The following is a 57,671-nucleotide window of genomic DNA, read 5'->3' as shown; positions in this document are numbered from 1 at the left end:
ATTTGCTCTGTGATTGTTTGTTGTAATGTCAACAACCGTAATTGATTGGTCAGCAAACTGGTTAGTACACTTTCGTAGGTGATTAAAGTGATATTTCCTTTATTTAGTCCTTCACGCATGAGCCGTTCCGCCTTTTCCATTTCTGGGAGCTGTTTTCGTATAATTTCTTCTTCTCTATGTACTATTTCTAAATCAGCTATCAAAGTTGCAATGTCCGATCGGGTTTGATTTAAACGTGCTACATACTCTTGGTAGAGCTGTTCGCGGGTTGCTTTAGCAATCGCAATTTCACCTCGATTCCGGTTAATGATTGGAATATCAAAAGTGAGCATTCCACCTAAAGAAGGTGTGTTTGTATTATCTTTTCCTTTTTCAATATCTAAAGAAAAGTGTGGAAACTGTCCTAAAATCGCTTTGTATAATGTAGCTTCCTGACTTGCGTATCCTGCTTGTAATGCGAGTAAGTCTAATCGAAATACTCTTGCTTCTTCAAATAATTGAGCCGCATTTAATGTAATAAATGGAACAGGTTTTACATTGACTACTACATTTTTGTTTGGTAGAAATCCAAAAAGCTGATTAAGTTGTAATACTGTTTTTTTTAAAGTGCGTTCGAGCGTTGAGGTTTGATCTAAAAAGTCGAGGTAAACTGATTGGCGTAAGCCAAATTCATCAATTGTTGTATCATGCTTCAATAAATCGGACTTAGTAACATCTAAAATATGCTTTGCTGTACGTGTAGCTTTTCTAGCTACTTGCAATTGTTTTTGTAGAAAATAAATACGAGATGCCAGTAGTTCAGCCTGATTGGCGCTCATCCATTCTTGCCAGGCAACATCGTAACGTGTTTGGTCTGCTTTAGGTTTTGCTACTTTTAAAGCTGTTCTCGTTGTGACAATCGAGGCAATATCCCAAAATAAATCATAATTATAAGCATTTACAGCTCCTGGCATAGGAGGGACTGTCCACAAATACGTATAAGCTAATTTAGGATCGGGTAGTAATCCTGCATTAAATACCTGCGCCTCAGCAACACCTTCTTTAGCCCTTAATGCCTTCAAATCCGGGCTTATTAGAACAGCTAAAACGGCTAGTTCTTTTGCTGTAAGAGGTTTGGAAAAATCAATACGAGTGGGAGGGATACGTGGATGATTAAGTAAAGTTGCTTTTTGAGCAATTTGTTTTTCATCCGGAGTAGATAAGGCCTTATTTAAGTCCTCTGTGTTTAATGGTCTTGGATGATACATCGTGCACCCCATAAGAGTAAAAATGGGGAGTAATGGAATCATCCTTAATAATTGCATTTGACTATATATTCCTAACTTTATTTCAAATCATATCAACTAATTTTTTGTTTTCCCATTATTTATTTCCCTAGTACTGTCCCCAATAGTTTTGATAAGCGCTGTGAACTTGATATAGCCGACATAAAGATGCTCTAGTGTTATACCAAATAAGGGGGCCGTATGGTCTCAACTTATCTTACGGATGTCATAATATTTTCGTATCTTACAAACTGAGGACCAATAGTCCGCTGCTTCTATTCATTTACAATTAATTGGTTGTGTAATTTTTGTGGGGAATATTCGACACAAAATCTTTGCAATATATCGGGGAAAACTAGAGGTCTAAATTACAATTTATTGATTTTAAATGACTTTGTTGGTGGGCCCACTAGGACTTGAACCTAGGGCGACCAACGGATTATGAGTCTGTAAAATAGGGGTTTTAGCCACTTTTACCAAATTTTAAATTCTTTCAAAAACCTTTTAAAATCAACGTTTATAAGCCATAATTTGTCCTATTGAAATTTATTTAGTTTTAAATAAAGTGTCTACATGGCGTCTACATGGAGTTTTAGGGGTAAATTATGGCGGAAGCTGAAAAGGGTATTAAATTAACCAAAACCATCGTTGATAAACTCGAACATATCCCCGGTAAAACTCAAACGTTTTATCGTGATCATGAGTTAAAAGGCTTTGCTTTACGAGTTACCTCTGGTGGTGTTAAAAGTTTCATCGTTGAAACCAGAATCAACGGCAAGGTTAAAAGAGTGACGTTAGGCAAATACGGCAACTTGACTGTTGAAGAAGCCAGAAAGCAGGCCAAGAGTCTGTTGGGTAGTGTGGCCAGAGGTGATGATCCAATAGCAGAAAAGAAAACCAAAAAAGTTCATGCCATGACCTTACAGCAGGTATTGAATGATTACCTTAAAGCAAGAAAAGATTTAAAGCCACGAACCTTAAACGATTATCAATGTGTGCTGCATGAAGTGGTACCTGACTGGCTAGATAAACCACTGGTAAATATTTCCCGAGAGATGATTGCCAAACGACATACCAAGCATGGGCAGGCAAATAGTAAGGCACGCGCCAACAATGCAATGAGGGTATTAAGAGCCATTTTTAATTATGCTATGTATGAATATCAAGATGGCAACGGCCATCCAATTATCACCATTAATCCAGTCAAATACCTATCGCATACCCGGGCATGGTATCGAGTGGATCGAAAACAAACAGTTATCAAGCCCCATCAATTAGCTGACTGGTATAAAGCAGTCATTGTATTGGTTGAGACAGACAACTACCGCAATGCCTTACTGTGGCATGATTATTTTTTATTACTCTTATTCACCGGCATGCGAAAAATGGAAGCTGCCTCCTTGCGTTGGGAAGATATTGATCTCAAATCCAAAACTATCACCCTGCAAGACACCAAAAATCACGAAATCCACACCTTGCCTATGTCTGATTTTGTTTATGAGTTGATGGAACGCAGAAGCCGTAATAAAACCAGTGAATTTGTATTCCCAGCTGAAAGTAAAACGGGTTATATCTATGAACCTAAAAAAGCGGTGAATAGGGTGGTGGAATTATCCGGTGTTCCATTTACTTTGCATGATCTGAGAAGAACATTTGCCACTATTGCTGATACCCTTGATCTACCTGCTTATGCCTTGAAGCGATTACTCAATCATAAAATGAATAATGATGTTACAGCCGGGTATATTATGAAAGATGTGGAGCGGTTACGAAAACCCATGCAACAAGTAGCTAATTTTATACTTGAGCATATGATGGAGGCGGCTGAGTTATGAATATCAATGAACTAAAAAGATAATACCCTAGACAGACAATGCTATTCAAAATTTAAGGGTAATTGAAATAAATGTAAATATTATGTTTACGAAATGTTGCGAATAATGCAACAATATGAATATGAAATATATACGCGATTACATACAACAAGTATTGGCTGATGGAAAATATTTCTTCTCAAAAGAAGAGGTACTGTCCAGCCTATCTTTAAATTCAGAACAATTTAGATTTCAAGCTTATCGATTGCTCAATAAAAAAGTAATTAGACACTTAACACGTGATTTTTTTATGATAATCCCCCCGGAATATCAACATCTTGGAGGGGTACCACCTCATTGGATAATTGACCCACTAATGGAGCATCTTGGGAGGGAGTATTATATTGCTCTTCTAAGTGCTGCTTCAATGTATGGGGCAACAAATCAACAACCCATGACATTTCAAATTATCACGAATAAAACACGTCGTTCAATTGAACTAGAGCGTGGTCTTATAAAATTTTATGTTTTCAATGATTGTAGTCTTGCAAGAAAAGAACAACTGACCGTACCAACAGGATATGTTCAAATTTCATGCAAAGAACAAACAGTGCTTGATCTTGTCCGGTTTTACAAAGAATGTGGTTATTTAAGTAATGTCAGTGCTGTTATTAAAGATCTTGCAGAAATGTGTGATGAATCCATATTTGAAAATGTTATTCATTTGGAAAAAAATAATAGTGTTCTACAGCGATTAGGGTTTATTTGTGAACAGGTTGGATACGAAAATCTGGCCACATTAGTGGAGCAAGAAATCTTAACTCGTTCTGTGCAGTTTATTCGACTAAGTCCTGACTCACCTCTTAAAGAAGGTAACCGAAATATCCGGTTTAAATTAATTATTAATGATTCACTTGAGATAGAAGAATGATTCCAAAGCGCTTTATTTTAGAATGGACAAAATTTGTTCCTTGGCAAGAACCCAGACAAATAGAACAGGATTTGATTATCACAAAAGCATTATTAAAAATTTATGCCCAGCCACAATTACAACAAAATTTGGCTTTTAGAGGTGGAACCGCTCTCAACAAATTATATTTTAATCCCCCATCACGCTACAGTGAAGATATTGATTTGGTGCAAACGAATTCTGAGCCTATTGGCAAAACAATTGATGGACTTAGGGAAACAATGGATCCATGGCTTGGGGAACCTAAAAGAAGTTTTAGTGAGAGTGGTGTAACACTTACATATCGTACAACTAGTGAAGATGGGTTTCCTATTCGGCTTAAACTTGAAATTAACAGTCGAGAACATTTTAGTATAATGGGCTTGTCTCATCATTCTTTCGAATGTTTATCTTCATGGGAACAAGGAAGAGTAGACATTACAACGTTTCCAATAGAAGAGTTGTTAGGGACTAAAATGAGAGCCTTATATCAAAGACGCAAAGGCCGTGATTTGTATGATTTATACATCGCATTGAATACTTTAAAGACTCTGGATACTTCAAAGATATTGCATTGCTTTCGAGAGTATATGAAATTCGGTGGTCATAATATAAGCAAAAAATTATTTGTCGATAATATGGAAGCAAAAATGCAACATACTGGATTTTGTGGTGATATGAGTCCTTTACTTCCTACTGGTATGAAAATGTTTGATCCTCAAGAAGCTTATGCATATGTATTGGAAGCATTGATACAACATGTATGAGTAAAACTTAAATTAAGGTTATGTCTCGATGCACAGAATTTTACTAACCAGCGATACTCATGGAAATTTGGATATCATCAATCAATTGGTGGCTCAAACTAATGCTGATATGGTTATTCATGCGGGTGACTTTGGTTTTTATGATGATCAAAGTATTCACCGGCTTAGCCCCAGAGAACTGCGATTATTGATATGCCACTCTCCAGTTTGGCGGAAATATAACGTTGATAAACAAACTGAACGTGAACAATTGATTGAGATTGTAAAAGAAGAAAAGTTATTAGGTGATTTTCCAGATTATATTGCAGGTTTAAAACAATTTTCAGTTCCAGTTTATGCCGTTTGGGGAAATCATGAAGATGTAGAAGTCTTGAAACGATTAACTACTGGGCTAAAAATAAAAAACTTAAATTTACTTGATGAACATCATTTTTATGATTTTAGTCATAAAGATAATGTTGAGTTTTCACTGTATGGTTTAGGTGGTAATTTTCTTGCAGGTAAAAAATTATTCGATCAGCCAATTGCTGGCAATGGGGGTAAGGTCTGGACAGCATTACATCAATTTGGTGTTCTATACAAGCAACTTAAAAATAAAGATAAGCCCTCTATATTCGTATCACATGTTAGTCCTGGCAAAGAGCCTTTAATTTCACGGCTAATATCTCATTTCCTGCCAAATTTCTGGGTTAGCGGTCATATGGGGGCACCATTTACCTGTACTTGGAATCAATTCACCATTCGAGATATGAATGAGTCCTTAAATTGGTTTGAGACTGATGTTGAGTTTATTGAAGAGCAATGCCAACAGGGCAAACTCACTGAGGAAGCCTCATTAGCGTATGAACTGATTAAACAACCCCTTGCCGTAGATGATTCGTGGTTTAAGAGAATGTGGAATATTAATCTACCTGATGTACAGGATGGGCATGCACTTTTGGTTGTTAAAGATGGTGTGTTTTCATTAGAGACTTATTCAAATGGAATTAAATTCAGTAATTGAGTGCCGCATTTGCAGACATTTAAAGATTCTCTGGGACGAAGGGGACAAGTGGGGCATCCTCGTCAATACTGGGCTAAATAGGTCCCTACCTTATTTTGTAACCATGGGACGCATGGGACACCTTCATTTTTAAAGTGATTTTCAATATCAATCAATATCATTTAATAACACCTCTTTTAATTCAAACTTTTTTGCTTGACAAGTTTTGAAGGAATGCGCAATACTTTTTTCAAGCTTGAAGTAGAAGCTTTTATAGTCAGTAAGAATATCAGTGACTTGTCTAGGTTAAACTGGATAGGCATTGGGATTCATCCAAAGGATTGGACTGGTTCAGCAGTAGCTGAGAGAATAATCAATGCGGAGACTCCTATGTCTGTACAAAAACCATCCCGTTTACATCTATTAAACGAATTTGAATCTGCGCCACATTCTGCGCTTTTTAATCAACAAACCATTGCTGCGGTATTAAGCTGCTCCACCCAGTTACTTGAACGTAACCGCTGGGCGGGTGGTGGTGTTCCCTATTTAAAAATTGGTCGCAAGGTGTTGTACCGAAAAAGTGATGTGTTGAATTTTCTCCAACAACAAAAAATTTATTACTCAACCAGTGACGAAGGTCAGTTACAGCTCGTTGAGAACGCATAAATTTAAAAATCATCAGAATGAATTTACTTCATTGCTATGGTTTGACTGTTGTTTGGAGAATAATCTATGTCACAAAATCATGTTATTGAATTAGCCAATACACCAAAGCAGCGTCCAGTTTTTTGCGACTATGCAGGTGGTCGCTTTCGATTAACTGCTGAGGGGTTGACCTTTATCGGTATTGATAAGGATGGTAATCCATTGCCACCTCGATGGATATGCGCACCATTGTATGTTGTTGCAAAGACCCGAGATGCCCAAAGTGGTGAATGGGGTCGATTGTTGGAATGGAAGGATGACGACGGGATAACTCATCAGTGGGCAATGCCACTGGCTTTGTTGCAAGGTGATGCCTCCGATGTGAGGCGAGAGCTGGCCAGATTGGGATTGAGCATTTCTCCCAATAGGTCTGCTCGCGATTTGTTGGCTTCCTATTTACAAGTCTTTCCGGTAGACGCACGTGCACGATGTGTTGATAAACTGGGTTGGCATGGCGATGTTTTTGTAACCGCTTCCCAATGTATCGGGCAATCAACAGAGAAAATTGTTTTCCAGAATACCAATGCCATTGAACCAGCAGTGTCTATTAAGGGAAGCGTTGAAGAATGGCGCGACTCAATAGGTCGGCTGGCATCAGGCAACTCAAGATTGGTGTTTGCCGTATCTGTAGCTCTTGCACCGGTTCTGGCAAAGATTGTTGGCGAAGACTCAGGCGGTTTTCATTTCAGGGGCGCATCCTCATCAGGTAAAAGCACTGCATTGAGTCTAGCTGCTTCTGTTTGGGGAAACCCACAATCTTATAGTCGTTTATGGCGTAGCACCACCAATGGCCTTGAAGGTTTGGCGTCATTACACAATGATGGATTGCTGATTCTTGATGAACTAAGCCAAATGGATCCCAGGGAAGCAGGGGAGGCCGCTTATTTGCTAGCTAATGGCCAGGGAAAAACACGTGCCTCTCGCACAGGTACTGTTAAGCAATCTTCCCGATGGTCTTTATTCTTCTTATCTGCTGGTGAAGAATCTTTGACCGCACTGATGGCAAAATCAGGGCAGCGCATTAATGCAGGTCAGGAAATCAGACTTGCTGATATTGAGGTAGATGCAGGTTGTGGAATGGGGATCTTTGAAACGATTCATGAGCAACTAAGCCCAGCCAGTATGGCTTTATCGCTTAAGAAATATAGCAGCCAATATTATGGTGCAATCGGTATGGCGTGGTTGAATCAAATAGTTACCAACCGACAAACAATCGGCCGATTGATTATCGACACCATTCAAACCTTTGTTGATGCAGTTATTCAACCCGATGCAACAGGTCAGATAATCCGTGTTGCCAGACGCTTTGCATTAGTTGCTGCTGCGGGAGAACTGGCAAGTCAATTTGGTCTGACAGGTTGGCAAAAAGGTGAATCTATCCATGCTGTGAAGACTTGCTTCATTGCATGGCAGGATGCTTTTGGAGTTGATGGCCAGCGCGAAGATCGCGCCATTATGGCGCAAGTACGAGCTTTCTTTGAATCTCATGGTGCCAGCCGATTTGATAATGCCAACTCACCCAACAATGACAAGATTCTTAACCGGGCAGGGTTTTATCATACAGATAACGAAGGATTTCGCATCTACATGGTGTTAACCGAGGCGTACAAAAATGAGCTGTGCAGAGGTTTTGATCAACGCACCGTGACTAGGGTTTTATTACAAGCTGGTTGGCTGAAACCCGCTTCAGATGGCAAAGCCTCACACAAACCAAGAATCAAAGGGGTAGGTACTCCAAGGCTGTATGTTTTTACCGGTAAAATTTGGGGAGGTGAATAAAACTGCCTATATCATCGATTTTTACGTTGAGCACCGAAGGTGCGAATAAGACTCGTGAAGTTTGGCAACCAGCTCGCTGGTTAGCTAACTTCACCTATCTTGCCCTGCATTTTGAAATTTATTTTGGAACCGTCTTTAGGTAATTATTCGTAATTGTTCGTTATAGAACGGTTAGTTACGAAAATAATCATGAATAAACAGAAATAAATAATAAATTACCGAAAGTTACCAAAAAGGGCATTGGCAGTGACCGAAAAGGTCGAAAATAAATAGAAATAAACAATAAACTCAAAGGATTGATTAATCAGTAATATGGAGAGTAAACCATGAAAAAATCCTTAACAGAAATCATATCGACTTCTAAACAGAGTCAACAAAGAACAATAGCCAGAAAAAATAAAGTGGAATTTCTAGCTATGCGTGAAGACATTTCCGAAGCTTTGGAAAAAGGGTGGTCGCTTACTGCCATATGGGAAACTTTACATGATGAAGGAAGCTTCACCGCCACCTATAACACATTTCGTTTATATGTATTGAAATTCCTTAACGGCCAATTGTCTGGTTACAGCCAGAAGGACAGCATTGACCAATGCCATAAAAAACAAGTGAACAAACCCGTATCAAAGAAAAAGACCGATCCCATACCATCCTTTACATACAATTCTATCCCTGATCCCGAAAAACTCCTCTGAAAGCCGGGCATATTCAATATTCCCTTAAATTAAGCAAGCCCAAACTGTCCCTTCTGCCCCAACTTGAATTTTGAGGCGGGGGACGCCTCCAGACCAGCAATGATGCGGTTGCCCAAAATGTCCCCTATGTCCCTGAGATATTGGATAACATGTTTATGTGAATTTATTTTCTTGATTATAAATGTTAATCAATCGAGTCTTACCCTATTGATATTTTAACTAAGTTAATTGTTATTGAGATACTGTAGGACCCCTTAATTAAAATTTTGAATATTACTCTGGGAATCTATACTCCAGGATATTATCCAGAGGGATATAATGTAATGTTATTCGTTCTTCGTTTTCCCAGGGCATATTAGGAATAATTCTGTGTTTCCAGTATATTTCATTTTGCTGCGCGCCTCTCCATTGAATGATATAAATTACTGTATCTTCAAAAGAGTTTGAGCGATCTAAGGCCCAGTTTTTAATTTCATTATTTATATGATTGTCTTCACCACTGTAACCAAAAATAAAAAGCCTAGTGCTTTCAAACAATGCCTTACTGAAGAAATTAAAATAGCTTCCTAAAATAGGACTATTTGAAATGATTTCAGGCTTTAACTCTGTTTTTGCTAGTACTATATGCTCATATTTTTCTTCAAGATTACGGGTAGAATCTGGTACTTCATAATATTTGCATTTATATATTTCTGAGTTCTTCGTATAAAAAATTGGGCAGCCATGAATATGTAAATACCAATTAAAATGATGAAAAGTTCTTAACATATTTTCATAGTGATATCCCGAGTTATATATACCATCTACAAGATCTCCATCGTAACCTCTAAGAATATTCCGCTCTACTAATGCAGAATATAAAAGTTTATCATAATTAAGTGTAGCTACATGACATCCTCCCTGAATTAAGCCTATTAGCGATTCCACAAAGTCTACAGGAAGATCACCCTCGTAATTAAAAAAGTGTAAGGCTGTATTGAATATAAAATCTCGGTATAAATCTGGATAGTTTATCCCTCTCTCATTCAACAACTCTAATTCTTGAAATTCTAGTAATTTATGGCATGCAGTCATTATTTTATGATTTTCTTCAAGATTCTCTTCACCAGCTGGCCTGTTGTTTGTACCTAGACTAATTAAGTGTTTTTCAGCGTCATTAAAATGATTCCATGCGGATGTTAGTCCAGTTTGCAAGTTGAAGTGGTCAGGATTTAATGCCATCCCCAAACCATTCCCTACAATAAGAGTTGAAGTCATGAAACTCTCCATTTTAGTTTCAAAATTAATCAGTGAATTGTATTGAACGATGCAATTAGGTCTGATTAAAAAAGAATATTGTCCTTGTGAAATTATAGAACAGAGTTTATAAGGCTAAACCATGACGTTGAACTGGTGTGGTTGGATTTGTTATTTGTGGCTAAGACTCTAATATCATTGCTCTAGAATTCCTAGAAATTAATTTTATAAATACAATGGTTTGGATTATCGCGTATCTTGCTAAAGAATGGATATGTGATTATTTTGTAAAGCGGAAAAAGTTAAAAGAAAACATTGAAAAGGATAACGAAACATAATTAAAGAATTATGTTACGTCACTCTAGAATATTGCAATTTCAAACCAATCATGATTAAATATTGTACATTTTTGGGTTGGCGAATTGAATATGGTCCCTCAAAGCAATAAAATATTACCAAAGAAATATCCTCTGGGTGCGGCTCTTTTATATCTTCGCGGCGCTAGGCAAAACCTTTATGAGTCATTAAGTTCTAAGAATAAAGAACTAATTTGGATTAGGCGTAAAGAGCTTTCAGTTATTCTCAATGGAATGGAAGAAATCCATAAGAAAGAATCTGTTAATGAATCACTTGTTACATATCATTTAAAACATAATTTAGAAACTGAAATAAGTTTGGCTATCGCTATGCTGGATGACGCTTCTTCTTATCTATCTGCTGCACTTTCTCTGGCTTGAGTATTTTTGTTAATTTAGTAATTTCCTTTGCATAATTCGATTTTGTGGCATGGAGTATCAAAGCCCAAAGATGATATTGATATGCATTGTTTTTTTTCTTCTCAATCAGCTCTAAATTATCAAGCCCAGTTTTAAATTCAGTTAATGCTGGTTTTTTCAGATTTGTACGGTATTGCTTCTCAGCAAGATGTAAGGAATAGCCCATCTTATAATCATTAAAATTTTCAAAAAATGATTTTCTTACAAATTCTGTGCTATCACTCGGTTTATGTATTTTTGTGTGGTACTGATGTGCAGGGCTACCGTGACCCACAATCTTATATTCTATTCGTATGTTAGCATCTGGATTACCGCGATAAATAGTTTCAATCTCTTTAAAAAATCTTTTAATTGTATTTTCGGCTTCTTGAAAGAGTTTGTTTAAATTGTTTTTTGTTAATTTGGTATTTAGTGGAATAATTCGCACACTATAATTCTCATCAATTGCCATAAAGCTAATAGATTTTTCAGAGCTATCCCAACGAAATGCTGCAATAATATCCATATTTATTGACTCCTTTGCCCCAAAGGGGGTGGCGAAAACGCCTTATGTAGACTTAACGCCTACTTGGTTGTGACCGCCAGTAAGCACGAACATGAACAGGGAAGCTTGATAGCTTTCTCGAATGTTGTCTTACAAAAACGGTTTTTAGCTTGTTCAGCATAAAACACCTTTATTATTTTCTTGGATTAGTCCAAGCCCTCTTAGAGCATTATTGCCCTTCATCACAGCAATTGCTCAGAGGAAAAATAATAATAAGGCAAGACGCCACTGTTTAATTATAGAGCACAAATGAGTCCTAATTTTCTAAACTAGACTAAAATTAGATAAAAAGGACAAATAATGAGAAAAAACAATGAACAGGCTTTAATAGTTCCTATTAGGCCATTTTTAAAATGGGCTGGTGGTAAGTTTAAGATAATAAATAAGATTCGAGCCAGACTACCTAAGGGGGCTCGTTTGATTGAGCCGTTTGTAGGTTCTGGAGCGGTATTTTTAAATATGGACTATGACAAGTTTCTTCTTGCTGATATCAATGCTGATCTCATTAATTTATTTGAGCACTTAAAGTCTGAACGGCATGATTTTATTCATTTTTGTAAGCAATTTTTTAGTGATGAATTTAATAAAAAATCAACTTTCCTAACGTTGCGTTCAGAGTTTAATTCGACTGAAGACAGCTACTTGAAGGCTGCATTATTTCTTTACCTTAATCGTCATGCTTTTAATGGCCTAATGCGTTACAACAGTTCTGGCAAGTTCAATACGGCTTTTGGCGATTATAAAAAGCCTTATTTTCCAGAAAATGAAATGCTAGTTTTCATTCAAAAAGCAGAGAAGGCAGAGTTTAAATGTGCTGACTATAGCTTAATTATGAATGAAGCTACAAAAGGAGATGTAGTCTATTGCGATCCCCCATATGTACCGTTATCTGCATCGGCAAATTTTACAAAATATCATTCTACTGACTTTGGATCAGAAGACCAAAGAAGATTAGTTGAGCTAGCAAAAGAACTAGCTGCTAAGGGAATTCCAGTCATTTTATCGAATCATGATACGGCGTTTACTCAGAATTTATATCAAGGATCAAGCATCCTAAGTTTTGACGTACAACGTAGTATAAGTTGTAACGGAAGTACTAGAGGTCGAGCACGTGAAGTACTTGCCTTATTTAATTAGGGGCGTGTTATGAAACAAGGCGGTTCATATGCAAATAGTAGTGGAGGGGTTCTCGAAGGACTAGTCGAGTTCGCTCTCACCAAAAAGGGATTTACTGTTGTCCGTTATAAAGATTGGAAATTGAATCCATCTAGCTATGGTGATGAACTATTATTGAAAAATGTTCCCTATGAAGGGCTTTATAAGCATGCTAGTGCTACAGAATTTGTATTAATGTCCAAAGCATACAATTTGAACACTAGGATTGAATGTAAATGGCAACAGGTTTCTGGGAGCGTTGACGAAAAGCTTCCTTATTTATTTTTGAACTGCTCTGAAAAAATGATTGAGCCTCATATTATTATTTTACTTGATGGCGGTGGTGCAAAACCTGGGGCTATAGAATGGCTTCGTGAATCTTGTGAAAAATTTAATTTAAGAGAGTTAGATGTTTCGAAGCGCAGAATCGATTTAATGAACATGACTGAATTTGTGCAATGGGTTAACAGCGTTTTCAAATAGATAAAGGAATAATAATGTGTCAAATCAAAAAAGGGACAAATAAGATTTATTGCTGGTTAAAAAATAAATTTGGTGGAAATGGTATCCCCACAGATATGAAAATTCTGGAAACCATATACAGTTTATATTTAGAAGATTTTCTCAATTATTCTCCAGAAAATAAAACCCGCGAGGAAAAAATTTATCTTCCAATTGAGATTAAAAAAATAGCAGAAATTTTAAGAACGGATGAGGAATTGATATTTGGACGTATCTATCACTATCTGAATAAAAAACATAGTTTTGATAAAACCCCATTATTTGAGATTAAGCTGGGTACAGATATTCATGTAATTCAATTTCCATTAATGGTGTCAATACTAGCGGAACTTTTAAATGATCACAGAAGGTTTAAAACAAGTATTTGGTTATCCGTTGGAGCGTTAGTTTTATCAGTTGTAAGCATAGCAGTTAGCTTTCACTAGACTTGATTGGCTATTATAGTTCTAAGATAACAAGGTTCCAGCAATTTTTTGTGCAGTAGCGATTATCAGGTTAAATCCCATATCAACACCTTTGTTTTTAAACACTTCTTTTGTTTTGCTCCAAACTGTATCTGAACGAACTGAGTCAAGGAACTCATGTCCTCTCCATGTTAGTCTGCTAACATGGAAATCATAGGGTCGACCAGCTGTTGTTTTATGAATATTACACTCAATCAAGTTATCATCACATAACAACTCAATATGATGGGAAATTTTATTATGTTCTGATTCAGGGAAGTTTTTAAGCTGTAAATAAGTATTAGTTTCTAGGTTTTCAATCTTTATTAAGATATTTCTAATGACATCCCAGTCACGTCTCATAATTTTTTTTCCTTAAAGAATCCGTCTACATTGCGTCTACACGACTTTTTCGAATTTTCTAAAAACTAACGTAACTACTTGATTTTATTGGTGGGCCCACTAGGACTTGAACCTAGGACCAACGGATTATGAGTCCGCTGCTCTGACCAACTGAGCTATGGGCCCGAAGAGGGGGTCATTTTAAACTTAATTTGTTTAATGTGCTAGTTTTTTTATGATTTTTTTAAGATTTCCCTCTCCCGCTAAGGAGAGGGTAGGGAAGGGTAAAGGGGGCACAAATCCTTTTATCCTTCCTTTTTGTCTCATTAGCCTTCATCGCCTTCTAAGAAGCTTCTCAGTTTCTCTGAGCGAGAGGGGTGGCGCAGTTTGCGGAGCGCTTTGGCTTCGATCTGACGAATTCTTTCGCGAGTTACGTCAAATTGTTTGCCTACTTCTTCCAGAGTATGGTCGGTATTCATTTCGATACCAAAACGCATACGTAGTACCTTGGCTTCTCTTGGTGTTAAGGTTTCCAAGATTTCCAGAGTTGCTTCGCGTAAGCCTTCGGCGGTTGCCATATCGATTGGAGATTCGATGTTGTTGTCTTCAATAAAGTCACCTAAATGCGAATCGTCATCGTCGCCTACTGGAGTTTCCATAGAAATGGGTTCTTTGGCGATTTTTAAAACTTTGCGAATCTTGTCTTCGCTCAATTCCATTTTTTCAGCTAGTTCTTCGGGGGTGGCTTCACGGCCAGTTTCCTGAAGAATTTGTCTGGAAATACGGTTGAGCTTGTTAATTGTTTCGATCATGTGTACCGGAATACGGATGGTACGCGCCTGATCGGCGATGGAACGGGTAATTGCTTGTCTAATCCACCAGGTTGCGTAGGTAGAGAATTTGTAACCACGACGGTATTCAAATTTATCTACTGCTTTCATTAGACCGATATTGCCTTCCTGGATTAAATCAAGGAATTGCAAGCCACGGTTGGTGTATTTTTTCGCGATGGAAATAACCAAACGTAAGTTGGCTTCAACCATTTCTTTTTTGGCGCGGCGTGCTTTGGCTTCGCCAATAGACATTTTACGGTTGATGTCTTTAATTTCCCCAATCGTCAAACCGTATTCTGCTTCGAATGCGACCAAGCGGGATTGGATACGTAAAATATCATCAGTATGTTCCTGGATACGCTCTAGATCGAGTTTTTTGCCGTGTTTGGCAAGAATACCTTTGAGCCATTCCATATCTGTTTCTTGGCCTGGGAAGGTATCAATGAACAGTTTACGTGGGATACGTGCTTTTTCAATACAAAGACGCATAATGCCACGTTCGAATTCTCTGATGTGGTTACGTAATTGGCGGAAATGACGCGTTAAGCGATCGACTTGTCTGGAGGTGAGCTTCAGTTTTAAGAACGATTCAGACATTGCTTCTAAGGCTTTAAGCGCTTTGGCATGTTCTCTACCATTCTCTTTTAAAGTAGCGATTGCCTCTTCAAGCTTAGCACGTAAGTCATCAAAATAAATTTTGGCTTGTTCTGGATTTGGGCCGTCATCGACTTCTCCTATACCGCCTTCGCCATCTTCATCTTCCTCTTCCGCAGAGAGGATCATGTCATCCATTTGTTGCACTTCGTCCAGCATGGAGCCTATGCTTGCAGCCGGAGCTACTTCATCTTCAACGTCTGAGAAGCCACTAATAATTTCATTGAGGCGAATTTCTTGGGCGATAAATCGCTCATAATCATCAAGCACTAATTGGGCAGTTTCTGGGTAATGTGCCAAAGATTTAAGTACTTGGTAAATACCTTCTTCAATGCGTTTCGCAATGCGGATTTCGCCTTCACGGGTTAACAGTTCTACTGTGCCCATTTCACGCATGTACATGCGGACTGGATCCGTTGTACGTCCGGTTTCTTTGTCCACAGAGGCAAGTACCATGGCGGCTTCTTCGATATCAGGTACTTCTTCTGTATTAAGCAGAAGTGCCAATTCATCATCACCAGGGGGTAACTCAAATACTTTGATGTTCATGCCTTCCAGCATACTGATAATGACATCAAAATGTTCTGTATCAACTATGTTAGGCAAAAGGTCATTAATTTGGCTGTAAGTCAAGTAACCCTGCTCTTTTCCCAAGCTAATCACTTTGGTTATCTGTGAGCTTTGCTGTTCTTGATCGTTTATGGTCATAGGCACTTCTCTAGGGACAATTAGAAACAATCCTAAAAAACAAGCGAATCGTACAGAATTTAAAGCACAAGCTAAAAATGATTGCTTCTTTAGGATTACAAAATCTTATAATTATAAACCGGGAGTTTGTAACATACTAGTAGTTTTTTACTGCTTTTTTTAGAACGTCCTGTTTATGAGGTTTTGACTCATTCTTCGCAAGACCCCTTCCATCACATTTTATACAAAATGCTCAATAAAATCTATAATTACAAATGTCGATGGATGAATTGCTTACGCTTATGGTGTATTTGAGGGCAACATGAAAGAAAGACCCCAACATTTTATAGAACAAATTGATCAAGCCTATAACAGTGTAAAAAATATAAAAAAAGGATACGTTTGGGAGGGATCTAGCGATTATAGTTTTGAATATGCAGAAGGTGTGCAATTAGATACCGAGCAACTTATTAAAGAAGCAGCCCTTAAACGAGATATTACGGTATTAGATATTGGAACATCGAATGGTGCATTCATTACTGCACATGATACAGCGATAAATAAAGGCCTTAAATATAAGCATCAAGTGACGGTGTACGGCATTTCCGCAACTGATGAACGTTCTCCTGTTGGCAATCTCATTCCTAATGAAAAATATCTTACCGGCAATGCAGAATATTTAGAAGCTCCAGGGTATGGGGCATTTAAACCGATTGCTACGCAACAATTCGATTATATTTTTTCTAGCAAAACATTCATGCACTTGGTTGATCCAGTTGCTGCAATCGTTCAGGCTTACAATAAGCTTAAAGCAGATGGTGTCTTAGTTATCGATGCATTTACCCTCAAAGGCTGCGCAGGTCGATTGCAAGATATTGTGACGCATCTACGTAAAGAAGGTCATTGCATTGCCGTATCGTTAAATGATCAATCGGGAGCGATAGAGCAATTTTGCATAAAAAAAACAAATAAAACGCTTGAATTTCCTCTTGAATATGATGAAAAGGAGCTTAGATATTTACTATCTCCTAAGTTAGCAAAAGATACGCGCAGCAACCTTGAAAAAATCGCTACGGCACGAACTCTTCTTGACAATCTCTTAGAATATTCAGGATTGGCTTTATATAAAGAATTTAATTCCCTTGAGACACTTTTGAAAAGCCCGAACTATCTCAAGCTGACTCATGAGCAACAGGAGTATTGTATTTTATATGTTGTTGCAAAAGAATTAAGTACCGATATGTCACACGCACATAAATCTCAATTAGGGGCAACGAGTACTCTTTTTGCAAGTCATTTCATCTCATTACAAAAAATTCTTAATTTAAAACGATTGTGTTATAACAAGGCCCGTGAAGGAGAGCGTATTCTTGCTGGCGATTTGCACGGTGTGGGTGTGAGTAATATCTTAATTAATAACGATAATACACCACTAACCATTCGCTTAAATTTGATCCGTTTAGCAGCCTGTCGAAAATTGTTACGCATGGATCTGGAAAATTTTGCTGAGAATGCAAAGGCTTTTGCGCAGATGGGTATCCAGCCCAGTAAAGTTGATTCTTATCAAGATTTAAGTCTTTTTAGTAAAATACGTGACATCTTATTGCAGCCTCGAACAGCGCAACCTATGAATGTGGTTGTTGGCAGAAAGTTTACTGAACATTCGCAATTACCTGAATTAAGCCTTTATTTTAATGAGACACTTAATTTTATGTCGAGCAGTCAAAATAAAGATTATGTGTGTCATCTGCTGCAAATAAAGCTTAATACCTCCTATGATTTCACTAAAGTTGAATATGTGAATCATAATGGCCATTATTTTTTCAAGCTTCTTGCAGAAAGTAATTATTCGGGAGATATGCCACAAGAATTTGTAATTCCTGCTTCCCAATTCCTTGCTGTTATGAATCTGGCATACAGTACAGTACATCGACAAGAGTTGGAGTTAGAAAAATTACCGCTTATTTTTGATTCCTCCACTTTAGTTACCTACTTAAATGATCATCTAGGAAGTACGGGTATTTCCGTTTTGGATCATTTAGAAGAGCATTTTAGGTTAGAAGAAATAAGTGCCACTGAGGATCCCGATTGTTTTAAAATTCGCATCACAAGTAGCATGGATGGCGCACAAGAAATTTCGATTTCCAAAAAAGAAATGTCTGAATTAATTCTGCAGCAGCAAGGTGCTGCATTGGAGTTAAGGCATCATTAGGCACTCCGTCATTTCTGTATGTTAGGTAATTCACTGACAAAGCAAAATAAAAGTAGGCTGGGCTGTTAAGCCCAGCATGTAACAAGCAGCAAAATATTTTTTCTTAGGAGCTATTTCGGGGCGTGAGAAAGAGTTCTACAAACGCTAGGCTTAGCCAACCTTTCTACCTGATTTTTGAGGTTCAATATAGAATGTGAATGTTTCAAATATGCCGCTCTTTTAACATCTCTTGTAGCTTTATTTTTTCCGCTTCGTCCAATCCTTGTTGGCGTGATTTATTAATCAATTGCCGTATGGTTAATTCACGATTTTGTTTTTGCAAGAAGAAGATAATATCAATGAATTCTTTGACTAACTCTTGTTCCGGCACCAGATGGTCCCAGGCTGCAAGTTTGTTCATAGAATCAAAATAAGCATGATTACGCCACAGTTCAATCAGCGTTGCCGTAGTTGCTTGCGGATTTGTTGCCAGCTGCTGTAATACACTGAGTAAAATTTCATGCTCTTGAGCGTCAAGGAGTTCTAGATTGATTTGCTGTTTAATTTGCGTATAAATTTCCGGGTGTTGTAAGAGGAGGGCTACGGCAATACGCATTGGTGTACGCGCAATGCTCATGGTCTGTTCTTGCTGGGGTGCTTTCACCTCCTCCGTAATCAGCTGGTTTAAACGATGGGTTTCGATATGAGTTAAACGCGCCAGATCTTCGATGAGGAGTTGTTTGTATGAGCCTTCATCCATTTTTTGTAAGAATGGCTTGGCTAAATTAATAAGTTGCGTTTTGCCTGCGGGGCGAAGCAGATTGAGATCTTTGGCCAGGTTGTCAAAAAGAAAGCGGTGCAAGGGCGTGGCTTGCTTGAGTCGATTTAAAAAATTGTCTTTCCCTTCTTCGCGAACCAAACTGTCTGGATCATGCCCATCGGGCAAAAACATAAAACTGGCATCCAGCCCTAAATTCAAATGCGGTAAGCTGCTTTCAAGAGCACGCCATGCCGCTTGCCTTCCGGCATTGTCGCCATCAAAACAGAAAATCAGTGATTTGGTATGTTTGGCAAGAAGTTGAATGTGATAGGTGCTGGTCGCTGTACCTAAGGTTGCTACCGCATTCATCACCCCATGTTGGGCTAATGCAATCACGTCCATGTAGCCTTCAACCACAATGATGTATTCTATTGTTTTTTGTTGACTTAGAATCTGATGTAAACCATACAATTCTCTACTTTTCTGAAAAATGACGGTTTCAGGTGAATTAAGGTATTTGGGTTTTTGCTCTTTATCCAGTACGCGTCCGCCAAAACCTATAATGCGTCCATGGCGGTCATGAATAGGGAACATGACGCGGTTACGGTAGCGATCATAGATTTTTCCATCGTCATTTTTAATCAACATCCCAGTTGCAAGTAGTTCACGTTGATTTCGGGGAAATGCTTTTTCAAGATGGTGCCATCCTTCGTTTGCATAACCTAGCTGATAGAGTTTGGCGATTTCTCCACTTAAGCCTCTGCCTCGTAAATAATCAATGGCAGCTTGCCCTTCATGTCTTAATTTTTTTTGATAATAAAGGCATACGTCTGACAAGAGTTTATAAAGGTCCTGTGATGAATTATTTTTCTCCGTCTGTTTGTCTCGAGGAATTGTTAAACCCACACGGGCGGCCAGGGTTTCAATTGCATCAACAAACCCTTGATTCAGGTAGTTCATGACAAAGCTGATGGCATTTCCTGAGGCACCACAACCAAAGCAGTGATAAAACTGCTTTTTCGCAACGACATTAAATGAAGGAGATTTTTCATTATGAAAAGGACAGCAGGCAATATGACTGTTCCCTCGTTTTTTCAAGGGAACATAGCTGTCAATTAGTTCAACCAGATCCGTGCGGTGGAGAAGATCGTCAATGAATGGCTGCGGGATTAAGCCAGACATATTGATCCTTAACTTAGCTTGGCCTTAATCATGGCACTGACTTGAGCCATATCAGCTCGGCCTTGCAAGCTGGGCTTTAAGAGTGCCATGACTTTACCCATATCTGCCATTTTTTCAGCGCCAGTTGAGGCAATGGCATCTTGAACCATGTTCTCAATTTCTGCAGCTGATAAAGGCTCAGGTAAGTATTTTTTAAGAATATCGAGCTCAAATTGTTCCTGAGCAACCAGATCCTCGCGACTGGCTTTTTCGTATTGCGCAATGGATTCTTTACGTTGTTTGCTCATTTTATCCAAAATCACCAACATGCGCTCATCATCTACTTCAATACGCTCATCCACTTCAACTTGTTTTACAGCAGCAGTAATTAAACGAAGTGTGGACAATAGTTCTTTATCTTTCGCACGCATTGCATCTTTAACATCATTATTGAGACGTTCTTTAATAGTCATTTCTTATTCCTTAAAAATCCAATGAGCAGCTCGGCCCTAATGTAAGCAACCTCTTCTCTACCTGAGTTTCGGAAGAAGTCTAATATGCTCTAAAAAGCGAAAGGCCACTAAATACGACATCATACTCATCAATTAAATTGTGACTATGCGAAGTACATGTGGCCTAGTAAAAATACAGGACGGACAGAATCCTATTTACGTCGGCGTTTGCCGCCTTGTTGTTTTGCTGTCATATCACGAGAAATTTTCTTCAGATGACGTTTTACCGCAGCAGCTTGCTTGCGTTTACGCTCAGCAGTTGGCTTTTCATAAAATTCACGACGGCGTAATTCGGTTAAAATACCGGCTTTTTCACAAGAGCGCTTAAAACGACGCAATGCGTATTCTGGGTTTTCGCCTTCTTTGACGCGAACGGTAGGCATTAAACTAGTCCTCTGGTTATTTGATCTTAATAGGTGGGCAATTCTAGTGCTAGTTGAAGCCCCCGTCAAGTTTTAATAGCGAAAATTTTATTTTTAAAATTGTCGCATGAATGGAGGTAAAGCCGTAACCGGGTTTTCCAGACCTGAACGAATTCCATAACCCTGGGGTTGTGCTGCGCTTCACCCAGGTCACATGATGTATGGTACAATTACTGAATTTTTTTATCAGGCTCTTTTTATGTTGATTTTAGGCATTGAATCTTCTTGTGATGAAACTGGAGTAGCGATTTATGATTCAGATGCGGGTTTGTTAGCACATGCCTTGCATTCGCAAATTGATACCCATCGTGTACATGGTGGTGTAGTGCCTGAACTTGCCTCGCGGGATCATATTAATTATTTAATTCCTTTGCTCGATGAAGTGTTACAACAGACAGGGCTCGATAAAAAAGCACTAGATGGGATTGCTTATACAGCAGGACCAGGTCTAATTGGTGCATTACTTGTTGGTTCTTGCTTTGCCAAAAGCTTGGCATATGCATTACAAATTCCTGCATTGGCCATTCATCATTTGGAAGCACATCTTTTGGCTGCGAAAATGGAAACCCCCTCGCTTCAATTCCCCTTTATCGCACTTTTGGTATCCGGTGGTCATTGCCAATTGGTTGAAGTCAAAGATTTGGGAGAATATCACATACTTGGGGATACTCTTGATGATGCAGTAGGTGAAGCGTTTGATAAAACGGCTAAATTAATGGGAATACCTTATCCAGGAGGGCCAGTGCTCGCAGCCCTTGCGGATCAATGCGAGTCAACTCCATATCGTTTCCCACGTCCTATGACGGATCGCCCTGGTCTTGATTTTAGTTTCAGTGGTTTGAAAACATTTTCCTTAAACACATGGAATCAAAGCACAAAAGATGAGCGTGCACGCGCTGAAATTGCCAAGGCTTTTCAGCAAGCAGTGGTTGATACCTTAATGATCAAATGCAAACGTGCGGTACAAGAATCTGGGTGTAAGCAATTGGTGGTTGCAGGTGGCGTGGGGGCGAATAAAGCGCTGCGTTCAGGTTTACGTGCATGGATTGAAAGTATTGGCGGCACGATTTATTTTCCAGCTTTAGAATATTGTACCGATAATGGGGCGATGATTGCTTATGCTGGATGTTTGCGGATGTTACGAGGAGAAAAGGACTTGAGCCCTAGTGTTGAAGTTAAGGCAAGATGGCCTTTGGCTTAATTCATTGCCTATCTTTCCTAATTGAGTTCATCCTTTTTCTATGCTTATGGACGAACTCCAATTAGGTGATTTATCATTCTTCTTTAGGCTTCTTGGTTTTTGTTTTGGAAACAGCTGGTTTTTTAGCTGTTTTAGTTTTCTTCTCTGGTGCTTCAGTCTTTTTACTGACTGTTTTCGTGGTTTTAGCTGTTTTTGTAGTTTTAGGCTTAGTCACTATGGTTTCAGTGATTATAGTGGTTTCTACTATGTCAATTTCTACTTTGGGAACAGATGTTTCTGCTTTTTTTGGGGGAGGCGCAGCTTCTTGAGAGCCATTCTCCATAATTTCTTCAATTACTGTTTTCTTTAGTTTGATTTTTGGTTCTTTTTTATCAATAAGGCGCACAATATTTTCTTTATGTTTGTAGAGAACTAAGATGGCCATGATGAATATGGGGGGAAAAATATCCAAACGCTGGATGAGTAACAGCGAATAGAATGGAGAAAAACCAATAGCGGTGATGGATGCTAAAGAGGAATAGCGAGAGAATTTGGCGACCAATAACCATGTTGCGGCGACTAAAATACCTACAAGAAAATGAAATCCTAAGAGCGCTCCTATTGCTGTCGCAACTCCTTTTCCGCCTTTAAAGTCAAAGAAAAAAGGGTACATATGGCCGATAACTGCTGCTAGAGCAGTAAATCCCACTGTAGCTGGTTCGGCATCCAGGGCTTTGGCGATGAGTACTGGAATGGTCCCTTTGAGTAAATCGGTCACCATAACTAATGCTGCGTATTTTTTTCCCGCAAGTCGCAATACATTAGTCGCACCAGGATTCTTTGAGCCTTCACTACGAGGGTCAGGCAAAGCAAACGTTTTGCTGATAATGACTGCAGAGCAGATAGATCCCATTAGATAAGCAAGAACTACCAAGAAAATGAATAATATCACCGATTACTCCTTGTTCGGAAAGTAACTTTATTATCAATTAATCTTTATTTGCAAGCAAGTGGCTGCATATATTTCGTAGCCTGGGTTCCGCTTCGCCGCACCCAGGCTACAATTTATCATCGCTACAAATACAGGGCTTGCAAGTCATTGGTGTAACGTCTGCCAAACGCAGTTACTTGCCAGTGGGTGTCGGTTAGGGTAATAAGCTTTTTATTTGCTGCCATTTTGAGTTTGGGGAGCAAATGACTAAGCGACAATCCCGTCGTTTGCTTAAAGAGTGCTAAGGGAATGGCTTGTTCTAAACGTGTCGTGTTGAGCATAAATTCAAAAAGAAGATCCGCGGCTTCTACTGTTTCTATGCTGGCTAAAAAGGGTTTGTCTGCATCGAGGTATTCTTTAGGCTGACGATGTTTGCGGGTTCTTTGTATTCCATTTACGGTAGTGATCTTCCCGTGTGCTCCTGCTCCTATGCCCAAGTAGTCGCCAAATAACCAGTAATTCAAATTGTGTCGCGCTTGTCGGTGGGGTTGAGCAAAAGCAGAAATTTCATAACGTTCAAAACCAGATTCTTTAAGTAAGGCGAGTCCTTCTTCCTCAAGCAACCATGCTTCATCTTCGGAAGGTAATGGCGGTTTTTCTTTGTAAAATACTGTATTAGGTTCTATGGTTAATTGGTACCAAGACAAATGTTCGGGTTGATGCGCAATTGCTGCGCGTAAATCGTCAACTCCTTGCGCGACACTTTGTTTGGGCAAACCATGCATGATGTCTAGATTTAAATTGTTAAAACCAGCATTACGTGCCGATTCGATAGCACGATGAGCTTGTTGGGCATCATGGATACGGCCCAGAGCATGTAGATGCTCAGGATTGAAGCTTTGAATTCCCAAAGAAAGTCGATTGATACCAATGTGTCGGTATTCGGTAAAACGTTGTTGTTCTACTGTACCTGGGTTGGCTTCCATCGTGATTTCAATGTCTTTGGCAAAGGGCAAAAGACGTTTCAATTCGGTGAATAAAGTGTCATAGGCTTGAGCAGAAAACAGGCTTGGAGTGCCGCCACCAATGAAAATAGAGCAAATTTCGCGAGTTTCAAAGTGTTGTAAATCTGTTTTTAAGTCAGCGATAAGCGCTTGCACATAATTTTGTTCAGGCAAAGTGTCAGGACTTTTATGGGAATTGAAGTCACAATAAGGGCATTTACGGATGCACCATGGAATGTGAATGTACAACGATAAAGGGATCATTACTCTATTTATACTGGCTTGTTTGGGAATGCAATAGTATCATGTTGCGAGTTTTGTAACAAAAAAAGTAACCATGCATTGAGCTTTCTTCTCGTTGCATAAGAGAGAATTTGCATCGTTTACCTAAAAAAATAAGAGGAAATCACATGGGAAATAAACGAGTTAGAGTCGCTGTTACTGGGGCAGCTGGACAAATTGGTTATGCATTATTGTTTCGCATTGCTTCTGGACAAATGTTTGGTGCAAACACTGAAGTGGAATTAAACCTGCTTGAGCTTGAAGCCGCACTTCCTTCTCTAGAAGGGGTTGCTATGGAGCTAGACGATTGTGCCTTTCCTTTATTGAAGCGTGTGGTTTGTACTGCAGACATGAATAAGGCAATGGACGGAGTAAACTGGGCATTATTAGTCGGCTCTGTGCCACGTAAACAAGGTATGGAACGCGCTGATTTATTACAAATTAACGGTGGGATATTTACCAAACAAGGTCAGGCAATTAATGATTATGCAAGTGATGATGTGCGCGCCTTTGTAGTCGGTAATCCTTGCAACACAAACTGCTTGATTGCAATGCATCATGCCAAAGATATACCTAATGATCGTTTTTATGCCATGACTACTTTGGATGAATTAAGATCACGTACTCAGTTGGCTAAAAAAGCGGGTGTTGATATTACGGCAGTCACTCAAATGACTATTTGGGGGAACCATTCTTCAACTCAATATCCTGATTTTTATAATGCAAAAATCAATGGAGTTTCTGCAGCTCAAGTGATTGACGAGTCTTGGTTGAAAGATACTTTTGTTTCTACGGTACAACAGCGGGGTGCTGCAGTAATTAAAGCACGAGGTTCTTCTTCTGCTGCTTCTGCGGCTAATGCCATTATTACCGGTGTGAACCATTTGGTTAATGATACTCCGGCTGGTGAGTCATTCTCTATGTGTCGTAGCTCTCAAGGCGAGTATGGTGTGGATGAAGGCTTGATCTTCTCCTTCCCTTGCCGTCGCGAACACGGAGAATTAAGCGTAGTTGAAGGGATATCCTTTAATGATTACGGTCGTGACATGTTTGACAAAACATTGAATGAACTAAGACAAGAGCGTGATACTGTTAAGTCTTTAGGTTTGTTAGATTAGGGATAATTTTTTCCTTATCTTAAAAGAAATAGAGACTTTTGAATCCCTTCTCCCCAAGGGGAGAAGGTGCCCGTAGGGCAGATGAGGGTATGGATTTACCAAGGCTTGTTAGGTTGTTGGGGGCTTAAAGGTTCATCGTTCGCAAAGGAAGGGGATTCTTGACGATTTTGATATTCATCACTTTGGTATATTTGAAAAATATTGACCTTATCCAAAACATCTTTGGCTGCTGCATTACGCAATAATATAGGAACTGAGCGCCCACTATTAGATAGTATTTCATTGAACCTCTGAATAAATTGTTCTACTTGCGCAAACGAAAAGTGATCTTTTTGAATCGACGGAGGTAAGTAATGGTGGACAATTGCTTTAGCTATTTGTTTATCAGTTAGGTGAAAACTCAAGCGAGTATTTAAAATTTCGTTGAAGTTCTCTTTAGATTTCATAATCAAGCGAGATAAAAACTTGGGATCTTTTTCTAAATGAGCTCTTAGCCGTGGACTAAATCCAAGCTGCTCGCTATGGTCAATTAACATACTCGTTTGTTTGTTAATCTCATCGTGAGGAAACGCTTCTCCAGATACGGCAGTTAACCAATCGATGAGCTCATGGTCTTCCTGCATATTCAGTGTACTAAATTGGAACATTGATGTACCAGACAGAAATTTATCCCAATTTGGATACGGCATTTTATGTTGTTCAGCTAATGAGTCGGCCGCCCTTTTTATGGAATCAAAATTGACTCGCCACTTTTCGAACTGGGGTACTGCTGCTCCCAGCGCCTTGATGAGTGCGATAAAAGATCCTTTGTCTTTAGGCAGGTAATTTTCAACAGCTTCCTTTAGACGCTGAATTTCAGAGAAAGCACCATACTTCCCATCTCTATTGGGTACCAAATAAAATAGGGGGTCCAATGCTTTTTTCAGGTCAGAAAAAGGGTCATCCATAGCTTCATCCTCAACAGGAACAGGCCCTTCTTTAAAAATAGTTTATAAAAAAGAAAATGCCAAACATTTTTACATAATGTGGTTAATAAAGTGTGATTTTGCAAAAAAAGCTCTTAAAATCAGGGTTTTTTGGGTGCGGTGCAACATTAATGTCGCTTAAATGAACATGCAATATCAGACATTTGGTTGCTTGATTCAAAGTAATGTGGCGTGATTATTTAGAGTAATTCTGATACAATAAGTCGATTATTTTCCGCAAAACAGGTGTGCAATATGCAGTCTTTCAAAGTAAGCTGTGTCATTATTATTGCCATTGTCTTTTGGGCTTCAGCATTCGTTGGGATACGCATTGGTTTAGTCGGCTATACTCCTGGAGCGCTTGCTCTTTTACGATTTATCGTTGCGTCATTGTGTATGTTCGTCATCTACTACAGTTTGGGTATTAAAAAACGCGTGGTGTGGAAGGATCGTGTTCAATTGCTTCTTGCTGGGATGGCTGGTATAGGCATTTATAATATTTGTTTGAATTATGGCGAGTTGAGTGTCTCTGCAGGTGTAGCCAGTTTTGTTATTGGTTTAATGCCGGTATTGACCGTACTTTTATCGCTGATTTTTTTACGTGAAAAACTGACTCTTGGTGTTTGGTTTGGCATCTTTATTAGTATCTTGGGTCTGGCTTTATTGGCGATTGGCGAGAGTTCAGAGCCAGGAATGCAACAAGGGATTATGGCCATTTTGGTTTCTGCATTAATGGGGGCGATCTTAACAATTATCCAAAAGCAATTTGTGAGCGTCTATCATCCTGTTGCAATCATTGCTTGGGTTATGTGGGGTGGCACTTTACTATTAGCCATATTTTTGCCTGACATGCTCCAGCAAATTCGCATTGCAGACATGCAAACGACAGCAGCCGTTATTTACATGGGTATTTTCCCTGCAGCACTTGCTTATTTAGCATGGGGTTATGCGTTAAAATATTTATCTGCTTCGAGTGCATCCATCACGCTTTATGCGCTTCCCATCGTATCGACCCTAATGGGCGTTCTTTTGTTAGATGAACAACCTTCGGTATACTCACTTGTGGGATGCAGTATTACTTTATTAGGTGCTTTTATTGCCAATCACTTCCAGGTACGTCCAGTTCGTGCTCATAAAAAACAGCTTTCTATTTCTAATTGAGCCTATAGTTAGATTCTGAACCTTGATCGTCATGGCAAGTGTAGACTGGGCTGTTAAACCCTGCGTCTGTGAATTAATTCGTACTCTCCACAATTCCATTATGAAGCCCAATTGACACGTATCTTCTCTATGATTTTCTAAGAAAAAACTACTTCAGCCCATTGTTACATGCTGGGTTTAGCAGCGCAGACTACAAGTTTCTTGTTTATTCTCTCTGTGAAAAGATGCAAACAGGAGTTATACTTTTACTTTTCGTTTTGATGTCCCTTTGTGAGAAAACTCATGGAATTGAGAATTGATAACACTCCATTTAAAGCTTTATTTCAGCCTTTAGACTTAGGTTTTACCCAATTAAAAAATCGTTTGTTAATGGGATCTATGCACACTGGCCTCGAAGAGGATAAGGACAGTTTAAATCGTTTGGCACAATTTTATCGAGAACGAGCGCTTGGTGGCGTTGGATTAATCACAACAGGTGGCTTTGCACCGGATCGCGCTGGGCGTTTAGCTCCTTTTGCCGCCAAATTGACGAACAGTAAAGAACAACATCGCCATGAATTAATCACCCATACAGTGCATGAGGCGGGAGGCAAAATTATTTTGCAAGCGCTGCATGCAGGCCGTTATGGTTATCATCCTTTTATTGTTGCGCCCAGTGGTATCAAATCACCTATTAGTCCTTTTAAACCTTGGGTCATGAGTCAACATCGTATTAAAAAAACCATTAAACACTTCGCGCGTTGTGCGCGCCTTGCTCAGTTGGCGGGTTACGATGGTATTGAAATCATGGGGAGTGAAGGATATTTACTTAACCAGTTTATCGTCACGCACACCAACCAGCGTCAGGATGAATGGGGAGGTAGTTATGAAAATCGTATCCGTTTTCCTATTGAGATAGTTCGTAGTGTGCGTGAAGCAGTTGGCGAGAAATTTATTATCATTTTTCGTTTGTCCATGCTTGATTTGATTGCGGATGGCAGCAGTTGGGATGAAGTAGTGATTCTTGCTAAAGCGATAGAAGAGGCGGGGGCTACGCTCATTAATACCGGCATTGGTTGGCATGAAGCGCGAATTCCAACTATAGCGACTATGGTTCCTACAGCAGCATTTACTCATCTCACACAACATTTAAAGCCGGAAGTTAAAATTCCTGTAATCACCTCAAATCGTATCAATACACCTGAAATAGCCAACGAATTAATCGAGTCGGGGGTAGCGGATATGGTGTCGATGGCCAGACCCTTTTTGGCCGATCCATTATTTGCTGAGAAAGCTAAAAAAGGTGAAAGCGAAGCGATTAACGTGTGTATTGCCTGCAATCAGGCATGTCTTGACCGGGTTTTTGTAAATAAAACTGCTTCGTGCTTAGTGAATCCGCGTGCATGTAACGAAACGGAATTGATTTATGAGGTTACGGCAAAACCCAAGTCCATTGCCGTTGTGGGATCGGGGCCTGCGGGACTTGCTTTTGCGGCAGTCGCCGCAGAGCGCGGGCATCAAGTGACCTTATTTGAAAAAAATGAGCAAATAGGCGGACAATTTAATTTGGCGAAACGAATTCCTGGCAAGGAAATTTTTCAACACACGCTAGACTATTTTAATTATCAGCTACAGAAATTTAAGGTGACTATTCGTTTAAATACCCAGGCAACGGTGGAGCAATTACACGATTTTGATGAGATTGTTTTAGCCAGTGGAATTAAACCCCGCATTCCTATGATTCATGGGATTGATCATCCGAAAGTAGCGAGCTACATCGATGTGATTACGGGCAAAAAAGAAGTAGGTCAACGCGTAGCAATTATTGGTGCTGGTGGGATTGGTTTTGATGTGGCTGAATTTTTAACGCACCAACACCCAGTCCCTAAAGAACAGTTTTACAACGAATGGGGTATTGATATTTATGGAAAATTTCGTGGAGGAATTAAACCGCCTGAAATTACTCCAAGCCCGCGCGAAGTCTATTTGTTACAACGTAAAAAAGAAAAAATGGGCAAACGCTTGGGCAAAACAACAGGGTGGATTCATCGCTCCAGTTTAAAGCATAAACAAGTCAAAATGATTTCTGGGGTACAGTATGATGCAATTGATGATGAAGGTCTGCATGTACATATCGATGAAAAGCCTCAGGTGCTCTCCGTAGATAATGTGGTAATTTGTGCTGGACAAGTCGAATTGTCTGAATTATTCATTCCGTTAAAAGATGCAGGCAAAGCAGTACATTTAGTGGGTGGGGCTTATAAAGCTTTAGAACTGGATGCGCGCCATGCGATTGATCAGGCATGTCGTTTGGCGGCTTTGATTTGATGAAAACCCTTTTATTGTAGCCTGGGTCCAGCGCAGCGTAACCCGGGATTTGAAAAATTCATTCAGATCCAAAAAAACCGGGTTACGCTGCGCCACACCCAGGCTATAAATTCCCCGATTACGCGGGTGTCCTTTGATAATTTCATAAATATCGTGCATTATTTTGTTTATTTTGTTATTATACTGTCCAATTTTTATATCACTTAACCTTTCGTAGGTTATGTTGTAATCTATCAGGATTTTTATGTCTCAAGAAATAACAAGCTTCGCGTCCTTTAATTTTTCAGATGCTTTAAACAAGGCACTAGAGGATATGAAGTTTACCACGCCTTCTCCAATTCAAGTACAGACAATTCCTTTATTGATGGAAGGGCGAGATGCGATTGCATTAGCGCAAACAGGAACAGGAAAAACGGCTGCTTTTGCTTTGCCTATATTGCAAAATTTATCGCCTAATGTACAAGGCACTCAAGCTTTAATTTTGGCTCCTACTCGTGAATTAGCGATTCAGGTTGCTGAGCAATTTGAATTATTAAGCGCTAAGCAACGAGGTACTTCGGTTGCTGTTTTATGTGGTGGGCAAGATTACGGTCGTCAATTAAAGCAATTAAAGGCAGGCGCTCAGGTTGTAGTAGGAACTCCTGGTCGTATTTTGGACCATATCGAGAGACGTACTTTGCAGTTAGACAATTTACGTACCTTCATCCTTGATGAAGCAGATGAAATGTTGCGTATGGGTTTTATTGAAGACATTGAAACCATCATGGCAAAATTGCCTGAAGAGAAGCAAATCGGTTTGTTTTCAGCAACCATGCCTCATCGTATACGACAAATTGCCAATACTTATTTGCATAACCCTGCATCTATCGAAATACGTGGGGAAACAGCTACAGTAAAAAGTATTGAGCAGCGCTTTTTATTTGCTTCTGGTCATCAAAAACCTGATGCGTTATTGCGGGTACTGGCTGTAGAAGAATATCAGGGCGTGATTGTATTTGTGCGTACTAAAAGCAGTACTGAGGAAGTTGCGGAAGTCTTGCAGCAACAAGGGCTACGCGCTATGGCGATTCATGGTGATATTACTCAAGCATTACGCGAGCGTATTATTGCCCAATTCAGACAAGGAGCTATTGACATCCTGGTGGCAACAGATGTTGCTGCCCGCGGTCTGGATGTAGAACGAGTGACTCATGTGATTAACTATGATTTACCGCATGATAATGAAACTTATGTTCACCGTATTGGAAGAACAGGTAGGGCGGGACGTTCTGGGGTAGCTGTTTTATTTGTAACTCCTAAGGAGTCACGTTTAATTAGCAGTATTGAACGACATACACGTCAACGTATCGCCAAAGTGACTGTGCCTAATGACCATATGATTCAAGTTGTACGACAACAACGTTTCATGGCAAACATCACCTCACGTTTAGAGCACGCAAACTTGCCTTCATACAAACGAATTGTCGAAGAGTACATAAAAGAACATGATGTTTCTGCAGTAGATGTTGCGGCAACACTTGCTTTGATGTTAAACAAAGACTTGCCTTGGCAAAAAGAGCAAGCACTACCTAAATCACCACGTCCAGCTAAAGAAGGCCGGGCGGAGCGAGACGGTAAATTCGAACGTTCTCGAGTTGACGAACGAAGAGGTTTCTCTGAGAAGAAAGGGCTTCGTGACCGTGACGGACGTAAAAAAGCCAATGATGATTTTGTAGGACAGGATTTATTTCGCATCGATATAGGTAAGATTCACGGTGTGAAACCAGGCAATATTGTTGGCGCCATTGCGAATGAAGCGGGTTTGCAAAGTAAACATATTACTGGCCTTAAAATTCATGACGACCATTCAACGGTGCGTTTACCTAAAGGCATGACAAAAGAGGTAATGAGTGATTTAACTAAAGCTTGGGTCTGTGGACGTCAGCTAAACATTACCTTAATTAGTAGTGCTCAATAAAACACGAGGGGCCATGCAGTCTGGCCCCATCATCCCCATACATGTTAGCGAACTCGTTGACAAAAATAGCAAGTGTAGGCTGGGCTGTTAAGCCCAGCGGTTGTAAATTAATTCTTGCTCTCTAAAATTTCTACCAGGAAACTCAGCACTATAAGTCCAGTTGACAAGTAAACTTATCTATCGTCCTAAGAAAGAAATACTGCAGCACATTACATGCTGGGCTTAACAGTCCAGCCTGCGGTTATTTCTACACGAATCCCGGCTCCAAGTTTCTATGCTTTGTAAGCAAACAATGCTGCTGTTGTTGCAACGGCAGCCATCACAACCAATCCTGCGGTGACAGGGGTAAAAAAGGCGTATGGATTTTCAGCGTCTATTTTATTTTTCAGCTCTGTTTTCATGCGTATAATCGTTTCCTTTACTGAATCAAGCCGGTGATTGGGATTGGTTTTTTCGGTCATGACTGGTAAATACTGTTCCTGAAATACTGCAGTAGCTTTACTGATTTCATGTGCTCGCTCTTCATTTTCTGCGTAAAAAGATAAAGAGGTACGTGCAATTGCTTCAAAAAAAGAGGCGCTGACGCATAGCTTGTCATGTTCATTCCATTGCGATGCTTCAGTAATTTTCGAGTTCAGTTGATAGCGCGGGTTATTTACTTGATTTTTGGCAAAATGACGAATCGCTGCATTTAATTCTCCCTCATCCGAAAGGATTTGCTCCATAAAATTAAGGCATTTAAGGATAAAATTTTGTTCAAAAGTCATTGTTTGAGCCTCCCTGGCAAAAAATATTAATATAAATATCTTTTGCTTGGGGTGCAATCGGATAACCTCAAAGCCACTTTTTTGTCCATGAAATGGGCATATTTGCATTATGGCGTTGTTTTAAAAGCAAGTTTACATATATTTAACTTATTGATAAATATGAAAAAAATATGAAAAATAAGCTTGCGTAAAAAAATTGCTTATAAAGGATCTTTCATACTATAATGCGGAAGGCTTTTGTTTTTAAAATAACCAGATAAACTCTTCAAAATTCAGTGCGGTAGCCATTTTTTAATAAAAAATGTCGCTGCTTTTTTTAGGATTAGAACTTAAGGGTATTCATGAAACTGTTAGCAACTATAGGGGCTTTTTTATTCTCTGGGATTGTTTGGGCTACACCTCTTCATAATATAGTTGTATTTGGGGATAGTTTGTCTGATAACGGTAATTTGTATAAATTTATGAAATATCAATTACCTCCATCTCCTCCTTACCATGAGGGTCGTTTTTCTAATGGACCTGTTTGGATTGAACATGTCATCGCTTCTTATTTTCCTAATGATCCGGCAGCTCATTTATTAGATTATGCTTATGGTGGTGCAGGTGTATCTGAGGAAGATGGAGCAGACGATGTATTGTTTACTTTAAGAAGAGAAGTGAGCAGTTATTTATTAGAGCATCATGATAAAGCAAGTGCAGACAGTCTTTTTGTTATATGGATAGGCTCGAATAATTATCTTGCATTTCCTTCAGAAGTTGAAAAAACATTACACGATGTGCAGCTAGGAATTATTCACAGTATGGAGCGTTTAGTAGAAAAAGGCGCGAAGCATATTTTGGTGGTTAATTTGCCGGATTTAGGTCGAACTCCTGCAGCAATTGAATTTGGTTCTATCAATGAAATGACTTATTTTGCTAAAGAACATAATAACTTATTGAGTAAAGCGGTTGATGAATTAAAACAAAAGTATCCTGATGTAGAATGGCTACATTATGATTTGCATCAAGCTTTTGAAGAAGTGTTGTCTCATCCACAAGATTATGGCTTTACCAATTTAACTAGTACTTGTGTTAATTCAGTAGTTGAAGACATTACTAAAACATCCGTTTTAAAAATGGTGGCATCAGTCAAACCTAATACAACTCAGGATGGATGTACTGGTTATTTGTTTTTTGATTTAGTACATCCCACTGCATTGGCTCATAAGATTCTTGGGGACAGAGCCAGAGAAATGTTGGATCAAGCGGGTATTGAGCTTTTAGATTAATGACGCAGTATCTATCAATGTAGCCTGGGTGCAGGCGTAAGCCGTAACCCGGGATTGGTGCAACTGCATTACTCCTGGGTTACGCTGCACCCAGCCTACAGCTTACTTTAATTACTCAGAATCAACTTATTAGGATGATATGAAATACATTACAAGGATAGTTTTGATATTGTTTTTGTTATTTTCAGTTGCTTATGCCGATAAACTCGAAATCAAGGTTGATGGTAAGAACATTGATTTACCCTATTGGCCTGCAAAAAAAGAAAAATATGGGGCTGTACTCCTAGTTAATGGTGGTGTGCAAGCACAATCTACTGCCTTGTTAAATGATTTGGCTGAGCAGTTGGCTCAAAATGGTTGGCAGGTTGTCTTACTTAATAACGACAGCGGTGTGACTGTACCTTGGATCAAACAATTCCCTGAAGTGATTAATACGCTACGAAAACAAAAAAATGTACGTGTTGTGCTTTTGCATTATGGAGAGCAATTAAAACAAACGTTTGATTACTTAGGTAAGCCTCCTGTACCCGAAATCGAAGGCTTGATTCTGTTATCTGCATACAATATTCCTGCGTCTACAGATAAGAAGCCCGAGTTGAAAATGCCCATTTTTGATATCGTCGGTCAGTTTGATTATGATGTGATTAAACAAGACATGGCAGCCAGAAAAAAGGAATTTGGCGCGAATAAAGATAATTATTTGGCTATAGAGATACCTGGTGCTCACCATGATTATGAATATTCACGACAACTACTTTTTTCATTTATTCATGGTTGGATGGTAAAGCTTCCGGAGTTTCAACCTAAACCTCCACCAGTTATGTACTCCTATCTTGCGCCAATCTCAGCTTTTTTCCAGGAGCAAGTTGCAAAAAATGAAGAGTCTGATTGGAACGGATATTTTGAGCAGCCGCTTGTGATCGATTAAAATTGAGTATTTATTTATAACAAACTATTTAGATAAAAATCTTGCATTGTAACAATTCAATCTCTTATTTCTTGTATAACGGACATTGATACCTGGCAATACAACGATGCGCTTCGATTGAGTTTTTTAAAATATATTTATCAGCATTATCTGCTGCCAGGCAATTTGTTCCATATCGATGAGCAGTTAATTGAAAATCTTCAATGATGTGCATTCACAATGTGTCACTTATTTAAAAAAGGGCAGTGGTTACCATCCCTTACTTGAGCAAATTAATTCATAAGCTTTCACAATTTTCTGAGTTTTTTCATTTGCTATTTTAATCATTTCTTGCGGTAAACCTTGTGCAATTAATTTGTCGGGATGATTGCGGCTTAATAGACGTCGATATGCTTTTTTTACGTCTTGTTTGCTGGCACTCAACGGTACTTCCAAAAGAGCATAAGCATAATCTATATTTGTTTTAGTCGGTTGATAGTTGTGTCGACTGTAGGACGAATACGAATGTGATGACGAATAGGACTGTTGTGATTGCTGCGTGGCATCATCTTGTGGTTCCGAATAACTCGTTCCAAAATCCTCATAAAAGCGAAATTGATTGTGCAGCGGTGCAAATCCAAGTTTGGAAAAAATCTTATCCAGCATTTGAATTTTTTTTGTATCAAGTCCATCTGCTTGCGCAGCTCGATATTGAATGTCGATAAATAACCTTAATAAATCTCGGTTATCCTTGCAGGCTATTTTTAATTGTTCAAGCATTGCATCTAGATTGAATTGGGATTGTTTCCCTTCATTAAACAAATGTTTTGCCAGTGTTTTCTGTTCGCTATTCAAGCGCATTTCGTTCATGAATAAACGTGCCATCTCCAGCTCTTTCTCAGTAACGCGTCCATCTGCTTTGGCTAAATGCCCCATGATGGAAAAGGTGGCCTCGAAAAAGGTTTTTTGGGTTATCTTACGTTTTTCGGCGTAATACAACCAATGGGGATTAGAAAAATAGTGGGATAAACCACGATCAAAAAAATTACCTACCAAGAGACCGAATATTGCCCCTGTCGGTCCGCTGATTAAATAGCCACAGCAGGCGCCAATAATCTTTCCCCACCAAGTTGATATGATAAAGAAGTCTCGCAGAGACATTAAAATGATTCCTTAAATAAGTCCATTAACTGATTTTATCGCTTTATACCACATTTTAAGTATATACTGTCGCCTTTTGGGTTTGGTTTTATATGCGATTTTTTTACTCTTTTTTGATGTATTTGCTTACTCCTTTTATTCTCGTTCGCTTATGGTGGAAAGGGAGAAGCTTACCTGCTTACAGGGAACGTATATCAGAACGTTTTTTTCTTAGTAAACATGAGTATAAACCGGTTGACGTTTGGATTCACGCTGTATCTTTGGGAGAGGTTATTGCTGCTATCCCATTGATTGATGCCATGTTGGAAAAAAACTGGTCTTTATTGGTGACCACCATGACACCAACTGGTTCTGAGCGAGTACAGGCACGTTTTGGTAACAAGGTCACTCATCAATATCTCCCTTATGATCTTCCCGGGATACTTAAGCGCTTTTTTAAAAAAATTCAGCCACGGGTTGGGGTGATTATGGAGACTGAGCTATGGCCGAATTTAATTTATCAGGCACGAGCAGCAAAAGTCCCATTACTGCTGGCCAATGCACGGATATCCGATGATTCATTGAATGGCTATAAAAAAATTAAGTTTCTAATTAAACCGATTCTCAATCAATTCTCTGCAATTTTGGCGCAAGGAGACGAGGATGCGCGACGTTATATTACATTAGGCGCAAGAAAAGAGATTGTACATGTTTTGGGAAATATGAAATTTGATTTGCAAACCAATACAATCGACAGCAAACGTTTTAGTGATTTAAAGAGTCATTGGGGCACAGAACGAGTTGCGGTGATTGCAGCAAGTACTCATGAAAACGAAGAAGCACAGATTTTATCCCACTTAAAACGCTTGCAACAAGCAATTCCAGGTGTGATTTTATTAATAGCGCCACGTCATCCAGAACGTTTTCAAAGCGTATTTCAATTATGCATTCAATCAGGTTTTAAGACTGGCTTGCGCTCTGATGCAAATACCTTAAGTTCAGAAAATGAAATTGTGGTATTAGACAGTTTGGGAGAGCTTTTAGGGTTATATCAAATCAGCGATTATGCTTTCGTAGGTGGTAGCTTGGTTCCTGTTGGTGGACATAATGTATTAGAGCCTATTGCGATGCATGTACCGGTATTAAGCGGCAGCCAGGTCCATAATTTTAAAGCCATTTGTAATGATTTACAGATAGCCCAGGGTATTTTATTAGTACAGCATGCAAATGAAGTGGTTGATGGAATTATTAAGCTACATACCGATCCAGCATTTCGCCAGCAAATGATTAAGAATGCAACTGAGGTTTTCGAAAAAAATAAGGGCTCAGTCATTCGTCATTTACAGCAAATTGAAGGTGTGATTTAAAAAGTATATCCATGAGTTGTAGTTAAGTGTGGCCTGGGTGCAGCAAAGCGGAACCCAGGTTTTCTTCTGATGATATGAATAGATTTTTTAACCCGGGTTCCGCTTTGCTGCACCCAGGCTATGTTTGAAAATAAGAGAGGATTTAGAAAAGACCTCTTCCGACGAGCGGAAGAGGTAAATTGGGATTTAGGAGCCTTGATTTTGTTTTTCTTTAATCTCAGACAACGTTTTACAATCGATACATAAAGTGGCAGTAGGTCGTGCTTCCAAACGTTTGAGGCCGATTTCAATACCGCATGCTTCACAATAACCAAAATCTTCATTTCGCAAACGTTCTAACGCATCTTCAATTTTCTTAATCAGTTTACGTTCACGATCACGAGTACGCAATTCGATACTGAATTCTTCCTCTTGGCTTGCTCTGTCTGAAGGATCAGGGAAATTAGCTGCTTCATCCTTCATGTGCGTAACCGTTCGGTCAACTTCTTCCATCAATGATTGACGCCAAGCCAGCAATATTTTTTCAATATGTGCTAACTGCTTTTCATTCATATATTCTTCACCTGGGGTTTCCTTGTAGGGGGTGATACCCATACTACCTATTGCGTCGTTTTTCACGTTGTGTTGTCTCTCATTGTTTTTTTCAATTAATTGTTCGGTCATTTTAGCCTCCGTACCCAACTCGTACCACCTAGGTTTACAGAAAGCGGTTAGGTATACCAAAAAACTATTGTATCATCAATAAAATTATCGCCAACCCCCACTTACTCTGTCATTTCCCTGAATGTCTTGCCAACACATTACGTTTTTATACCGTAATTCATTAAGTATAGCTTGTACTTTTAATTTTTGATCATACCCATGTTCTAGTAAGATCAAGCCACCAGGCAAAAGATACTCATGGCCTTGTTTAATAATACATTGTAGATCACCTAAGCCTTCTTGACTACTCACTAAAGCATTTTGTGGTTCAAAACGTAGATCACCTTGTTGTAAGTGTGGATCGTGTTCTGCAATATAAGGAGGATTAGTAACCAGCGCATGATATTGTCGGTGCGGAATATTATTAAACCAGTTGGATAGATAAAAGTTTACATTCTGTATTTTATGGGTTTGCGCATTTTCTTTTGCAACATTTAAGGCTTCTTCACTGATATCCCCAGCAACAATGTGCCAATGGGGTCTTTCTTTCGCAAGTGCCAAAGCAATTGCTCCGCTGCCTGTACCTAATTCAAGAACATAGGTATCCGGTTGATTGGGAATAAGCTCTAGGGCCAGCTCAACCAATCGCTCGGTTTCATGCCGTGGAATTAATGTATGCTGGTTGACTTTTAAATTAAGCGACCAGAATTCACGTTCTCCGATGAGATAGGCAATGGGAGTACCTTGAGCTCTTTGAGCCATTAAGTTTTGAAAGCTCTCCCACTGTGATGGCGTTAATAGTTGCTCCGGATGTGCAAAGAGATAGGCCCTGGTTTTGTTGAGGACATGGCAAAGTAAAATCTCTGTTTCCAGATCTGGAGTTTTTCCCAGAACTGTACGAATACTAGTCATTGCGCCCCAGCTCTGCGAGCAATTCAGCATGATACTCACGTTTTAATGGTTCGATAACCAAGGTTAAATTACCTTCCATCACATCACCGAGTTGATAGATCGTCAAATTAATCCGGTGATCAGTCAGTCGACCCTGTGGGTAGTTATAGGTACGAATGCGTTCGGAACGATCGCCAGTACCCACCAGTGATTTACGAGTTTGCGCTTGTTCTTTTTTCTGCTTGCTTTGTTCGGCGTCCAGTAAGCGGGTTTTAAGCAATGACATTGCCTTGGCACGGTTTTTGTGCTGAGAGCGTTCATCTTGACATTCCACTACGACGCCAGTAGGGATATGGGTGATGCGTATCGCCGAATCGGTTTTATTGACATGCTGGCCTCCGGCACCTGAAGAGCGGTAGGTGTCAACGCGTAAATCATCAGGATTAATTTGGATGTCATCAATTTCATCAACCTCTGGCATAATCGCAACAGTACATGCAGAGGTATGAACACGCCCTTGTGATTCAGTCTCAGGGACACGTTGCACTCTATGTGCGCCGGATTCAAATTTGAGTTGTGAATAAACTGAGTGTCCGCTAATACGCACGATAATTTCTTTATAGCCACCATGTTCACCATGATTGGCGCTGATTAACTCTTGTTGCCAACTCTGATCTTCTGCATATCGACTGTACATACGATACAGATCCCCGGCAAAAATTGCGGCTTCATCACCGCCGGTTCCTGCCCTAATTTCGAGATAAACGTTACGTTCATCATCTGGATCTTTGGGAATCAAATGCCATTGGAGCTGTTCGTCAAGTTCTTCCACTTGCTTTTGGGCGCCTTCTAATTCTTCTGACGCCATTGATGCTAATTCTTTATCATCACTTTCAAGCAATTCGTGCAGTGAGGATAAATTATTTTGGGCTTCAAGGTATGTTTCATAACACGTCGCGACAGGTTCGAGTTGTGCGTATTCTTTAGAAAGCGTTTTAAATTGATTCTGATCGGCAATTACGGAAGCTTCCGATAATAAGCGACCCACTTCCTGATATCGCTCCAGCATTTGCTGCAGTTTGAGTTCAAGAGATTTCTTCATAGGATGATTGATGTGTTGTTGTATTAAAAAGATATTGGGCTAAAGTAAACAAATCTTCGCGACCATCTTTAGCGATTTGTCGTAAGCCTGCAGTAGGATTATGAGTGAGTTTGTTAACCAGACGTTCACTAAACTCATTTAAAACGACGTGCTGACATTGCCCGGCGGAAAGTTTTTTTAAGGCGCGTTGCAGCTCTTTTTGTGCCAAGTCTTGCATTTGACTGCGGTAATCACAGATGACTTTTTTGGCCTTAAGCGAACGATGCTTACGGATGTACTTACTTAACTCTTCATCGACTAATCGCTCTGCATGTAATGCAGCATGACGTCGTTCTTCCATTCCTTTATCGATCATGGTTTGTAAATCATCGATATTATAAAGGTGTACTTGTTCTAATTCTTTGATGTCGTCTTCAACATCTCTGGGAACTGATAAATCCAAAAAGAACATAGGCGCATGCTCTCTTTGCTTTAATGCCTGTTCAACCAAGTCTTTATTAATGAAGTGGATTGGGCAGTTTGTTGCAGAAACAATAACGTCTGCTTGTGGCAGGTATTCAGCAATGTTGGTGAGTGGAATAGTTTTTCCATTAAACGAGCTGGCAAGTTTCTCTGCATTTTCCAATGTTCTACTTGCTATCATAAAACGCTCAACACCTTGTTGGCGTAAGTATTTGGCAACTAATGAAGCAGTTTCCCCTGAGCCAATTAAAAAAACATTGAGCAATTTATAATTTGTAAACAGTTGCCCTATTAATTGTGTTGCTGCATAGGCAACTGAAACGGGATTTGTCCCAATACCACTTTGAGTGCGTACACGCTTTGACGCACTAAACACATATTCAAAAATAGGGCGTAACTCTGTCTGTATTGCACCAAGATTGCAAGCATGTTGGTATGCTTGTTTCATTTGTCCAAGGATTTGCGGTTCGCCAATCATCATAGAATCCAAACCACTGGCAACACGTAACAGATGTTTGACTGCCTGATGTCCTTTATGCATGTAAATAAATGGGGACAATGAGTCTGAGGATAACTGGTGTTCTTTGGCAAGCCAGTGCTTAATGACCTGTGGATCTTGAGTATCACAATAAATTTCTGTGCGATTACAGGTAGATAAAATAGCTGCTTCACTTACTTCAGGAAGAGACAACAAGTGATGAAGCACGGAATCTTGGGTAGCAGGAGATAAAGCGACTTTTTCACGCACGTTTATTGGAGCAGTTTTATGATTTAGTCCGCAAGCAACAAACACCATAGAATATGAATTATTTGAATATGAATTGTTAAGTTAATCGTGGGATTGTAAACGATTAGTCATTAAATTTGTAGTGTAGACTGTTTTATTTATTTATTCTGACTCAAGTAGAACGTTTTGTAGTCGGGCTTCATCCAACTACTTCTGCTGAATTGACGTAGCTTGGGCCAAAGCCCAACATTTAATTTGGCAAGTTGGCTGCATGCAACAAAAAAAATCATCTGTAAAATTAAAGTACATTTTTATTTGGTCGCTAACAAGAGTAGAGGGTTTTATACAAAATCCCAAGCTATGGGGAGTCGATCATGGACATAATCCTACAGGGTGAGCACAGTGGCGAAGAAGCAGCACAAAGTTTGGCGCGTGTATTAGAATTATTTAGAGAACGATATCATATCGCTGGATTTCGCGAAATTCATTTAACGGTGACCTTAATTGATGAACAAGGCGATGATGTTGAATTAGTGGATAGCGAATCGAATCAAACGTATCGAATTTTTGAGGTATATCGTAAAGGTTATGAATTAGGTGGTAGAAAAGGAACACCAGTATTACAATTGATCGTAGATAACACACGCCCTCGGTGAAGGAGTAACTTATGTTTTTGGCAATTATCGCCATAATACTGACACTAATTTTGGTAGTAGGTATTCATGAAGGGGGGCATGCATTAGTAGCACGCATTTTTTCAGTAAAAATTAAAAAGATATCCATAGGTTTTGGTAAACCCTTATTGCGCTGGCAAAGCCGCGGCGGTTGTGAATGGGTGTGGGCATTTTTTCCTTTAGGAGGGTATGTTCAACTGGAAAATACACGTATTAGCCCTGTAGAACCCGCACATTATTCAGGATGTTTTGATAAAAAACCGATTTGGCAGCGTATTCTCATCTTATTGGCTGGGGCTGCTGCTAATTTAATTGTTGCCTGGTTTCTATTTATTTTAGTGTACAGCATTGGTCTAACGTACACTTTGCCGGAAATTAAAGAAGTCCTTCCAAATAGTGCTGCAGCCCAAGCAGGAATGCAGCCGGGAGATAAATTCATCTCCATTGATGGTGCTGCTACCCCAACATGGAATGATGTAGGGATGCGTTTGGTTATCCTTTGGGGGAAAAAAGACATTCCTGTTACCCTGACCCGCGCTGATGGCAAAGAATCAATAATCATGCTTGATTTAAGTCATGAACATTTTCATAAAGTGAAAAAATCCTTATTAACTCAGCTGGGTATTCAACCCAATTTAGCTGCAGCTAAGAACAAACTACGCGCCGTATCACTTTTAGATGCGATACATCAAACTAATGCATTCATCAGCAATATGATTTATTTTTTTATGATGATCTTGAAGCAATTATTTATGGGCGTGATCCCTTTTTCCGTATTGTTAGGACCTATAGGTATTTTTGCAGCCTCTGTCGTGTCATTGACGCAAGGAATAGCTGTCTTTTTATTCTTCATCGGTAGCTTGAGCCTTGCAGTAGCAGTGATTAACCTTTTCCCCATTCCTGGATTGGATGGTGGTTCGATTCTTTATGCAGTTATTGAAAAAATTCGCGGTAAACCGGTCTCTGTGCCCATGGAAGTTTTATTACATCGCCTGATAGTTATTGTGTTCTGTGTACTCTTGGTTCACTTATTGATGAATGATCTACAGAGAATCTAAATTGATGTAGCCTGGGTACAACATAGCGGAACCCAGGGCTTCAGCTCCCATGACCCGGGTTACGGCTTCGCCTGCACCCAGGCTACATATTTACACGTTCCCCACTGCTCGTGCACAACACCAGACATCCACTTGTTGCACGCCAGATTTTTTTAAAGTGAGTGCCAGTTCATTTGCTGTGCTGCCTGTCGTTAAGAGATCATCAATAATCGCTACATGACGCCACGGAAGTTTTTTAGTCGTGAAGGCATGACGCAAATTTTTTTGTCTTTGTTCTCCATCAAGGCTTGCTTGTGGTTCGGTATTACGAATTTTCTGGCAACTAGTTAAGTCATAAGGCAGTCGTAATTCTTTTGCTAAGCAACGAACGAGAACTGCTGCTTGGTTGAATCCACGTGATTTGATGCGTTGCGGATGCATAGGGACTGGAATTAAACATTGAGGTAAATTCTCATCGTTTGGCAAGGACTTAACAATTAAATGGCTTAAAAAAGAACTGAGATACAGCCCATCATGATATTTAAACTGATGCAAAAGACTACGTAACGGCTCTTCGAAGATGTAATGAATGAATGCGCGGTCGAAATAAGGTGTTTTTTTAATACAATGACCACAGATATGTAGATGTTTATCAGGTAAAGGATAAGCACAATGAGTGCATGCAGGGCCTAACTGAGGCATAAATTCAATACAATGGACGCAAACTGCCATTTTATTGTTATGAAATTGATTGCATAAAGTACACATTGAGTACAAACGCAAACTTTGTGTTAAACTCCATATTTTCTGGCGCACAAGTGTTGGATTCCTTTAATTTTTCCTGGTTTTATAATGGCTGTTATCTACGAAATTAACAAGGCATTTAATCGACATGCCACTGAATATGAATTTGCTGCCAAAGTACAACAAGAAATTGGGGTACGCTTATTAGAGCGTTTACAGTATTTGAATATGAAACCGCAACGTATTCTCGACCTTGGATGTGGACCAGGTTTCTTTTCTTCTGAGCTGACTAAAATTTATCCAAAGGCGCAAGTTGTAGGTTTGGATTTGGCGCAATTTATGTTGGTTCAGGCACAAAAAAAACAAAGTTGGCGGCGAAAATGGCCTTTAGTCGCTGCGGATATGCGCAACATGCCTTTTGCTGCAGGTACGTTTGATTTGATTTTCGCCAATCAAGTGATTCACTGGGGGGGGGCTTTGATCCCCGTTTTTCGTGAGTTGAATCGAGTCATGAAAGCCAATGGTTGCTTGATGTTTACTACCTTGGGCCCTGATACATTTAAAGAGTTGAAACACGCATGGACTGGGGTGAATCATTACGCTCATGTGAATGAATTTGCTGACATGCATGATGTAGGTGACTGTTTGATGTCTGAACATTTCTTAGAGCCAGTTATTGATATGGAATTGCTGGCAGTACATTACCAGACGCTACCTAAGCTATTACAGGCTTTAAAAGCTCAGGGGGTAAAAAACATTAATCCTCAAAGAAATCAGGGACTAACGGGAAAGACTGCCTGGAGACAATTCGAGCAAAATTATTCTACTTTGCAAACTGATAAAGGAAAATATCCGCTGACTTATGAAGTGGTATATGGGCATGCCTGGAAGGGAGAGCAAAGAAAAACAGAACAAGGGATAGAGACGATGATTCCCATTTCACAGATAGTCAGACGCAAGAGTGAAGTGTAGTTGAAACGTAGGCTGGGCTGAAAGCCCAGCAATGATGCTCTGATTATACGTTTTATACGTTCGTTGCAGCCTACAATTGCTGCACACCCTGGCTACATATCTATGGTGTGGTTGTGCGCTCTTGTAATTTCTTGGTTAACTCAATCAGTGCAGAAGCTTTTTGATCAAATAGTTTTAATGCATCAAGCGCAATTTGATAATGGTTTCTGATTTCCTCTTCTAATTTATGTTGAGAATATAGAGCGGCAAACGTAGTTTTTTGATTGGCCAAATCAGAGGAGCGTCCTTTGCCCAAAACCTCGGTGGGCGCATAGCGGTCTAAATAATCATCTTGCATTTGGAACACTATGCCAAGATGGCTGGCATAAGTGCGCAAAGCGACTTGATAGGCTTCGGGTACTGACGGGTGGGCATTCAGAACCATTTCAACGCATGCTAAAATAAGCCGTCCTGTTTTGAGGTAGTGAATTTCTCTAAGCTGCTCTTCATTAGTAGATGATTTGGCTAATTCAGATAAATCTAGGCTTTGTCCACTCACCATTCCGCTGATGCCGCTGGCCTTAACCAGTTCCAGCGTGATCGCAATCACTTGCTTAGCCTGCAGTAGAGGTGAAAGATTGGTTAATAATACTTCAATGGCTAAAGCTTGCATGCCATCACCAACTAAAATCGCAGTTGCTTCATCAAAGGCCTTATGGCAACTCGCTTTGCCACGACGAAAATCATCATTGTCCATCGCGGGCAGATCGTCATGAATTAACGAATAGCAATGCGTTAATTCTATAGCTGCAGCAATAACATCCAGAACCTTTAGATCCAGATTAAGCAAACTTCCGGTTAAATAGACCAGGATGGGGCGGATCCTCTTCCCACCGGGGAATAGAGAATAATTTATTGCAGAACGTATCGTTGTCGCAGGTACAGAGGATTCATTGATGAGTTCACTAAGAAATTCTTCATGCCGTTTTATGTAGTTACTTATCACTTAATTGTTCATCCGAGCTGGGTCCAGCAGAGGTTAATGTTTCTATTTTTTGCTCAGCCTTTTGTAACACATCCTGACAACATCTGGCCAAGCTAATCCCTTTTTCAAATTGTTTCAGGGAGTCTTCCAAAGAAAGTTCTCCTTTTTCTAGTTGCCTGACAATTTCTTCTAGCTCCGTGATCGATTGTTCAAAATGCATGCCCTGGCTCATAGATTTTGTCCTGATTGTTCAAAATGTACTGATTATACTGAGTTGTTCTCAGGATTCAATGTAGGTGAATTAATTTTATTGGAATTGGCTGTAGCCTGGGTGAAGGTGAAGCCGTAACCCGGGTTCTGCTACGCTGCACCCAGGCTACGTATTATGAAGATACAATAAGATAAATCGTGTATATTAATTGCAACAGAATCTGATGGAATAAGCATGAAAACTAAAACCCAATTTGTGTGCAATCAATGTGCCGCAATTTTTAAACAATGGGCCGGACAATGCACACAATGTGGTGCATGGAATTCGATTGCCGAAGAAGGTGTTGCTGCCAATCGTAGTTCACGCAGTGGTTCTTGGGCTAATCAACGCTCTGTAATCACGGCAGTAGAAGATGTCGTTATGGATAAAGAAGTACGTATGGATTGCGGTTTATCAGAGCTCAACCGCGTCCTTGGCGGTGGTTTGGTTTATGGTTCGGTGGTTCTTATTGGTGGGGATCCAGGTATTGGTAAATCCACTTTGTTATTGCAAACCTTGGCTAATCTTTCCATGCAGGAAACTGTTTTATATGTCACGGGTGAAGAGTCTTTACAGCAAGTCGCCATGCGTGCCAAACGACTGGGATTACCTTTAGCAGGGTTAAGGCTTCTAGCGGAAACACAGGTTGAATCTATTATTGCACAAGCACAAAAAGAAAATCCTAAAGTGATAGTGATCGATTCCATTCAAACTATTTTTACCGAGACTATAAGTTCTGCTCCAGGAGGGGTAAGCCAAGTGCGTGAATCGGCGGCGCAATTAGTTCGTTTTGCTAAATTGACGCAAACTGCAGTGTTCTTGGTTGGCCATGTCACGAAAGAGGGCGCTTTAGCTGGGCCACGAGTTTTAGAGCATATGGTAGATAGTGTTTTATATTTTGAAGGCCAAAGTGATAGCCGTTTCAGGGTAATTCGCGCCATTAAAAATCGTTTTGGTGCAGTCAATGAATTGGGTGTATTTGCGATGACTGACAAAGGATTAAAAGAGGTCGCCAATCCTTCGGCGATCTTTTTGTCGCGTCAGCCAGAACCCACTTCTGGGAGTGCCGTGATGGTGACTTGGGAGGGCTCCCGTCCCATGTTAGTTGAAGTACAAGCTTTGGTTGATGAAGCACATGGGCAGCAATCCAAGCGGGTGACTGTAGGGCTTGAATCCAATCGGCTAGCCATTTTATTGGCGGTTTTACATCGGCATGGAGGAATTGCCACCTACGATCAAGATATTTTCATCAATGTCGTTGGGGGGGTGAAAGTCACGGAAACTGGCTCGGATCTTGCATTGTTAGCTGCGGTAGTGTCCAGTTTGCGTAATCGGATTTTTGACAGGGAAACCATTATTTTTGGTGAAGTTGGCCTTGCTGGTGAAATCAGACCCGTGCAAAGTGGGCAGGAGCGTTTAAAGGAAGCTGCAAAGCATGGATTTAAACGGGCTATAGTGCCTTTTGCTAATGCTCCCAAGCAACAACACGATGCGTCAATGGTTATTGAACCTGTTAAATATTTGCGTGAAGTTTTGGATAAAATGTAAGTCTCTAGCCTGGGTGCCGCCTAGCGTAGCCCGGGTTTCTTATCAATTTCTCGGGTTACGGTTGTACCTTCACCCAGGCTACCAAGCAGTCCGTTGTAACATTTTAAGCGTTTAAGACATTGTTTTTATCGTATTGAATCCAACAATAGGAGTAATAATGACTTTTCCCACCAAGCTAAAACGTGACTTTATGGATATGTTAACCCGCAACAAAATTTCTCACACCCAAGGTTGGTCGAACTATATGGGCAATGTGAAGAATCCTGCTGCGGTGGTTGTTGATGTAGACAATGAACAACAAGTTCAATTAATCATGAAAGAAGTAAAAAAGCTGAATGGAGATCGGAATCCAAAGAATAAAATCACCTTAAGGGCGAGTGCGGGCTGGGATGATCAGGCGAGTGTAGGTTGCTGTTTATTTCCTTGGTCTCAAGTTCAGGAAAAAGAATATGCTGGCAGTTTCTCTTTTTCGGAAGTCGTCGGTGGGCGTGCTTCACCTCAAAGTGAAGGCACAGACATTATCATTCGCTTTAAAAAGAAATTTCATAAAGCAAAAGTGTTAGGGTCACTTAATACAAAACCTGCATGGATTAATCCAGACAATCCGATTCATCAACTCCCAGCCAAGCTGGTTGAGGTCAACGCAGGAATGCAAATTGCTGACTACGCAGATTTTTTACGGAAAAATAATTTATCTTCATCGACACTTAGTATGCTGAGCTGGGCGAGTCTTATAGGATTATTCATCCCTGGTGGGCATGGAACAGGTCGTGATGAACCGGCTGTGAGTGGTCTGGTTGAATCAATCACAATATGTGATGTGGATGGGAACATTCGTGAACTGACTCCCGACAACCCTGATTTTGAAACCTTGCGTGCGGCAAACAGCGGGTTTTTAGGAGTTATTCTGAGCGTTAAGATACGTGCAGTGCAGGCTTTTAATTTACGTGAAACGGTAGCAGTATTTCATAACACTGAAGAAATGAAGGGCAAACTAGGGGACATATTAAAAAACAATCAATATGTGAGTGTTATGGGAATGCCAAGCTCTGCCAGTTCTGAGCTCATTCACCAGTGGCAAGTGCGTATGTGGAACTTTACTACAGATAAACCAACCCAATCCACTAAGGCGACTTATTCCCCCTCACTGACCTCTCTGGTGCAAGAAATGGAGTTAAGACTGGGGTCGGATTTGCTGAATTTCTTGGTTAATTCAGAATTAAGTAGTTTATTACCCGAGTTCATGTTAATTGCGGCTGCTGAATCGATTGAAGGACGTGGTACAAATCCTATCGTTGATTTTGAAAACCATATTACTCATCCCCAAGTTGCTTTTCCTAAAGAAATGCGTGATGTGGATTATTTTATCCCTGTAAAAGATGACAAGGCAGGAGAGCATTTAGAGGCAATTTTAAAGCAAATAGAAAACCAGATAAAAAGTGCCGCGAAAAAAGGAGAGTATCCGGTCACTTATGCGATTTACGTTCGCTATTTGAAAGGTACGAGTGGGGGATTATCTCCAACCAGTACGCAAGCACTCGATGAGCGTATTCTTGCTTTGGATATGGTGACTCATCCGCAAGCGAAAGGTATTGCGAATTTTGAAACAGGATTTCTGGGCTATCTAAAAGAAAAAGGGTTTGAAGTAAGAAATCATTTAGGAAAAGAATTTCCAGCCGGGGTGGTTCGTTATTCTCAGTTTTTAGATCCTAGAAATATGAAGAAATTCATGGATGCAGCGGAGCGTTGGCATGCAACCACTGGGAAGAGCGATGGGGCAGAACGGTTGGCAATGGCTCCTTATTATACGAATTATTTTCAGGAAATGCTGGACTTAAGTCCTCAGCTAGCCAGTGAGTTGGATGAGAAGAGTTCGGATGAGAAGAGCGTAAAAGCGAAACCTCTTGCAGCCAAAAAGAAACCTATAGAATATACTAAACAATATACTAGTGATGAACAGAGACAATTTTTGACTCGTTTATTTGACATAGTTGAGTTAATGCCAGCGCATCATGAGGCAGCAAAAAATGCCAAGGCATCTTTTTTAACAAAGTGTCAGACTGAAATGGAACATCGAAAAGTACATGATTTAGTAATTAGTTAAAATGTTGTAGTTTGTAGCCTGGGTGCAGCAGAACCTGGGATTAAGAGGTTGATATGCCTCGGAAAACCCGGGTTATGGTTGCGCCTTCACCAAGGCTACAATATTTTAAATTAGACTAGGTGATATATGGACATAACTCCTTTTTTTAAATTAATGGTTGATCGAGGTGCTTCGGACTTGTTTTTTAGTGTGGGTGCACCGCCTCATATTAAAGTTGAAGGAATTATTTCACCGGTAGGTCAGACCCCTCTCAAAACACAACAAATGGCGGAAATTGTTTTGTCACTGATGAATGATGATCAGCGCAAAGAATTCGAGGCCACTATGGAGCTGAACATGGGGCTTTCCATTCCTCAAGTTGGACGCTTCAGGATTAACTTGTTTCGCCAACGCGGCGATATTTCTATGGTGGTGCGCTATATCCAGAGTAAGATCCCTTCAATGGAACAATTAAATTTGCCTCCCATTTTAAAATCAATTGTTATGGAGTTGCGTGGATTGGTACTTGTCGTAGGGGCTACTGGCTCGGGTAAATCAACTACTTTGGCCGCCATGATCGATTACCGCAATGAAAACCAAAGCGGGCATATTTTAACCATTGAAGACCCTATAGAATTTATTCATCAACATAAAAAATCCATCGTCGATCAACGAGAAGTGGGTATTGATACCATGAGCTATGATAACGCTTTAGTCAATGCAATGCGCGAAGCGCCAGACGTGATTTTAATTGGCGAGGTACGTGAACGCAGCACCATGAAACAGGCTATAGCTTATGCGGAAACAGGGCATTTATGTATTTCAACGCTGCATGCCAACAATGCGTATCAAACGATGGACCGGATTATTAACTTTTTCCCGGAAGATGCAAGAAAACAAGTATTGATGGATTTGTCCCTTAATCTGCGTGCAATTATTTCATTGCGACTGGTTCCTGGAGTCAACAATCAACGTATGGCAGCAGTGGAACTCTTATTAAACACCCCTTACGTCGCTGATTTAATCGAAAAAGGCAAAATCGATGACATCAAGGAGGCCATGGAGCGCAGCACAGAGCAAGGGATGCAGACATTCGATCAGGCTTTATTAAAACTCTATCGCAGTGGTGCGATTTCCATGGAAAATGCGATCAAGTATGCCGACTCAAAAAATAATGTGAGTTTGCAAATTCGTTTGAATAGTGCTGGAAACTTTGATTCTCAAGATGGGACATTGACTATAGATGACAATTGATTTTTTTGTGCTTCATGTTAAAATTTAACACAATTTGACACGCTTGTGTGACATCAATTTGATTTTCATTTATGCCTGCTTTTTTCCGTATTAAAGATATCAAGAAAGGCCCCGCATCACGGTTAACTGCGCATGTGGCATACCTCAACGCCATATATACTCCCCCCAATCAAATCGATCCTTCCTACAAAGTCATTTATAAAAAAAATAAATACGGTCGCTCCGAGCTATCGCGCCTTGAAGTAATGTTTGGCCAATTGGCGCGTCTTTTTCTATTGCCTGATCTGACGCCTTCTAATCACTTAGTGCTTGATGAGGGCAATAATGTTCTTGGCTTAGCAGTCGAACATCTTTGCCATCTCATTAGCAAAAAAGAAGGTCTTGATCATAATTTTTATGCTTTAAAAGATACTGATGAGGGCTGGGATTTCGTCCCTAAAAAAAGGAATAATCCCGCCAAAATACCGATTCATTTTCTTGATAAACTTCCTCAAGGATTTTTCGCGCTCTTAGTTGAAGAAGAAGAGGCCGGGCGTATAACTCTTGATTATGAATCATTGGCCAGTATCTTTGCGACTTCGTATACCTTAGAAGAGGATGATTTACATAAGGGAAATTATGGTTTCTATTTAGTCGAACGCAATGGTAAGCCGCATGCGGTATTTTTCAAAATCGATCATGATTTAATGTTTGTCGACAGCATCATGGGATTTCAAACCCGCAGGCCTTTTCATTTATTCCATGGTCCCAATGCTTTTGACATTACCGTAGATGATTTGGAATCGCTGATGTGTTTAACCAATTCATCCAACGCCTATTGGCCTACGAAATTTGGTTATGTGTCTAATCCTTTGGATAATAAGGAGTACCACAGTTATGACGAGATCGGTGCTTTTTCGCAGTTAAGTGATAACCCCCAATTTGTCAGGGCAAAATGGAAATCCTTTTTTAAGCACATTTTAATGCCCAAAGAACTCATTAAGCGGACCTTACAGGAATGTGCTGATATGAATAAGGCTTCAGAGCGTGCCCAAGTTGCCTTAATGAATCAAGCCACCAGTGCACGACTTGCACGCTTGCGTGCTGCATTGTTTTCGAGCGCCAAATTTCGTGATTACTTGGAGCAATTAGATGCAGAACAAATCCGTATTTTAGTGCAAGAAATCATTCCGCCGCAGTGGGCAACAGAGGCGCTACGACAACAAATGCAGAAATCGATTGCTTCTTATCAAGAGTTATCTAAAAAAGACGATGGATTTGATCCAGAAGACACGCCATTACATATTGCAATTAAGCTTGGCGAATATCGCTATGAAGAAACCTTAGGCATGTTTGCTGAATTCATTAATGTACCTAACAGTGTCGGCAAGACTCCTTTAGATATCGTATTGGAACGAGTGCAAGCGGGGTTAGTGGATAGTGAGGATGTACAGAACAATGGTTTCTTAATTGCCAAGCATTTGTTAGCCAATGAAGCACAGTATACAGAAGAATACGAAGAAGAGCTCTTGCTATCCGTTAAAGCATACACGTTTAAAAATCCTTATTTAGAAGGAATAAAAGTGAATATGAGTTATGGAGCCTTTAAAGAGATTTTACGAGATATAGGTGAAGATCATCGCTTTGGTTTGAAGTTTCAAAAGAATTTGGCCATGGAGTGCATGAAACATTTTATCAAGGTGAATGAGGGATGCCCTGGCTTTGCAGACAAACTAGAACAATTAAAAGACGATATCAATGGCGACTCTCCTGAGGAAGAAGCAGCCCCTGTGAAATACATCCGCCAGTTACGCAGTAGATACTGGATTATTCGCCAATTGCGCGGATTATATGGTTGGACTTCAAGCCAATGGGAAATAAATACTATGATTAACCAAGCGATGGAACGCAAAAAAGCTAAAGAACCCAATTCTTTTTCCTTCTTTTCTGGCGATGAATCTGATGATGAAGCTGGCGATGAAATCGAAGTAAATCTAATCGATTCAGGGCCAAGTCAGGAAGCATCTGTTGCCGTGTAGCCTGGGTGCAGGCGAAAGCCGAAACCCGGGTTCCGCTGCGCTGCACCCAGGCTACACATCACCAAAACTTCCCTCAAGAGATGTTCCTCCCCAATTGGAATCAATAATGCCCTGACGTATAAATCGATGGATACTTGAGTAAGGCCATACCTTCGGTGACGTTACTAACCCATGTTTTACAGGATTATAATGAATGTATTCAACATGCCTTTGATAATCTAATTCATTTCGTATCCGATGTTCCCAAAATCTTCTTTGCCAAAAATTATATTCACCTCGTTGATTGGGTTTTAGTGATATTCCAGATTTTATTAGTGAACGAGTAAAATGTGCTTTTATTAAAAGCCAGCGCCGAGAATAATCAAAATCGTTATAAGGTAATTGCCAAATCACATGAAGGTGATCTGGTAGGATAACAAAAGCATGCATTTCAAAATGGGCTTTTTTACGCACCGCTCTAAATGCATTGCCTAAGTTTCTGATGTGTAAGGTCAATAAGTTTGAATGCCTATTGCGTAAGGTAAGAGTAAAAAAATACATACCGCCCGCAGTAAAATCACGTCGATAATGAACCATACTCGTTTAAATAAAAGGTTGGATTTCCTATACCCAGAATATCAAAAGGGTAGGGGAATGAGAAGCAGATGATATCGAAATATGTAGAAATATGTAGCCTGGGTGCAGCGCGGCCAAACCCGGGTTATGGGAGCGTGATTTTATTGTGAACCCCGGGTTACGGCATTCGCCTTCACCCAGGCTACACTACTGTGCTGCAGAACCTGGGTTATGAGGACTAATGCGTTTGCATTTCTCCCAAGTGGAAGGGGTAGTCATGGCGGCAACGGGCATAGGCGGCGCCAATTTTGGCGGGGTTGGGGTAAAATGCGTAATGAGTGGCCTTGTACGCACAGCAGGGGACTGCGCTGACAAAACAGCCTCTTTTGGCGTTCCAGCGGTAATGGCCATCTTCTGCCATTTGCAATGTTCTGCCATCAAAACAGACATACCGCGGTTGCGAAGGAATTTCCCCAATGACACACCCTTGAGCATGCACTCCATTTATTAATGCAAATAATAATCCAGTTAGTATGATTTTCACACGTAATCCTTTAATCTTGCTATAATAATGTTATAACGTTAGTCCATCTTACCGCCTTTATTCAAGCAAGATGTACTGGAGCGATGAAATTTAAGGTTATTTTAAGAAAATAAGTTTAAAATAAATACATAATGGTCTGCGGAGTGTTTGATTATGCCTAAGAATAGAGAGTTGTTAACTGCGATAAGAAATACCACTGCGTTACGAGTTGCACCGAGGAATGTTCCTATTAGAAATGCTGCATTAGAGGCAATATTGTCAGCTAATGAAACACAAGGCCCTTTTGAAGATGCCGTGATTGCTCATGCCGCATTTTGGGGCGGAATCGATCACACTCTTGCAGGACTTTATAAGAGACCTTCGGTACGTGGCGATGACTATATAGAAGCAACCGACCCAACGAATACTTTTAGACTAATGAAACAAGCCGCTGCTGAGCAACGTGTCAAATTTGCATTAGCTGGCGCACCAACTGATGCTTTAGTTGGTCTTTTAACAACGGATTATGCAGATAATGGAAAACAACTGAGAGACTACTTAGAATTAAAACAAAATGCTCTTGGACTTACACTCAACACGGTACCTGGATGGAATACAGCTAATGAGGATATTCTGACTAAAGATGCTTTGCTGCGCGTTAGAACAGAAGCAGCAAACCAGGTATTAATTCAATTAATAGCTAAACCTGGACTCACTGATCCTAAATTATTTGATGATCTAGTTAAGGCTACAAATGAAAGAGAACTTCAAGCAGCTGCGAAAGCACTTGCTACCGCAGGAGGGATTACTCCGCCCACAACAGTAGATAAGCTTGTTGATGCGATGACATTTGCCGACAGGGGGATTGTTGTTGATGCAGCTACAGCACGCCATAAGACCCTGCTTGACGACAAGGCCATAACAGAGTTTGAGAAACAACTACGGGAGTTTAGAAGTAGTGTTACAGACGCGAATCTTTTGGGGATGCAAGCTATCCTTAGCCAGAGGGATCCTGTAAATTTCTTTGATAATTTAGCAACTAGTCCAAATTTAAAAGAGGATGGCGCGAACCTATATAAGGGCAGAATGCCGGGCGTGGATGATCCCAAAAAACAAAAATTTGCAAATGATCATCAACAAGCATTATGTGAACAATATCTGAAAGCAAAGATACCCACTGTAGCTCCAAATGGGCATTTAATCAGTGCATTGAAGGCAGCAGATGCAACTAATTTAAGAACACACTTAAAAAACTTTATAAACGTCCGTGGTGACGATGCTATCATCGACAAGGCTGTAACAGATACAAATGTGGCCGCGATTAAACTTGCTTTAGCGAAGGATGCAATTAAGCATTTGATTCCAACTCTTAGTGACGTTGAGTTGAAAAAGCTTCAGGAAAACGCTGCTAATTTAGATAGTTTTAAAGTAGCGATGAATGCGAAGGTTGGAGATCCTAATGCCTTTGATTTTCTTAAGAAGGAGGACTTGCCTGAGTTAAGAGCCGCAATTCGTGAGGGGGTTGATGTTAAGGCGCGAACTAAGCGCGAAGCAGATTTTGATGCCGCAGTTGCAACATCTCGTCTAGGCGGCGCAGGAATACATGCACAATTAAAGGTAGTATTTAAAGACTTACCCAGTGAAAAGCAAAAAGAGCTATTTAAAGCTGATGGAACAGTAGATCGTCAAAAGGTTGATGTGTTAATTAATGCAAAAACTGAAGACAGGCTTCACTCCCTTTTGGGAAATAAAAACGCCAAGGGACAACCGCTTGTTGTTGCTGGATTAGCTGCTGAAAATGAACGACTTGCTTTGCTTAGGCAAATTAGTAATCCCGAAATAGCAAAAGTTTTGGCAGGCCGTACTGATGATCTTGATCAAGATAAGATTGATCGTATAAATGCAATTTTATTAAATAGACGACATAATCCAGGAGCTGTACATCCAGCTGTTCCATTTGATATAAATACTGCTGCTGATTATAAAACCTTTATTACAGAAATTGCTACTGTTCTTGGTAAGGGGACTGATGATGTATTTCATCAAGCGTTTAACCTAACAGACCGTAACAGTAATGTTTTAAATGGTGCTGGTGGCAATGCAATCGCAGTTGCTGTTAAAGCACGACAGGTAACGAACCAACACTTGTTTGCTGCTCTTGCAGATCCTACCCCTCCTCCCACTGGTCTAACTGAGTCACAGAAAAAACTTGTGGAGATTTTTGCGAGAGTAGAAGGGACACATGGTCTTACCAAACCGCAACCAGCAACAGTACCGCCAACAGTACCAGCACCACCACCCTATAATATGAATTCTGTGGCTGGTATCAAAAAAATTGTAGAGACATTTTTATATCACAACGATCCTGATGGATTCCTTGATGAGCTTATTCCAAGCCCAGCTGCTAATTCTCCTGAGGAGAAAATGAAAGCGGAGTTGCGTAGAGAATTTACGCCTGAGCAATTTCGTGCTGTAGAAGACCTTAGACTTAAGTCTAATTTTGTTGGTCCTATGGCTACTGATGAGAAAAGACTGAAAGTTATAAAAGAGATCAATGAAAATCTAGACCAACAAGAAAAAATTACGCCAAAGATTGAAAAACATAAAGGGCATTTAGATAAGCTTAATCAAGATCTTGCGATACTCCCTAATTTATTTAGTAAAGCAAATGACGAAATCGCAAAGAATAAAGCTGGGAAAATGATAGGGGAATATAAAGCGCTGTCAGGACAATGCGATCTACTTATAGAGCATTTAGCGACAGCTCAACGCGATCTGCAAGCACGTCTCGATGATACGCCTATGCCCGCTGAAGATCCTACTGCGCCACAACGTGGAGCAGTAAGGAAAGCAACCAAAGAGCTGCATGACAGATTAGAAAAAGAACTTGCTGTAATTGATGAGCAATTGGAATTTTATAAAGGGGTACAAGACAAAATAGGCGGAGCCTTAAGAGACATTGACAAAATGATGAAGGGTACGGGAACTGCTCTTGTAGAGACAGAAACTATTAAATACACAGTTCTTGACAAGGGCAAGGAAAAAGCATCAGATACAGCGATTCAAGCAAATGCTTCAGGACCTGCACCCGTGGTGCACGGTACGGTTAATGCGGATCCCGATGCGCCGATCTTTAAAGTCAAAGACATACCCAAAGCAGGTCAAGTCCTTGCTATTGACATAACTCATCCTAATCCAACAACACCTGGCGGAGCCCCAGTATCCCAATCACGCGTTACAGTTGATTATCATCCTGGTCCAGCTAACACAGATGGCTCTAGACCTATAAGGGTAAATATAGCTGAAGCAGCTACAGGGGGGGATAAATTTTTAGCAGAACAAGCTATGGAGGCTGCAAAAAATCTATTAAAAGACTGGAATGGTAAGAGCCCTATTAGATTAAATGGAGTGCATGGGAAGGATAAGCAATTACAATTTTTATGGACAGCAGTGTGCCGTCTAGGTGAAGAGCACCCTAAGTTCTCGCGTGATAAAATAGAATTTAGAGGTACTAGTTCTTGGAGACCGGATAACGAACGAAGTTTTGGTCGTTATACTGCGGAATCTGCTTATAAGAAGGTATTTGAAGGTTCAGCCAAATCATTAGTTGATGCAAAAGTAGACGAGTTCAAGGCTTTGGTTAATAAAGATAAAAGAAATGCAATCGATAAAGGTGTGAA

At 40.0% G+C, this 57,671-nt stretch carries 50 protein-coding genes and 1 tRNA gene (2 of these 51 running past the window's edge); 28 read left to right on the top strand and 23 right to left on the bottom strand.

What is annotated here, in order from left to right; translation table 11 throughout:
• A protein-coding gene (locus tag BGO44_RS00945) for a TolC family protein (RefSeq protein WP_273197714.1) crosses the window boundary here: on the bottom strand, positions 1 to 1,247 show its 5' portion. 37 nt of this gene lie to the left of the window's left edge; 1,247 of the gene's 1,284 nt are visible here — the first part of the coding sequence; the start codon lies at positions 1,245 to 1,247; the stop codon falls past the left edge of the window.
• 623 nt (positions 1,248 to 1,870) lie between these two features.
• Between BGO44_RS00945 and BGO44_RS00940 the strand changes: the two genes are divergently transcribed.
• The 7 genes from BGO44_RS00940 to BGO44_RS00910 all read left to right on the top strand — a co-directional run bounded on the left by BGO44_RS00940 (position 1,871) and on the right by BGO44_RS00910 (position 8,953).
• Positions 1,871 to 3,100 (top strand): tyrosine-type recombinase/integrase, encoded by a 1,230-nt coding sequence (locus BGO44_RS00940; RefSeq protein ID WP_273197712.1) that lies wholly within the window; start codon positions 1,871 to 1,873, stop codon positions 3,098 to 3,100.
• A gap of 115 nt (positions 3,101 to 3,215) precedes the next feature.
• Positions 3,216 to 4,010 (top strand): type IV toxin-antitoxin system AbiEi family antitoxin domain-containing protein, encoded by a 795-nt coding sequence (locus BGO44_RS00935; RefSeq protein ID WP_273197709.1) that lies wholly within the window; start codon positions 3,216 to 3,218, stop codon positions 4,008 to 4,010.
• Complete coding sequence (locus tag BGO44_RS00930; RefSeq protein WP_013101773.1) at positions 4,007 to 4,795, top strand: nucleotidyl transferase AbiEii/AbiGii toxin family protein; 789 nt, start codon at positions 4,007 to 4,009, stop codon at positions 4,793 to 4,795. Before BGO44_RS00935 ends, BGO44_RS00930 begins: the two co-directional genes overlap by 4 nt.
• A gap of 28 nt (positions 4,796 to 4,823) precedes the next feature.
• A complete protein-coding gene (locus BGO44_RS00925) occupies positions 4,824 to 5,798 on the top strand; it encodes a metallophosphoesterase family protein (RefSeq protein ID WP_273197702.1) in 975 nt (324 codons plus the stop codon).
• A gap of 369 nt (positions 5,799 to 6,167) precedes the next feature.
• A complete protein-coding gene (locus BGO44_RS00920; RefSeq protein WP_041932080.1) occupies positions 6,168 to 6,443 on the top strand; it encodes a helix-turn-helix domain-containing protein in 276 nt (91 codons plus the stop codon).
• A 66-nt stretch (positions 6,444 to 6,509) separates the two neighbouring features.
• Positions 6,510 to 8,261 carry a DUF927 domain-containing protein gene (locus BGO44_RS00915; RefSeq protein WP_273197700.1) on the top strand — a complete coding sequence of 584 codons (1,752 nt, stop codon included), beginning with the start codon at positions 6,510 to 6,512 and terminating at the stop codon, positions 8,259 to 8,261.
• Positions 8,262 to 8,587: 326 nt separating this feature from the next.
• Complete coding sequence (locus tag BGO44_RS00910; RefSeq protein WP_273197698.1) at positions 8,588 to 8,953, top strand: TraK family protein; 366 nt, start codon at positions 8,588 to 8,590, stop codon at positions 8,951 to 8,953.
• Between the two features lie 273 nt (positions 8,954 to 9,226).
• Here BGO44_RS00910 and BGO44_RS00905 read toward each other — a convergent pair whose 3' ends face one another.
• Entirely contained in the window at positions 9,227 to 10,210 is a 984-nt protein-coding gene (locus BGO44_RS00905; RefSeq protein WP_273197695.1) for an SIR2 family protein, read from the bottom strand.
• A gap of 407 nt (positions 10,211 to 10,617) precedes the next feature.
• Between BGO44_RS00905 and BGO44_RS00900 the strand changes: the two genes are divergently transcribed.
• Entirely contained in the window at positions 10,618 to 10,926 is a 309-nt protein-coding gene (locus tag BGO44_RS00900; protein WP_273197693.1) for a hypothetical protein, read from the top strand.
• On the opposite strand, the gene BGO44_RS00895 is transcribed toward BGO44_RS00900, so the two are convergent.
• Positions 10,874 to 11,470 carry a hypothetical protein gene (locus BGO44_RS00895; RefSeq protein WP_273197691.1) on the bottom strand — a complete coding sequence of 199 codons (597 nt, stop codon included), beginning with the start codon at positions 11,468 to 11,470 and terminating at the stop codon, positions 10,874 to 10,876. The genes BGO44_RS00900 and BGO44_RS00895 overlap by 53 nt on opposite strands.
• 339 nt (positions 11,471 to 11,809) lie before the next feature.
• On the opposite strand from BGO44_RS00895, the gene BGO44_RS00890 reads away from it, so the two are divergent.
• From BGO44_RS00890 to BGO44_RS00880, 3 genes are read left to right on the top strand one after another with little or no spacing between them, the layout of a single operon-like run.
• Positions 11,810 to 12,646: a Dam family site-specific DNA-(adenine-N6)-methyltransferase gene (locus tag BGO44_RS00890; protein WP_273197688.1), complete on the top strand. Its 837-nt coding sequence runs from the start codon at positions 11,810 to 11,812 to the stop codon at positions 12,644 to 12,646.
• A gap of 9 nt (positions 12,647 to 12,655) precedes the next feature.
• A complete protein-coding gene (locus BGO44_RS00885) occupies positions 12,656 to 13,147 on the top strand; it encodes a PD-(D/E)XK nuclease superfamily protein (protein ID WP_027222460.1) in 492 nt (163 codons plus the stop codon).
• Between the two features lie 14 nt (positions 13,148 to 13,161).
• Positions 13,162 to 13,611 (top strand): hypothetical protein, encoded by a 450-nt coding sequence (locus BGO44_RS00880; protein WP_061513807.1) that lies wholly within the window; start codon positions 13,162 to 13,164, stop codon positions 13,609 to 13,611.
• A gap of 21 nt (positions 13,612 to 13,632) precedes the next feature.
• Here BGO44_RS00880 and BGO44_RS00875 read toward each other — a convergent pair whose 3' ends face one another.
• From BGO44_RS00875 to rpoD, 3 genes are all read right to left on the bottom strand, one after another.
• Positions 13,633 to 13,992 carry a DUF2513 domain-containing protein gene (locus BGO44_RS00875; RefSeq protein WP_027222457.1) on the bottom strand — a complete coding sequence of 120 codons (360 nt, stop codon included), beginning with the start codon at positions 13,990 to 13,992 and terminating at the stop codon, positions 13,633 to 13,635.
• An 88-nt stretch (positions 13,993 to 14,080) separates the two neighbouring features.
• Positions 14,081 to 14,157 (bottom strand) — tRNA-Ile (locus BGO44_RS00870).
• A gap of 140 nt (positions 14,158 to 14,297) precedes the next feature.
• The gene (gene rpoD / locus BGO44_RS00865) at positions 14,298 to 16,166 is read right to left on the bottom strand and encodes an RNA polymerase sigma factor RpoD (protein ID WP_273197679.1); all 1,869 of its coding nucleotides are present in this window, start codon (positions 16,164 to 16,166) and stop codon (positions 14,298 to 14,300) included.
• A gap of 301 nt (positions 16,167 to 16,467) precedes the next feature.
• Between rpoD and BGO44_RS00860 the strand changes: the two genes are divergently transcribed.
• The gene (locus tag BGO44_RS00860; protein ID WP_273197675.1) at positions 16,468 to 18,357 is read left to right on the top strand and encodes a class I SAM-dependent methyltransferase; all 1,890 of its coding nucleotides are present in this window, start codon (positions 16,468 to 16,470) and stop codon (positions 18,355 to 18,357) included.
• 202 nt (positions 18,358 to 18,559) lie between these two features.
• On the opposite strand, the gene dnaG is transcribed toward BGO44_RS00860, so the two are convergent.
• From dnaG to rpsU, 3 genes are all read right to left on the bottom strand, one after another.
• The gene (gene dnaG, locus BGO44_RS00855; RefSeq protein WP_273197672.1) at positions 18,560 to 20,278 is read right to left on the bottom strand and encodes a DNA primase; all 1,719 of its coding nucleotides are present in this window, start codon (positions 20,276 to 20,278) and stop codon (positions 18,560 to 18,562) included.
• Positions 20,279 to 20,286: 8 nt separating this feature from the next.
• The gene (locus tag BGO44_RS00850) at positions 20,287 to 20,730 is read right to left on the bottom strand and encodes a GatB/YqeY domain-containing protein (RefSeq protein ID WP_058511836.1); all 444 of its coding nucleotides are present in this window, start codon (positions 20,728 to 20,730) and stop codon (positions 20,287 to 20,289) included.
• Between the two features lie 191 nt (positions 20,731 to 20,921).
• The gene (gene rpsU / locus BGO44_RS00845) at positions 20,922 to 21,152 is read right to left on the bottom strand and encodes a 30S ribosomal protein S21 (protein WP_010652681.1); all 231 of its coding nucleotides are present in this window, start codon (positions 21,150 to 21,152) and stop codon (positions 20,922 to 20,924) included.
• Between the two features lie 238 nt (positions 21,153 to 21,390).
• Between rpsU and tsaD the strand changes: the two genes are divergently transcribed.
• Entirely contained in the window at positions 21,391 to 22,392 is a 1,002-nt protein-coding gene (gene tsaD, locus BGO44_RS00840; RefSeq protein WP_058512453.1) for a tRNA (adenosine(37)-N6)-threonylcarbamoyltransferase complex transferase subunit TsaD, read from the top strand.
• Between the two features lie 73 nt (positions 22,393 to 22,465).
• On the opposite strand, the gene plsY is transcribed toward tsaD, so the two are convergent.
• Both plsY and hemW read right to left on the bottom strand, forming a co-directional pair.
• Positions 22,466 to 23,323: a glycerol-3-phosphate 1-O-acyltransferase PlsY gene (gene plsY / locus BGO44_RS00835; RefSeq protein ID WP_273197659.1), complete on the bottom strand. Its 858-nt coding sequence runs from the start codon at positions 23,321 to 23,323 to the stop codon at positions 22,466 to 22,468.
• Positions 23,324 to 23,445: 122 nt separating this feature from the next.
• The gene (gene hemW / locus BGO44_RS00830) at positions 23,446 to 24,570 is read right to left on the bottom strand and encodes a radical SAM family heme chaperone HemW (protein WP_058511838.1); all 1,125 of its coding nucleotides are present in this window, start codon (positions 24,568 to 24,570) and stop codon (positions 23,446 to 23,448) included.
• A gap of 146 nt (positions 24,571 to 24,716) precedes the next feature.
• On the opposite strand from hemW, the gene BGO44_RS00825 reads away from it, so the two are divergent.
• Positions 24,717 to 25,706, top strand: a complete 990-nt coding sequence (locus tag BGO44_RS00825) for a malate dehydrogenase (protein WP_058511839.1) — start codon at positions 24,717 to 24,719, stop codon at positions 25,704 to 25,706.
• 95 nt (positions 25,707 to 25,801) lie between these two features.
• Here BGO44_RS00825 and BGO44_RS00820 read toward each other — a convergent pair whose 3' ends face one another.
• Positions 25,802 to 26,653 carry a hypothetical protein gene (locus tag BGO44_RS00820; protein WP_058511840.1) on the bottom strand — a complete coding sequence of 284 codons (852 nt, stop codon included), beginning with the start codon at positions 26,651 to 26,653 and terminating at the stop codon, positions 25,802 to 25,804.
• Between the two features lie 273 nt (positions 26,654 to 26,926).
• On the opposite strand from BGO44_RS00820, the gene BGO44_RS00815 reads away from it, so the two are divergent.
• From BGO44_RS00815 to BGO44_RS00805, 3 genes are all read left to right on the top strand, one after another.
• A complete protein-coding gene (locus tag BGO44_RS00815; RefSeq protein WP_273197657.1) occupies positions 26,927 to 27,832 on the top strand; it encodes a DMT family transporter in 906 nt (301 codons plus the stop codon).
• A gap of 282 nt (positions 27,833 to 28,114) precedes the next feature.
• Positions 28,115 to 30,139 (top strand): NADPH-dependent 2,4-dienoyl-CoA reductase, encoded by a 2,025-nt coding sequence (locus BGO44_RS00810; protein WP_273197655.1) that lies wholly within the window; start codon positions 28,115 to 28,117, stop codon positions 30,137 to 30,139.
• A 244-nt stretch (positions 30,140 to 30,383) separates the two neighbouring features.
• Positions 30,384 to 32,096 (top strand): DEAD/DEAH box helicase, encoded by a 1,713-nt coding sequence (locus tag BGO44_RS00805; RefSeq protein WP_058511843.1) that lies wholly within the window; start codon positions 30,384 to 30,386, stop codon positions 32,094 to 32,096.
• A gap of 272 nt (positions 32,097 to 32,368) precedes the next feature.
• Here BGO44_RS00805 and BGO44_RS00800 read toward each other — a convergent pair whose 3' ends face one another.
• Positions 32,369 to 32,863, bottom strand: a complete 495-nt coding sequence (locus BGO44_RS00800) for a hypothetical protein (RefSeq protein ID WP_273197653.1) — start codon at positions 32,861 to 32,863, stop codon at positions 32,369 to 32,371.
• A gap of 341 nt (positions 32,864 to 33,204) precedes the next feature.
• Here BGO44_RS00800 and plaA point away from each other — a divergent pair, with 341 nt between their 5' ends.
• Both plaA and BGO44_RS00790 read left to right on the top strand, forming a co-directional pair.
• The gene (plaA, locus tag BGO44_RS00795; protein ID WP_273197651.1) at positions 33,205 to 34,131 is read left to right on the top strand and encodes a GDSL family lysophospholipase PlaA; all 927 of its coding nucleotides are present in this window, start codon (positions 33,205 to 33,207) and stop codon (positions 34,129 to 34,131) included.
• Between the two features lie 139 nt (positions 34,132 to 34,270).
• Positions 34,271 to 35,059 (top strand): alpha/beta fold hydrolase, encoded by a 789-nt coding sequence (locus BGO44_RS00790; protein WP_273197649.1) that lies wholly within the window; start codon positions 34,271 to 34,273, stop codon positions 35,057 to 35,059.
• A 249-nt stretch (positions 35,060 to 35,308) separates the two neighbouring features.
• On the opposite strand, the gene djlA is transcribed toward BGO44_RS00790, so the two are convergent.
• Complete coding sequence (djlA, locus tag BGO44_RS00785) at positions 35,309 to 36,199, bottom strand: co-chaperone DjlA (protein WP_058511847.1); 891 nt, start codon at positions 36,197 to 36,199, stop codon at positions 35,309 to 35,311.
• 92 nt (positions 36,200 to 36,291) lie between these two features.
• Here djlA and waaA point away from each other — a divergent pair, with 92 nt between their 5' ends.
• The gene (gene waaA, locus BGO44_RS00780; RefSeq protein WP_273197645.1) at positions 36,292 to 37,545 is read left to right on the top strand and encodes a lipid IV(A) 3-deoxy-D-manno-octulosonic acid transferase; all 1,254 of its coding nucleotides are present in this window, start codon (positions 36,292 to 36,294) and stop codon (positions 37,543 to 37,545) included.
• A 186-nt stretch (positions 37,546 to 37,731) separates the two neighbouring features.
• Here the strand turns inward: waaA and dksA are convergent, their stop codons facing one another.
• From dksA to hemA, 4 genes are all read right to left on the bottom strand, one after another.
• Positions 37,732 to 38,208, bottom strand: a complete 477-nt coding sequence (gene dksA, locus BGO44_RS00775; RefSeq protein ID WP_058511849.1) for an RNA polymerase-binding protein DksA — start codon at positions 38,206 to 38,208, stop codon at positions 37,732 to 37,734.
• Positions 38,209 to 38,292: 84 nt separating this feature from the next.
• Entirely contained in the window at positions 38,293 to 39,099 is an 807-nt protein-coding gene (gene prmC / locus BGO44_RS00770) for a peptide chain release factor N(5)-glutamine methyltransferase (RefSeq protein ID WP_273197643.1), read from the bottom strand.
• Positions 39,092 to 40,180, bottom strand: a complete 1,089-nt coding sequence (gene prfA, locus BGO44_RS00765; protein ID WP_058511851.1) for a peptide chain release factor 1 — start codon at positions 40,178 to 40,180, stop codon at positions 39,092 to 39,094. The genes prmC and prfA overlap by 8 nt, the downstream gene beginning before the upstream one ends.
• Positions 40,164 to 41,438 (bottom strand): glutamyl-tRNA reductase, encoded by a 1,275-nt coding sequence (gene hemA, locus BGO44_RS00760; RefSeq protein ID WP_273197640.1) that lies wholly within the window; start codon positions 41,436 to 41,438, stop codon positions 40,164 to 40,166. Before hemA ends, prfA begins: the two co-directional genes overlap by 17 nt.
• A 305-nt stretch (positions 41,439 to 41,743) precedes the next feature.
• Here hemA and BGO44_RS00755 point away from each other — a divergent pair, with 305 nt between their 5' ends.
• Both BGO44_RS00755 and BGO44_RS00750 read left to right on the top strand, forming a co-directional pair.
• Positions 41,744 to 42,025, top strand: a complete 282-nt coding sequence (locus tag BGO44_RS00755) for a hypothetical protein (RefSeq protein WP_273197637.1) — start codon at positions 41,744 to 41,746, stop codon at positions 42,023 to 42,025.
• Positions 42,026 to 42,036: 11 nt separating this feature from the next.
• Entirely contained in the window at positions 42,037 to 43,101 is a 1,065-nt protein-coding gene (locus BGO44_RS00750) for a M50 family metallopeptidase (protein WP_058511854.1), read from the top strand.
• A gap of 90 nt (positions 43,102 to 43,191) precedes the next feature.
• Here the strand turns inward: BGO44_RS00750 and BGO44_RS00745 are convergent, their stop codons facing one another.
• The gene (locus BGO44_RS00745) at positions 43,192 to 43,896 is read right to left on the bottom strand and encodes a ComF family protein (protein ID WP_353743522.1); all 705 of its coding nucleotides are present in this window, start codon (positions 43,894 to 43,896) and stop codon (positions 43,192 to 43,194) included.
• A 36-nt stretch (positions 43,897 to 43,932) separates the two neighbouring features.
• Here BGO44_RS00745 and bioC point away from each other — a divergent pair, with 36 nt between their 5' ends.
• Complete coding sequence (bioC, locus tag BGO44_RS00740) at positions 43,933 to 44,796, top strand: malonyl-ACP O-methyltransferase BioC (protein WP_273197634.1); 864 nt, start codon at positions 43,933 to 43,935, stop codon at positions 44,794 to 44,796.
• A 100-nt stretch (positions 44,797 to 44,896) separates the two neighbouring features.
• Here bioC and BGO44_RS00735 read toward each other — a convergent pair whose 3' ends face one another.
• On the bottom strand, positions 44,897 to 45,781 hold the full coding sequence (locus tag BGO44_RS00735) for a polyprenyl synthetase family protein (protein WP_273197633.1): 885 nt from the start codon (positions 45,779 to 45,781) through the stop codon (positions 44,897 to 44,899).
• Positions 45,771 to 45,992, bottom strand: a complete 222-nt coding sequence (locus BGO44_RS00730) for an exodeoxyribonuclease VII small subunit (RefSeq protein ID WP_273197631.1) — start codon at positions 45,990 to 45,992, stop codon at positions 45,771 to 45,773. The genes BGO44_RS00735 and BGO44_RS00730 overlap by 11 nt, the downstream gene beginning before the upstream one ends.
• 213 nt (positions 45,993 to 46,205) lie before the next feature.
• Between BGO44_RS00730 and radA the strand changes: the two genes are divergently transcribed.
• The 4 genes from radA (at position 46,206) to ankK (ending at position 52,913) form a co-directional block, all read left to right on the top strand.
• A complete protein-coding gene (gene radA, locus BGO44_RS00725) occupies positions 46,206 to 47,558 on the top strand; it encodes a DNA repair protein RadA (RefSeq protein WP_058511858.1) in 1,353 nt (450 codons plus the stop codon).
• Between the two features lie 157 nt (positions 47,559 to 47,715).
• A complete protein-coding gene (locus tag BGO44_RS00720) occupies positions 47,716 to 49,662 on the top strand; it encodes an FAD-binding oxidoreductase (RefSeq protein ID WP_273197629.1) in 1,947 nt (648 codons plus the stop codon).
• Positions 49,663 to 49,788: 126 nt separating this feature from the next.
• A complete protein-coding gene (locus BGO44_RS00715; protein WP_058511860.1) occupies positions 49,789 to 50,895 on the top strand; it encodes a PilT/PilU family type 4a pilus ATPase in 1,107 nt (368 codons plus the stop codon).
• A 71-nt stretch (positions 50,896 to 50,966) separates the two neighbouring features.
• Complete coding sequence (ankK, locus tag BGO44_RS00710; protein ID WP_273197625.1) at positions 50,967 to 52,913, top strand: Dot/Icm T4SS effector AnkK/LegA5; 1,947 nt, start codon at positions 50,967 to 50,969, stop codon at positions 52,911 to 52,913.
• 51 nt (positions 52,914 to 52,964) lie between these two features.
• Here ankK and BGO44_RS00705 read toward each other — a convergent pair whose 3' ends face one another.
• Together BGO44_RS00705 and BGO44_RS00700 are read right to left on the bottom strand one after the other, a co-directional pair.
• Positions 52,965 to 53,489 carry an REP-associated tyrosine transposase gene (locus BGO44_RS00705; protein ID WP_273197623.1) on the bottom strand — a complete coding sequence of 175 codons (525 nt, stop codon included), beginning with the start codon at positions 53,487 to 53,489 and terminating at the stop codon, positions 52,965 to 52,967.
• A 186-nt stretch (positions 53,490 to 53,675) separates the two neighbouring features.
• Positions 53,676 to 53,963 carry a hypothetical protein gene (locus BGO44_RS00700; protein WP_273197621.1) on the bottom strand — a complete coding sequence of 96 codons (288 nt, stop codon included), beginning with the start codon at positions 53,961 to 53,963 and terminating at the stop codon, positions 53,676 to 53,678.
• A gap of 202 nt (positions 53,964 to 54,165) precedes the next feature.
• Between BGO44_RS00700 and BGO44_RS00695 the strand changes: the two genes are divergently transcribed.
• Positions 54,166 to 57,671, top strand: partial view of an interaptin gene (locus BGO44_RS00695; RefSeq protein WP_273197619.1) — the 5' portion only. Its footprint extends 139 nt past the window's final position; 3,506 of the gene's 3,645 nt are visible here — the first part of the coding sequence; it begins with the start codon at positions 54,166 to 54,168; its stop codon lies beyond the right edge, outside the window.

It is taken from the genome of Legionella sp. 39-23 (assembly GCF_001897665.1).
GTDB classification, from domain to species: Bacteria; Pseudomonadota; Gammaproteobacteria; order Legionellales; family Legionellaceae; genus Legionella; species Legionella steelei.
Note: the sequence above shows the minus strand (reverse complement) of the source record. Positions and strands in the feature narration are given on the sequence as shown.

What these genes read in the sequence shown, in the direction of transcription:
- BGO44_RS00940 (WP_273197712.1), top strand. Translation starts at nt 1,871, where the DNA reads ATGGCGGAAGCTGAAAAGGGTATTAAATTAACCAAAACCATCGTTGAT.
- BGO44_RS00935 (WP_273197709.1), top strand. Translation starts at nt 3,216, where the DNA reads ATGAATATGAAATATATACGCGATTACATACAACAAGTATTGGCTGAT.
- BGO44_RS00930 (WP_013101773.1), top strand. Translation starts at nt 4,007, where the DNA reads ATGATTCCAAAGCGCTTTATTTTAGAATGGACAAAATTTGTTCCTTGG.
- BGO44_RS00925 (WP_273197702.1), top strand. Translation starts at nt 4,824, where the DNA reads ATGCACAGAATTTTACTAACCAGCGATACTCATGGAAATTTGGATATC.
- BGO44_RS00920 (WP_041932080.1), top strand. Translation starts at nt 6,168, where the DNA reads ATGTCTGTACAAAAACCATCCCGTTTACATCTATTAAACGAATTTGAA.
- BGO44_RS00915 (WP_273197700.1), top strand. Translation starts at nt 6,510, where the DNA reads ATGTCACAAAATCATGTTATTGAATTAGCCAATACACCAAAGCAGCGT.
- BGO44_RS00910 (WP_273197698.1), top strand. Translation starts at nt 8,588, where the DNA reads ATGAAAAAATCCTTAACAGAAATCATATCGACTTCTAAACAGAGTCAA.
- BGO44_RS00905 (WP_273197695.1), bottom strand. Translation starts at nt 10,210, where the DNA reads ATGACTTCAACTCTTATTGTAGGGAATGGTTTGGGGATGGCATTAAAT.
- BGO44_RS00900 (WP_273197693.1), top strand. Translation starts at nt 10,618, where the DNA reads ATGGTCCCTCAAAGCAATAAAATATTACCAAAGAAATATCCTCTGGGT.
- BGO44_RS00895 (WP_273197691.1), bottom strand. Translation starts at nt 11,470, where the DNA reads ATGGATATTATTGCAGCATTTCGTTGGGATAGCTCTGAAAAATCTATT.
- BGO44_RS00890 (WP_273197688.1), top strand. Translation starts at nt 11,810, where the DNA reads ATGAGAAAAAACAATGAACAGGCTTTAATAGTTCCTATTAGGCCATTT.
- BGO44_RS00885 (WP_027222460.1), top strand. Translation starts at nt 12,656, where the DNA reads ATGAAACAAGGCGGTTCATATGCAAATAGTAGTGGAGGGGTTCTCGAA.
- BGO44_RS00880 (WP_061513807.1), top strand. Translation starts at nt 13,162, where the DNA reads ATGTGTCAAATCAAAAAAGGGACAAATAAGATTTATTGCTGGTTAAAA.
- BGO44_RS00875 (WP_027222457.1), bottom strand. Translation starts at nt 13,992, where the DNA reads ATGAGACGTGACTGGGATGTCATTAGAAATATCTTAATAAAGATTGAA.
- rpoD (WP_273197679.1), bottom strand. Translation starts at nt 16,166, where the DNA reads ATGACCATAAACGATCAAGAACAGCAAAGCTCACAGATAACCAAAGTG.
- BGO44_RS00860 (WP_273197675.1), top strand. Translation starts at nt 16,468, where the DNA reads ATGAAAGAAAGACCCCAACATTTTATAGAACAAATTGATCAAGCCTAT.
- dnaG (WP_273197672.1), bottom strand. Translation starts at nt 20,278, where the DNA reads ATGTCTGGCTTAATCCCGCAGCCATTCATTGACGATCTTCTCCACCGC.
- BGO44_RS00850 (WP_058511836.1), bottom strand. Translation starts at nt 20,730, where the DNA reads ATGACTATTAAAGAACGTCTCAATAATGATGTTAAAGATGCAATGCGT.
- rpsU (WP_010652681.1), bottom strand. Translation starts at nt 21,152, where the DNA reads ATGCCTACCGTTCGCGTCAAAGAAGGCGAAAACCCAGAATACGCATTG.
- tsaD (WP_058512453.1), top strand. Translation starts at nt 21,391, where the DNA reads ATGTTGATTTTAGGCATTGAATCTTCTTGTGATGAAACTGGAGTAGCG.
- hemW (WP_058511838.1), bottom strand. Translation starts at nt 24,570, where the DNA reads ATGATCCCTTTATCGTTGTACATTCACATTCCATGGTGCATCCGTAAA.
- BGO44_RS00825 (WP_058511839.1), top strand. Translation starts at nt 24,717, where the DNA reads ATGGGAAATAAACGAGTTAGAGTCGCTGTTACTGGGGCAGCTGGACAA.
- BGO44_RS00820 (WP_058511840.1), bottom strand. Translation starts at nt 26,653, where the DNA reads ATGGATGACCCTTTTTCTGACCTGAAAAAAGCATTGGACCCCCTATTT.
- BGO44_RS00815 (WP_273197657.1), top strand. Translation starts at nt 26,927, where the DNA reads ATGCAGTCTTTCAAAGTAAGCTGTGTCATTATTATTGCCATTGTCTTT.
- BGO44_RS00810 (WP_273197655.1), top strand. Translation starts at nt 28,115, where the DNA reads ATGGAATTGAGAATTGATAACACTCCATTTAAAGCTTTATTTCAGCCT.
- BGO44_RS00805 (WP_058511843.1), top strand. Translation starts at nt 30,384, where the DNA reads ATGTCTCAAGAAATAACAAGCTTCGCGTCCTTTAATTTTTCAGATGCT.
- BGO44_RS00800 (WP_273197653.1), bottom strand. Translation starts at nt 32,863, where the DNA reads ATGACTTTTGAACAAAATTTTATCCTTAAATGCCTTAATTTTATGGAG.
- plaA (WP_273197651.1), top strand. Translation starts at nt 33,205, where the DNA reads ATGAAACTGTTAGCAACTATAGGGGCTTTTTTATTCTCTGGGATTGTT.
- BGO44_RS00790 (WP_273197649.1), top strand. Translation starts at nt 34,271, where the DNA reads ATGAAATACATTACAAGGATAGTTTTGATATTGTTTTTGTTATTTTCA.
- djlA (WP_058511847.1), bottom strand. Translation starts at nt 36,199, where the DNA reads ATGTCTCTGCGAGACTTCTTTATCATATCAACTTGGTGGGGAAAGATT.
- waaA (WP_273197645.1), top strand. Translation starts at nt 36,292, where the DNA reads ATGCGATTTTTTTACTCTTTTTTGATGTATTTGCTTACTCCTTTTATT.
- dksA (WP_058511849.1), bottom strand. Translation starts at nt 38,208, where the DNA reads ATGACCGAACAATTAATTGAAAAAAACAATGAGAGACAACACAACGTG.
- prmC (WP_273197643.1), bottom strand. Translation starts at nt 39,099, where the DNA reads ATGACTAGTATTCGTACAGTTCTGGGAAAAACTCCAGATCTGGAAACA.
- prfA (WP_058511851.1), bottom strand. Translation starts at nt 40,180, where the DNA reads ATGAAGAAATCTCTTGAACTCAAACTGCAGCAAATGCTGGAGCGATAT.
- hemA (WP_273197640.1), bottom strand. Translation starts at nt 41,438, where the DNA reads ATGGTGTTTGTTGCTTGCGGACTAAATCATAAAACTGCTCCAATAAAC.
- BGO44_RS00755 (WP_273197637.1), top strand. Translation starts at nt 41,744, where the DNA reads ATGGACATAATCCTACAGGGTGAGCACAGTGGCGAAGAAGCAGCACAA.
- BGO44_RS00750 (WP_058511854.1), top strand. Translation starts at nt 42,037, where the DNA reads ATGTTTTTGGCAATTATCGCCATAATACTGACACTAATTTTGGTAGTA.
- bioC (WP_273197634.1), top strand. Translation starts at nt 43,933, where the DNA reads ATGGCTGTTATCTACGAAATTAACAAGGCATTTAATCGACATGCCACT.
- BGO44_RS00730 (WP_273197631.1), bottom strand. Translation starts at nt 45,992, where the DNA reads ATGAGCCAGGGCATGCATTTTGAACAATCGATCACGGAGCTAGAAGAA.
- radA (WP_058511858.1), top strand. Translation starts at nt 46,206, where the DNA reads ATGAAAACTAAAACCCAATTTGTGTGCAATCAATGTGCCGCAATTTTT.
- BGO44_RS00720 (WP_273197629.1), top strand. Translation starts at nt 47,716, where the DNA reads ATGACTTTTCCCACCAAGCTAAAACGTGACTTTATGGATATGTTAACC.
- BGO44_RS00715 (WP_058511860.1), top strand. Translation starts at nt 49,789, where the DNA reads ATGGACATAACTCCTTTTTTTAAATTAATGGTTGATCGAGGTGCTTCG.
- ankK (WP_273197625.1), top strand. Translation starts at nt 50,967, where the DNA reads ATGCCTGCTTTTTTCCGTATTAAAGATATCAAGAAAGGCCCCGCATCA.
- BGO44_RS00705 (WP_273197623.1), bottom strand. Translation starts at nt 53,489, where the DNA reads ATGGTTCATTATCGACGTGATTTTACTGCGGGCGGTATGTATTTTTTT.
- BGO44_RS00700 (WP_273197621.1), bottom strand. Translation starts at nt 53,963, where the DNA reads ATGCTCAAGGGTGTGTCATTGGGGAAATTCCTTCGCAACCGCGGTATG.